This is a genomic window from Phytoactinopolyspora halotolerans (assembly GCF_010550675.1).
In the GTDB taxonomy this organism is placed as follows: Bacteria; Actinomycetota; Actinomycetes; order Jiangellales; family Jiangellaceae; genus Phytoactinopolyspora; species Phytoactinopolyspora halotolerans.
Genome location: NZ_JAAGOA010000014.1, coordinates 170,277 through 213,672 on the forward strand (window position 1 = coordinate 170,277; position 43,396 = coordinate 213,672).

Below are 43,396 nucleotides of genomic sequence, written 5' to 3' on the forward strand. Positions count from 1 at the left end.
GCTGGTCTCCGCCCCGGTTCGTGTGGCTGGGAACCGGCGGCTCGAGCTGTCGTTCGACTCGCATTACCGCCCGTGGACGGGTCAGACGGCCACGGTGACCGTCGAGTTCGACGGCAGTGGGGAGGAACAGACACTGCTGCGATACGACGGGACGAACACCGTGCACAACTACGACGGTGCCCTGGCCAACAACAACGAGACGGCGGTGTTCGACGTGCCGCCCAACGCCCGGCACGCGGTGTTCCGCTGGCGGCTGCAGGCCCCGCGCAACTCGTGGTACTGGGCGATCGACAGCGTTGCGTTGCGAAAGGCGCTCGGTCCGGTCGATCCCAGCCGGCGGACGTCGCTGTGGGTGGTCAGCGATGTGCAGGGACATCCGCAGGATCTTGCCCACGGGCTCGGCGACCTGGCCGAGGTACGCCCGGACGCGTCGGGACTGCTGATGGTCGGTGACCTGGTGAACACCGGCGCCGAATGGGAATGGCAGGAGATCTACGACGTGATGGCCGGGGCGGCCGAGTTCACGCCGGAGCCTGTGGTGGCTGCCATCGGCAACCACGAGAGTTACGCCGGAGAGACGTGGGAGTCGCTGCGAGACCGGTTCCTGGAGTTCGCCGACCGGGACAAAGTGTGGGGCGAGTACGTCGTCGAGGGCGCCGGCGGTGACGTGCCCGTGCTCGTGCTGGGCCAGGAGTATCCGCGGCCGCCGGAGGTCGGGATGTCCGATGAGCAGGTCGCGTGGTTCGACGAGCGGCTTGATCACTGGACGCGGCAGCGTAAGCAGGTGGTGGTCATCACGCACTTCCCGCTGGGCGACACCGTGTCCGCGTCGTGGATCCCCTGGTACCACGACCATCATGAGCGCAACGACGAGTTGCTCTCCATACTCGGCGAGCATCCGAACGCGATCCTGCTCACCGGCCATACGCATTACCCGTTCGAACTCGGGGACTGGGCGGTGCGCCGACGCATGCCCGGTGGGCACCCGGACGGCTTCGTGGCGGTCAACACGGGAGCCATGCACGTGGAGTGGGATGCGCGGGGCGAGAACACCGCATCGATCCGTGAGGTGGTGACCCGCGACATCAACCGCGGCCTGACTCTGGACGTCTACCACGACCGCGTCGTCATCGAAGCACGCGACTTCGGAATTCCGGATGCAGACGGGCACAACGAGGTCAACGAGGTGGTCCGGACTCTGGAGGTGTTCAACCCGCTCGTGCGTGGTCGGCACCGTTGATCGGCGAACGTCGTGGCGCCCCTCACCCTGTATCGGGGAGGGGCGCGCCGTCATGTCGATGCGACGAACTCGTTTACCGCGGTAGGTACGTCGTCGGATTTCCGTCCCGGAAAAGACGGGCGGCACCGATCAGCGATCCAGGAGGGCGTATCGGGTAGCCGTTCTTTCCAGCGCAGGTGCATCATATGCCTGCATGGATGGGATGGTGGGCGATACTGGGATTGAACCAGTGACCTCTACCGTGTCAAGGTAGCGCTCTCCCACTGAGCTAATCGCCCTTGCCGATAGAACGGCGCTTGCAAACAGCGAGGTGGAGACGGGATTTGAACCCGTGTAGACGGCTTTGCAGGCCGTTGCCTCGCCTCTCGGCCACTCCACCGAGGTGAGGCCTGGCGGGGCCTCGCTCCGAGCGGACGACGGGATTCGAACCCGCGACCCTCACCTTGGCAAGGTGATGCGCTACCAGCTGCGCTACGTCCGCACCGCTCCCGGTGGCTCACCGTGTTGTTCCGGTGAACCCGGGTGCGGATAGAACATTAGCCCATCTGGGGCCCGGATTCCAAACACGGGGGCGGGCCAGTGTTGATCTTTTACGGAACCGCAGGTCGGCAGGGGGTCGGAGATGCGACATGCGTCTCGGGCACGCGTCGGTCCGAATCGGGTAGCGTCGCAGGACGTGGACGACACATCGGACGCCGTGGAGCCGGTGGCGCATCTGGGCGGCTACCTGGCCACCGGGCTGGCCGAGCTCGCCCACGATCCGGCCGTACTGGACCGGTCCGGTCGGTGGGCCGTCGTCGTGACGTTCGAGGGTGCGGTCACCTGCGCCAGGTTCGAACACTGGGAGCGGACGCCCCTGCGCGCCGACGAGCCGTGGCATGGGCCCAGCAGCGACAGCTGGACCACGTCGCTCGACCGTGACCAGTACATGGCCGCGGTGGAGGAGGTGCGTCAGCGGATCGCCGCCGGCACGGTGTACCAGGTCAACGTCTGCCGGGTGATGAGTGCGCCGCTGCCGTCGCTGGGACGGAGTGGTCTCGTGCCGCTGGCCGTCCGGCTCGCCGAGCGTCACGACGCGCCGTTCGGCGGCCTGATCCAGGTACCCGGCATGCGCGTGGTGACGGCGTCGCCGGAGCTGTACCTGCGGCGTCGTGGCGGGAAGGTCTGGTCGTCTCCGATCAAAGGCACCGGCCGGACCGAGGCGGATCTCACACCCAAGGACGAGGCGGAGAACGTGATGATCGTCGATCTGGTCCGCAACGACCTGTCCCGGGTCAGTCGGACCGGATCCATCGCGGTGGAGGAGCTGCTGTCCGTGGAGAAGCACCCGGGGCTGGTGCACCTGGTCTCGACCGTCTCCGGGATCCTCGACGACGCCGCGGGCTGGGCGGACCTGTTCGACGCGACCTTCCCGCCCGGTTCGGTGAGTGGTGCGCCCAAGTCCAGTGCGCTGCAGGCCATCGCCGACCTGGAGCCGGTGCCGCGTGGCCCGTATTGCGGCGCGATCGGCTGGGTGGACGCGGACACGGGGGAGGGGGAGCTGGCCGTCGGCATCCGTACGTTCTGGGCCGACGACGCCACGTTGCGTTTCGGTACGGGGGCGGGGATCACCTGGGGCTCGGACCCGGCGCGGGAGTGGGCGGAGACGGAGCTGAAGGCGGAGCGTCTCGTAAGCTTGGCAACGTGCTGATCTGGGTGAACGGGGAGCTGGTTCCGGCTTCCGAGGCGAGAGTGAACGTGCTGGACCACGGCCTCACCGTGGGTGACGGCGTATTCGAGACGTTGAAGGTGGTCCACGGGGTTCCGTTCGCGCTCCAGCGGCACCTGGACCGGCTGGGACGCTCGGCGTCCGGGATGGGGCTGCCGGAACCCGACGACGAGCTGATCCGCAAGGCGGTCGGTGACGTGTTGGCAGAGTTGGGCGCGCCGCCGCTGGCGCGGATGCGAATCACCTATACCGGCGGGGTCGCACCGCTGGGCTCCGGACGTGGCGACGCCGCTCCCACTGTCATCATTGCGTGCACACCCGTGGAGCCGTATGCGCCGACGACGGCCGTCGCGACGGTACCGTGGCGACGCAACGAGCGGGGTGCCACCACGGGCCTGAAGAGCACGTCGTACGCGGAGAACGTGATCGCGCTGGCCCGGGCCAACGAGCTGGGGGCAAGCGAGGCCCTGGTGGCCAACACCCGGGATCGGCTGTGTGAAGGCACCGGCAGCAACGTTTTCGTGGTGGTGGGCGGGCGGCTGTTGACACCGCCGCTGGAGTCCGGTTGCCTGGCCGGGATCACGCGGCAGCTGGTGCTGGAGTGGACCGATGCGGAGGAGGCGGACCTCGGGTTGGAGGTCCTCGACGAGGCCGAAGAGATCTTCCTCACGTCATCGGTGCGGGACGTGCAGGCCGTCCATGCCGTGATCCACGACGACGGGCGCCGTCGGGAGTTGACGGCGCCGGGGCCGGTGACGATACGAGCCGCGGCGGAGTTCGCTCGCCGTGGCGCGGAGACGTCCGAGCCGTAGAGCCGGGCCCTGGCTGCAGGTGCCGGCCGTCGGCGTGTGGCGCTAGCCGGCGGCGCGTCGTCGTTCGCGATAGGCGGCAACGTGGAGCCGGTTACCGCACGTCCGGCTGTCGCAGTAGCGTTTCGACCGGTTGCGGGACAGGTCCACCAGGACGCGTTCGCAGTCCGGGGCGTCGCACACACGCAGCCGTTCCTGCTCGCCCGCGACGACGACGAAGGCCAGAGCCATGCCGCCGTCGGTGAGCAGATGCTCGGCCAGGGATGCGCCTGGCGCGAAGTAGTGGATGTGCCAGTCGTAGCCGTCGTGGTCGGTGAGGCGCGGGCAGAGCCGGGCTTTGGCGAGAAGATCGTTGACCAGCGGCGATGCTTCGTCTGTCCTCTCGGCCAAGAAGATGTCGCGGAACTTGGGCCGCAGCGCCTGGACGTTGCTCAGGTCGGTGCGGGTCAGTGGGCCGACGTCGCTGATCGTGTTGTCGGCGACGAACGCGCGGAGCGCGTCGACGTCGGGCAGGAGTTCCTGGCCACCACTCTCCGGAGCAGTGTTGACCAGATCGACGACGACGCCGAGCGAGTGTTGTACGTCGTGGCTGAAAGTCACGGCCTACCTCGTGGGGGACAGGTACCAGGTTGGCCGACCGTAGACCGAGCAGCGGTGATCGCACAACACCAGGTCCCAAATAGGGACATAACGGTAACCTGGTGGCTACGCTCCGTCGAGCAGCGCGTCGAGTGTCAGGTCGATGTCCAGGTGCTGGCCCTCCGTGCCGGGCGGTACCAGGCGCCACGTCTCGGCCAGGAACGCCTCGATCGCCTCGGCGGGTGCGCGCAAGTACGCGTCGCCGTCGGGGGAGGAGAGTTGGATCTGGATCGTGGGCAACGCGTTGGGGCTGTTGACCGGCCAGATCGTGACGTCGCCGACACCGGTCCGCTTGTCCAGCCCTTCACTGAGCAGGTCGCGGGCGAAGACCCAGCGGACGGGCGCCTCGGAGTTCGTTCCGAAGATCACCGTCACGGCCAGGGGGTCTTCCCGGTGGTACTCGAAGTCCGCGGGTAGCGGGCTAGGGTCCGGCGAGTCGGTGATCAGCCGGAGCGTGATGTGGTGGGAGACCATGTGTTCCATACCCCCCAAGACGGAGGGTCACATGAGCTGTGACGCGGGTTTTATAACGAAAAGATAACGGTATTGGGAGGTGTCAATAGGTCGAACGGGCGAGACGCGGACGACGTCTGGCTGGTCGGGGTGCCGGTTCGTCGTTTGGGGTCAGGGTGAGGTATGGTTCTGTTCGCGCAGGGGGCGATTAGCTCAGCGGGAGAGCGCTTCGTTCACACCGAAGAGGTCACTGGTTCGATCCCAGTATCGCCCACTCGTATTTTCCCAGCTAGACGGCCTGTCGATCAACATCATCGACGGGCCGTTCGTGCGAAGTGGGAGCAAATTGGGAGCACCCGATCTTGACCACATTCGCATTCCGAAGTGTTCGTGGTGCCGTCGCGGTGCAGGGCAGGCGTCAGGCTGTGGGGCCGTCGGTGGGGAACGCTACGCCGCGAGGTGATGGGCCAAGGGCGGCAACTTGTCGCCGCCAGCGCCGAATCCGTTCCAGACAAGCTCCAAAACAGCCCGGAACGGGTCATTCTCGTGCGCCAAACACTCGACGTGATCGTCACCCTAGCGCGACGTTGAGATCACGCACGCGGCGCACGATCAACTGGGCCCTGACCTTGTGCTACGTCTTGGGCGCGAACGTGGTGAAGTCGAATTCGGCGACCTCGGCATCGCAAGATCAACTGGCCCCTGGCCTCATTGAAGATCGCCCGCGGGTAGGTGGTCGGGTCCACGCGTTTGCGTCGGTACCGGCGATGGGGTGTTCTCCCCGTGGAATCGGCCTCGTGGGCAGTGCCGATCACATCCCGCACGGCGATATTTTCCCGACGTCGGCACGACGCGATCCAGTTCGATTGCCTCATCAGAACCGGGGACACGCACCACACCAACCGGAATCACCTTCACCGGGATCGGGCCCAAGGGCACCAACTCGACGGCGGGATCGACGCCCACCGACGTCTGCGGGGCTGATGTTGGCGCCGGGCTGGGGCTCAGTCCAGGGATCGGACGCCTGCGCGGTGAGCTCACCACTACTTCCTCAGGCCTATCTGCTCCGCTCCCAGAGCTGCGGACAGGTTGGGGCTTGGCACGTCTTGGGCCAGAAGGCGGTCTGGGTAACGGACCATCCCGATCAGCATGCGACACTCTGCGAATGATCCGCGTGACGTTCCTCTATCCGAAGACCGACGAGTCGACGTTTGACATGGACTACTACACGTCGACGCACATGCCGATGCTCGCCGCCGCGCTCGGCGACGACTGTCAGAGCTGGGGCGCGGACAAGATCACCAGCGGCCCGTACGAGGCGATTGGTTGGGCGCTCGTGTCGAGCGCCGAAGCGTTCGGCGCAGCGATGACCGAAAAGGGCGCCGAGGTCAGGGCTGATGTTGCCAACTACACCAACGTGCGCCCCGACGTGGTCATGGGAGACGTTGTCAGATAGGGGCGACGACTGCTGGGAGCTCCGGCTCGCAGACGACGGCTAGAGGCTCCCCGGCTCCAGCCACTGTGATCCGCCGGTTGATCCGCGACACTTTGTCGGCTCTTTGTGCGCGGGTGGCCTCATTGCCGAGTTGACCTCTACTGGATCAAGGCGGCTCGCTGCTCTCGCCGCATGCCCGGCCTGGCGCCGGGCATGCGGCTTGGCGGCCGTTCCGGGCGCGGCCGGGCAGCGAGTTCGCGTCCTATCTGGGTCTTGAGGTGCCAAGGTCGTTTTCGATCGCGCCTCGTAGTGTAGGGGCCATCATGACAGGTCAGGCGGTGCGTTATTTCGAATCGGCGAGTACTGCGGTTCGACGTGACGTCTATCGGGGGAAGGTGTGGTCGGCCACACCATGCTGGGTCGTGGAGGACGGCGCCGACTTGATAGCACTCGCACTGTGGCCTGGCATCGAGTTGCTTGCCGCGACGACCTGGACCGAGTCTCAACGAACGGGTAGCGAAGCGGTCCGGAATCGAGGGGTTGGCCATCTCGCCTCGGGGGAATGGGAGCTGGGTCCTTGGGCGTGGCGTGACACGACCCGGCTCATGCTCTCGTCCCCTGACTCGTACTTCACCGTGTCTCTGTTCTTCGATGATAACGGCTCACAATGGATCTGGTACGTCGACTTCGAACGCCCGTACCGGCGGACACTGATCGGATACGACACCTTCGACTTGATGCTGGACCTCGTCATCGAACTTGATGGAACGTATCGCTGGAAGGACAAGGACGAATACGACCAAGGACGCCGCCTGGGGATCATCACCGATGATGACCACAAGAGAGTGTCAGACGCGCAAGAGCAGGTCATCAGCTTGCTATCGGGCCGAGAGGGCGCTTTCCATGAACACTGGACGACGTGGCGTCGTGATCCACATTGGCCACGGCCAGTGCTTCCGTCAGATGCGCTGACAATACCGACCCACGACGTGTGATCATCAAAGGATGCCTCGCGTTCGCATTCCGCCGTTCCCCTCGTCGCGGTCATTCTGCGGCCTGCGCTGCGCGGGTCAAGGGCGCTCGCAGGCTTGCGTCGCTTCGTGTTGATCTTCAATCACCCTTGACCCGCTTCGCTTCTGCCCACGGATGGCCGCTGCGAGGGGAACGGCTCAGAATGGGACCGGCCCGGTGGGTTACGGGTACGCCAGACGAGGAACGGTACGAAGGAGGTGCGTATCCCATGAGTGAACCCACAGCTCACCCGCCGATGCATGGCGAGATGCTGGAGAAGAGCGTGGACGAGATCCTGGCCGGAGCGCGCCTGCTGCCGTTCGGCGACGAGATGATCATCGAGGAGCTGACCGAGGACGAGCAGCGGGACTTCCTCGATGCCATCAAGAACGCATGAGCGCACGCGGTCGAGGGCTGGTGGTGATCGATACCGGCGTGCAGCGCGCGACTGGCCCGCATCCAAGAGCCGTTGGCCTCGGGGTATCTGCCGCTGGTCGAGGGGCGAGCGCGCATTCTGTCGTTGGTGACCGTGGCCGAGCTTCGCTACGGCGCCAAACGGGCGGGATGGGGAGGGAAGCAGCTCCAGCGGTTGGACTACGAGATCACGCGTTGTCAGATCGTGTGGCCCGGTCCGGAACTGGTTGACGTCTATGCCAACCTGCGAACGTGGTGCGTTAACAGCGGTCATGGCCTCGGGCACAAGGAGCATGAGGCCGACCGGCGTTGAGGACATTGCGGGGACATTCCGAAAGGCTGACGGCTCCGGGACGTTCCAACTGGTAATCCGGGTAGCGCCGAACCCGGATGGCATATACGACCTCGTCACGATCCTTACAAGGCAGTAGCCATGTATGAATGTCCTGTCTGTCGCCATGCCGGTCTGGTGGCTCGTCCATACGGGACGTGGCCGCCTCCGCAGGAACTTGAGCTAACACCTCCGTATGAAGATCTATTGGGCAGGCCGTCGTACGAAGTCTGTCCCAGGTGTGGCTTCGAAATTGGGAACGACGACCACCCTGGCGGTACGGCTCGTCCGATGTCGTTCGAGGAGTATCGGCGCGAATGGGAGGAAGAAGGCCGCCCATGGTTCGATGACGATGCCCACGTCTATGGAGATGCGTAACTGACTGACATCTGGCCATGGCGATGCGTAGCTTCACAACGCGGTGACGCGCCGCGGGCGCCGTGAAGAGAGATATTTGGTGGAGCCGACGATACTGATAGGTCGCTGCATCGCGGCTGGTTCCCCCTTTACTTTGCTCGTTGTCCCACACATTGTGGGCGCTCGCGAGGTCGTGTCGGAGGCGGTAAGGGTTGCGGCATGCCCCATGTTGTCGGTTGTGGGTGTGATGATCACGTGACATGGCAGTGATTCGGATTGCGGTGGCGCAAGGTGTGGGGACGCAGACCCCGGACGGGATGTCGATTCGTGAGCAGGGGAGACGGGTTCGGTCGTTTCTCGGGAAGTTGAGTCCCTCATAGTGGTGTAGCGCGGTCGCTGTTCGTCGTGTTGACGTGACGAAGTGCGGCCACCGCGTGATCCTTTCGAGTGAACCTTCCACAGCACTCTCGAGCTCCAGCATCACGATGACCGCACCTCATATTGTCGACCCTGCCGGTCTGCTTGGCCAGGCACTGTCCGAAGCCTCGCCTGATTTGATGCGGCAGTTGTTGCAGACGGTGATCAATGCCCTGCTCAGCGCGGATGCCGCCGCGGTCGTCGGGGCGGAGTGGGGCCGGCGCTCGCCAGGGGCGCACGGCGCAGCGCAACGGCTACCGGCACCGCGATCTGGACACCCGGGTCGGGACCGTCGACGTCGCAGTCCCGAAGCTGCGCACCGGCACCTATTTCCCGCACATGGCTGCTCGAGCGGCGCAAGCGAGCCGAGTCCGCGTTGATCACGGTTGTCGCTGACTCCTTACCTCGCCGGAGTCTCGACACGCCGGATGGACAAGCTGGTCAAGACCCTCGGCATCAACTCCGTGTCCAAGTCGCAGGTGTCCCGGATGGCCGCCGACCTGGACGAGCACGTCGAGCAGTTCCGCCACCGCCCACTGGATGCCGCGGGGGGGCGTTCACGTTCGTAGCTGCGGACGCGCTGACGATGAAAGTGCGCGAGGGTGGACGGGTCGTGAACGCCGTGGTCCTGATCGCCACCGGGGTCAACGGGGACGGGCACCGTGAGGTCCTGGGCATGCGGGTGGCCACCAGCGAGACCGGGCCGGCGTGCAAGCGAGTTCTTCGCCGACCTCGTCGCCCGCGGCCTCACCGGCGTCAAGCTCGTCACCTCCGATGCGCACGCGGGCCTGGTCGAGGCGATCGCGGCGAACCTGCCCGGCGCCACCTGGCAGCGCTGCCGCACCCACTACGCGGCGAACCTCATGGCGATCTGCCCGAAGAGCATGTGGCCTGCGGTCAAGGCGATGCTGCACTGGCGTCTACGACCAGCCCGACACCGCCGCGGTGCGTGCCCAGTTCGACCGGCTGCTCGAATACGTCGGCGGCAAGCTGCCCGCGGTGGCAGAGCATCTGGCCGAGGCACGGGCGGACATCCTTGCGTTCACCACCTTCCCCAAGGACGTCTGGTCCCAGGTCTGGTCCAACAAGCCCGCCGAACGGCTCAACAAACCAGATCCGCCGCCGCACCGACGCCGTCGGCATCTTCCCGAACCGCGACGTGATCGTCCGCCTCGTCGGCGCTGTCCTGGCCGAGCAGACCGATGAGTGGGCCGAAGGCCGCCGCTACCTCGGCCTCGAAGTCCTCGCCCGATGCCGCCTCGCCCCCGTCACCGACCCCACGACGGAGGTGACCACCGACCCAGTCCTCGAACTCAGCGCCTAACCTACCGAGGATCATCGGGAGCTACACCACTACCTGGGACTTGACCGGTTGGTGTGGATCCACCCGATCCGGAGCCCACCCCAGAACACTTTGGACAGACTTCCGATCGTGACTACGGCCGCGCTGGAGCTGAGCGTGGCGAGCGGTGTCGGCCGGTCCTGGCGGTCGAGTGGAGGATCAGCGAGAACGCGGTCTTACAGGATCGTTGTTCGGCTCGCCTCGGCGGCCGACAGGGTCACGGCGGCCTGCGCGTCGCTGAGCGCGGCACCGGTGGGATTTGGAACGTTGTCAGGTACATCGCGCCCGGGGCTGTCGCGTGGATCACGCGAGTTGCCACGTCAACGAGTAGGCCGGAGGCATCGACGGGCAGGGCGACAAGTTGGCTGCGGCCTCGTCGGCGTACCGCGTCGATGATTCCGGGATAGGTCACCGCCTCGAGCGCAAACGGTCGGCGTGTCCGGTGCAGTGCCTCGGCGACCAGGCCAGCGCCTGTTGACCGCCGTTGGTGACGATGATCTCGTCGGGGCTAGCGTCGATGCCATCTCTGCGGAGCTTGTGCGCGATGGCCTCGAGCAGGACGGGGTGTCCAGCCGGGTAGTAGCCGGCGTCCTGTCTGGCGGACTGAGGCAGTAACACATCAGGGCGGGCGAGGGCGTCGAGAACGGCGGCGCGACGCCGGGGCTGGCGATCGTCAGGTCGAGATGAGGGCGTGTTCCTGTGGTGAACAGGTTAGCGAGCGGATTGGTGAGCGCGTCAATGCCGTCCCGTGCTCGCGTGGTGGCCCCGACATGTGGCGCAGCACCCCGGCGCCCTATCAGCCAGCCGTCGTCGCGGAGTTGGCCGTAAGCCGCTGTGACGGTGTTGCGCGAGACAGTCAGCGTGGCGGCTAGGGCTCGCTCGGACGGCAGCCGGGAACCGGTGTCGACTGCACCGGCCTCGGCCAGGGCACGGATTGCTTCCGCGAGCCGTAGGTACAGCGGGCCCGGGCGGCCCCGCCATCCATGCAGCCTGGCCTTCAGATGTTCCGGAGTCACGTGCTGCGGCGTCACAGGCATGGTGCCAGTTGTCCCGAACTGGCTCTTGTTTTCGAGAGCCAGTTCAGGAGACTGAGGGGATGCCATCGAGATCGGACGTTGTCGACCAGCACACTTTCAGGGCCCGGCTCGTGCTCGACGCCGCGCAGCGAGCTGCTTCTTACGTCGCGGAGAGTCGGGAGCGTGATGTGTTTCCGACAGAACAGGCTTTGCGCGATCTTGCTGGGTTTCCGCGAGAGCTCGCCGACGAACCGGTTCCCGCAAGTGAGGTCTTGGCGATGCTCGACGAGCTCGGTTCGCCGGCCACGGTAGTCTCAACTGGAGGCCGATACTTCGGGTTCGTCAACGGCGGGGCTGATCCCGCCGCGTCGGCGGCGGCCGTGCTGGTGTCCGCCTGGGACCAGAATGTCGCGCTGCCGGTCATGTCGCCGGTCGCGGCGCTGTTGGACGAGCTGGCCGGGCGCTGGTCGTGCCAACTGCTCGGGCTACCAGGCACGGCGATCGCCGCGTTCTGTTCCGGCGCGTCGATCGCCAATCTGACCTGCATCCTGGCCGCCAGGGACGCGTTGCTGCGCCGCGCCGGGTGGAGTGTCGAACGGCGCGGCCTGGCAGGGGCACCACGGCTGCGGGTGGTCGCTTCAGCGGAGATCCACGCTTCGGTCGAGAAGGCGCTGCGCGCGGCCGGTTTCGGCACCGACGACGTCACGTCGGCGCCGACCGATGACTGCGGCCGAGTGCTCGTGGAGGAGTTTCCGTCCGTCGACGACCGCACCCTCGTGCTGCTGCAGGCCGGCAACGTCAACACCGGTCACAGCGACCCGTTCCGCCAGATCATCCCGTCCGTGCACGACAACGGTGGCTGGGTACACGTCGACGGAGCCTTCGGATTATGGGCCGCCGCGTCGGACACGCAGCGACACCGTGTCGATGGCGTGGACCTGGCAGACTCGTGGGCCACCGACGGCCACAAATGGCTGAACGCGCCATACGACTCTGGTATCGCGATCTGCCGTGACCCCGCGGACTTGCGGCGGGCCATGGCATTTGACGCCGCGTACTTCGCTACCGATGCCGAACGCGCGGCTGCCCACCTCGGCCTGCAGATGTCGCAACGCGCTCGCGGCGCTGAAATCTGGGCGATCTTGGCCAGTCACGGACGTCGAGGCATCGCCGAACTTGTCGACCGACTGTGCGCACACGCCAAGCGGATGGCTGATTTGCTCGACGCTGCAGGAGCACGAATTCTCATCCCAACAGCACTCAACCAAGTCCTGGTGCAATTCGATAACGATCAGACCACCGACGCCGTGATCGCCGCCGTGCAAGCCGACCGCACCTGCTGGGCCGGAGGAACCCGCTGGCACGGCCACCGCGCCATGCGCATCAGCATCTGCGACTCCGCCACCACCAGCACCGACATCGAGACCGCCGCCCACGCCATCCTGCGGTGCTGGCGCACCTGCAAGGACGCCTGACGAACGAGCCTATGTTCGGCAGCCCATGAACGCCGTACGCGCGTGTCGCATCTCATGGCCCTGATGATGAACGCTCCGCCGCCGACGGGACGCCGTCAAGGTCGTCGAGCGGCGAGTTTGGGTCAGCGCTCTGGGTGCGATGGGGGTTGTTGCGCCCCGCCTGTAGTCCATCGTGTGGCACTCGTCGCGAGCCGTGCAATGGTCGGCGGCGAGGTCAGCGTGAGCGGGCTTCGGGCCAGGCCCAGGTTCCGTTCTCGATGGTTGGGCGCAGGGTGAGTAGGCGATGCAGGTTGAGCGCCGTGCCACGGTGTTGCAGCCTGTTGTCTTCTCGTGCTGGCCGTCAGCGCCAGCCGGGCACCGCTACGTCTGGTCGTGACATGCTAAGCGGTTTCGGTCAGACGGTACGGGGGCGGCCCGCCAGAGCGCCAGCGATGATCTGGATGACCAGGACCGCCGTCAGGAGGGTCAGGGGGGTATTCCAGTCCCCTGTGGACTCGTGGAGGAAACCGAAGAAGAAGGGACCTGTCGCGGCGATGAGGTAACCGACGCCTTGGGCCATGCCGGAGAGCTTCGCGGTCACCTCGGTGGTGCGGGTGCGCAGTGCGATGACGACCAGGGCAAGGGAGAAGACGCTCATCCCCAGGCCGAGGAGGATTGACCAGAGGAGGGGCGCGGCGCCTGGGGCGGTGATGAGGCCGGTGAGGCCTGCGAGGCCGGAGGCGCCGAGGGCGATGATCCAGCCGCTTTGGCTGCTCTGGCGGACGGCCATGGGTGGAATCAGAAGGCTGATGGGGACGGCGATGAGCGACAAGAGGGCCAGGAGTAGGCCGGACTCGCCGCGGGAGACGCCCGCGTCCATAAGGACCTGGGGCAGCCAGCCGATGATGACGAAGGCGATCATGGCTTGGAGGCCGAAGAAGACAGTAATAGTCCACGCCAGCCGACTGCGGAACAGGGAATCGGCTGTTGCAGGTTGCTCGGAGTGGGATCCGGGCGGGTTTGCCGTGCAGTGGGGCGGCTTCGGCGCTAGACGTTGAGGTGACTGCGGCGAAGACGGCGAGGTCGGTCGATTTGGCGGAGCCGGGCTCGTTGGCCCGGAAAGCAAGGAGGTGGCGCTGGCCGCTTCGGCCTGGAGGACGAGGGTGTTGCGGGAAGCGGGAAGCCATACGGTCAGGGCGATGAGGGCAAGGACCGCCCAGAATGCCAGGGCGGGGCGCCAGCCGGCGAAGGCATCGGCCAAGGGCGAGGTCAAGGCGAAGCCCAGGACCGCACCGAACTGCAGGGCCGCCGTGTAGGCGCCCGTCATCGTTCCCACGCGGGACGGGTACGCGCCCTTGACCACCGCTGGCATCAGCACGGCGATGAGCGAGATGCCCGCGGCTGCCAGCAATGTCGCACCCAGCACGACGAACGGGCCGCCCATCGCGCGCAGCACGAGGCCCACTGCCACCAGCCCCAGCCCCAGCCAGATCACCGCGCGCATCCCCGCCCGCCGCGCCAGCGCGGGGGCCAACAGACCACCGAAGGCGAAACACAGTACGGGGATCGTGGTCAGTAGACCGGCCCACGAATCGGACGTGCCAAGGGTCGACTGAACGCGGTCCAGAACGGGGCCGACGCTGGTGATGGCCGGGCGCAGGTTCATGGCCGTTAATATCACGGCGACGGCCATGAACACGCCTGCGTCGGACCGTGTCGCGGTGGGCTGGTCGGGCACGGACATGATCAGCCAATATTGCACATGTGGCTGACGGTCAGCCGGAGGCGTCCACACGGTTTTGTCGTGCCGATATCGTGGTCGCGGATGCTCGCCTGCACCATTAGGAGTTCACAAGGTCCCTTGGCTGAGTTCGGCGGCAGTCGCGACCCAGCCTTCGCGGGCACTGGGATAGCGGGCTGACCAGCCGGTGGCGGTGCGGAACCGGGCATTGCTCACGCGTAGGGACCGAGTGAGAGAAGTGAGCCGGTCACCGAACAACAGGCCGGCCCGTCCCGGTATCCGTACCCACGGGGTCGCATATGCAGCCTGGGCGAGCGCGTCGGCATATTCGCGTTTGGTCAGTGGTTCGTCATCGACGACATTGAAGACGCCGGTGGGGGCGCGCAAGGCTGCGGTGACGGCGGTGGCCGCGTCGGTGAGATGGATCGAGGAAAGGAAGCTCTCTGGCGGGCCCAAGACTAGCCCGACGTGTCGGCGCGCCTGGGCGAACATGTGCTCACTATGGCGGGCACCCGGGCCATAGAACAGCCCGAAGCGTAATACGATCGCGGTTCCGCCTGTTTCGGCGAATCGATGGGCATTGGCCTCGGCGGCGTGGTTGCCGGTTGCGGCCGGATAGTGGTCGACGGGGGCGTCCTCATCGATCCAGGCGGACCCGTTGTCGCGGTAGAGCATGGCCACCGATTCTTGTACCACCCGCTCGACGCCGGCGGCCAGCGCGGCATCGACCACCGCTGTGGATCCGTCGATGCGTACCCGCTCGGTGGCCCGCCACGCTCGCCGGATCATGAAGCGGGTCATCGACGGCATCGCCGTGGCCAGATTGAGCACGGCGTCATGCCCAGCGAACGCCGCCGCGAGCGCCGACGAGTCGAACAGCGACACCGTGACTGGGGTGGCACCTTGGGCTGCCAGCACGGCGGCCTTCTCTGGTGTGCGGGCCAGCGCGGTCACGGTGTGACCGGCGTGCAGCAGTGCCGGGACTGTATGTCCACCGATCGCACCGGTCCCGCCCGTCACGAACACCCGCATGCCGGGGAATGTAGTCCACTCTGGCCGAGCAATGCCATGAACGCCCTGAGTTCCGTTCCGCGCGTGCGTCGAGCTGTGGCGTCCGGCCGTCCAGCCGCATGCTGACATCCGATTGGGCATGGGACCTCATCGCGTTGAAGCTGCTGGCGCGGGGCGACGAGCGTCGGCCGACGAGGCCGGCTGGACGATCAGCACCGAGTACGACGAAAGAGATCTGGCCAGGGGTGGTGACGACGCGTTCGGTGGAGTCGTCGAAGAGCTTCACGTATGACGATGCCGGGCAGCTGACCAGCTTCACCGGCGCCGCTGGCAACACGAGCCTGACCTCTGGCGACAACGGTCGATTGCACGCTCACCATGCGCCACAGCTTCGGTGATCCATGTGATCTTCGTATCAATGACGTGTCAAGCTTCGCTGACTTGTTGCCGGCCATCGGCGGGTCCTGCTTGCTGGCAGGATATTCGGGCAGGTCCGACCACATGGCGGGCTTACGTCGTCGATCCGCGGCGGGTCGGACATCCACGGTGCACGGACGTGACCGTAAAATCACCCGGGTGTCTCTAGCCTTGCCAGCATTCGCCCTGTCCCGCCGTCGCCTCATGGGCGCCGTCGTGCTGGCTGTCGGTGGTTTGACCGTCGGGGCGACAGCCGCTGCGGCAGAGGCGGCCGACGACGGGCCGGTGCGCGTCGCGACGGTCGATGAGATGATCGACCGATTGCGTGATGATCCGATTCTCGTGCAGCCGTCGATGGGTATGGGAGATTCGGCGCTGGCCCATGATGTGCTCACCGAGGCCGCTTCGGGCGCGGAGTTGCCGGTCTACGTGGTGTTGGCCCAGATGCCGGAGGAACTGGCGGATGGCGAACGGCCCGGCGAGCAGGTGGCCGTGCTCCTCCGGGACGAGCTTGGCGACGGTGTCTACCACGTAGAGTTCCTGGGAGAGTCGTCGTACACGGGAGTCTGGGGCGCTCCGGATGAATACGATTTCCGCGACGCGTATATCGCATTGCGGAACGCGGAAGAGAACGGACCGGGCGAGTACCCACGGGCCTCGGCACTGTTCGAGGCGGCCGTCGTGGCGCATGCCGCCGCCAGCCCCGGTCAGGAGCTGCCACAGTCTGTGGTCGACGACTATGCGAGCCGGCCGTGGGCGTTCATTCCCGAGTCGACCACGTCCATGGCCGACGCCAAGGCCACCCGCTGGGTCGCCACCCTGGCCACCGTCATCGGCGTATTGATCGCCGGGATCATCGTCACGCTGGGTGTGGTGCGAGCGAAGCCGCTGAAGACGAAGGCCGGGGTTCCGGCTCGCCGGTCCGCCCACGAGACGGTGCCGGAACAGATGGCGGACCGGGCGAGGAAGCGCCTGGCCAGCGCGCGTCGACGTTTCGAGGCGCTGCCGGGTACGGAGCTGACCGCGGACCCGGGCGAGAAGGCGGCAAGGGCGATCGACGCCGCCGAGCGCGTCCTGGACACTGGCGACGAGCTCGACGCGGTCGGTGCCTATGTGCTGGCGTTGATCGCCGACCGTGAAGTGGACCGTGTGAAAAGGCCTGAGCGTCCCGCCTTCCGGCCATGTTTCATCAACCCGCTGCACGGAGAGTCGCATGACACCGTGCGTGTGGGTGGATCGTCGATCGACGCGCCTGTGTGTTCGACGTGCGGCCGGCAGCAGGGCGCGTTTCTGTCGGTCCGCAAGGGCATCCGGGGGTGGGCGCCCTACGTTGAGACCGACACCGTCTGGGCGTGGACGGGCTATGGCGCGCTCGTCGGCGATCTCGCCGATCAGGTCTTGGCGGATCGGGGCGTGCGTCGATGAAAAGGCTGATCATAGGCTTGATCGTCACCTTGGTGTGCGCGGGCATCGGCGGTGCCGCGGCCTGGTGGGTCGCCTCGTCGGGCCTTCCGGCCGAGGTTGATACGACGACGGAGCGGGCTCGGCTGGCCGCCGACGGCCTGAGCGAATCGCACGTCTACGTCGACCCCAGTGTCGAAGGCATGTTCAGCGACGAGCAAATCGCCCGGATCGACGAGGCGGCGAATACGTCGGACCCGGAGGTTTTTGTGGTCGTCTGGCCGGAAAGCAGACAGGCCGGATACGGGCCCAGCAGCGATGTGCTGCGCCAAATCGGCCGGCTTCTGGACCGGCCCGGTGTGTACGTCCAGGTCAGCCCGGGTGACGCGCTGGACAGTGTGGACGTGGGCATCGACGGGGAGTACTTCTCCATCTACGAGTCGCCGGCTGAGGAATGGTCCAGCAGCCGGGAGACCACACTCCTGCTTGACAAGATCGCGGAGAACGACGGGCGCGAGTATGAGCTGGGGGAGGACACCGGTAGCGACTACTGGGGCGGTACCGCCGGCACCATCGGCGCCGGCGCGCTGATCGGTTCGTTCGGCGGTGGGCTAGTCGGCACTATCGCGCTGGTGGGCTGGTTCATCATGCGACGGCGAAGGGCGGGCGTGTGAGCGAGACGGAGTCTTACGAGCCGGATCCGGAGGCGATCGCGGCCGACCTGGCCGACGACGGGGTGCACGTGGACCCGGCACTCGAAGGTGCTTTCACCGACGAGCAGCTGAACGAGATCACCGCCCTGGCCGCCGATGCGGATCCGGCGGTGTACGTCATCGCGGTGCCGCTGGATCACGGGGCGGATCTGTCCTCCAACCAGCTCGTCACGCTGGTCAACCGGGAGCTTTCCGAGGACGGGATCTTCTTCGTCTCACGCGGATCGCTCGACTACGGCTGGCGGCTGGACAGCACCAGTTACGGCGAGCGATCCGGCAACGAGGACATGTTCGCCACCGGCGTCGCCGCTGACCGTTACCCGAGCGATCTCGGGCGGCAGGTGACCGATGCCCTGGCGATCTTCACCAGCGGAGACGCGGAGGCGATCTACGCCGAGCATTTCCCGGAGCGTTCGGAATCCGGCAGCGCTGAGAACACGGGAACGAGCGAGCCGACCCAGATCCTGGGCATGGATCCGTCCGTCGCTATCGGCGTGGCTGCCGGGATCGTGGTGGTGGCCGTACTCGCGGGCCTGAGCCGTCGCCGCGTCCGTCGTGGGGAAGTCGCTCTGAAGCGTCGGGCGCTGCGGCGGATCTCCTCTGCGCAGACCCAGGAATGGCGGCGGCGTGCCGAGGCCGAGAGCGCCGCGCTCGGTGAGCGGATCCGGGAGCTGGAGATCGACCAGCGCTCCGACAGCGACGCGTGGCGGGCGGCGCTCGACCATTACCAGGCCGCGACCGCCATCCTGGACCGTTCCCAGGACGCTGCCGACTCGGTCGGGGCGACGGTGCTCACCCGCCGCGGCGACGACGCCCTCGACCATGCGGTGGCTGGGAAGTCATGGACGCCGACGGTGGCCTGTTTCTTCAACCCCTTGCACGGCCCGGCGACGACGCAGGCGCCGTGGACGACGGCCGCCGGGATCCGCGAGGTGCCCTGCTGTCGCGCCTGCCGCCGCGACATCGGCAAGCGCCGCGAACCGGAGATCCTCGACCTCCCGACCGAGGACACCGTGGTGCACTATATGGACTCCGACGCCGAACCGTGGGCGTCGACAGGTTACGGGGCGCTAGCGCCTGACCTGCTCGACCGGTTGCGCCGCCGCTGACTCGAGTTCCGCCCGGGCAGGTCCGAGGTCGCCCATTCGACAGGCGCCAATGCCGCCGGGACTTCCGGGCAGCATCTCCTCCTATGGGTGATTACTGATCAATCGGCATTGAATGGGCTGATCGGCGGGTGAGAAGGTCGTCGTCGTTCAGGTGCTCGCCGAAGAGGGCGTCGTCGGTCATGATCACGAGGACGTTCGGTCGGTGATCGGACTCATGCCGTCCCCTCGCCGTGGACGTCTTGCGTCGCGGGCCCGCGGCCGATCCGCCGGATGAGTAGGTCGGAGTATTCCCCGATCAGGGGAGCCATCTGGCGGAAGCCGATCTTTCCGTACGTGTGCGGCGGCCCTCCGACCGTACCGTCGTCAAGCCATGTGAAGCAGGTCAGGTCGTTGATCACCAGGGTGATCGAAGGGCCTCGTTTCACGACGAGCATCCGGTAAGGCGGGTCGGCGTCTATCACTGAAGGAATCGGATCTGCGCCCTGGGCGACCAGGTGGAAACCGCGGCTTTTCCGCAGATTGCACGTGTGGAATGCGCGCTCGGTGGGTTGTTTTCGCCGAAAGTAGGAGATGTGATAAGCGTTGATATCGCCACTGTGGTATTGCTGATACGGGCCAGTTCGCCGGGCCAATTCTGGATCGAATATATCTCTACCGTCCACGCCCAGGGCAGCGAAGAAGAGTATCGCCAGCCCCGGCTCGCGGATAGGCCAGAAATTCCAGCTGATCGCGATGTCGTCCGGAAAATCCAGCGGGCACCACAAGACGATGTTGGCTGCCTGGCCATCGTCGACGTGTCTGGTGCTTTCCAACCTCATCCGGCCCAGCGGGAAACTGACTGCGCCGTAGCCCTCGAGCGTGAACCCGCCGACGTCGGACTCTTTGGCAAGTGCATTCCGATACAACACCTCGCCGAAGCCGTCAGAATAGGGCGCCATCACCAAATCCTTCGACAACATCCGATGGCCCAGGCCAATCAGTGTCACGTCCCATCTGCTCGGGTCCGCGGCGTTCTGTGGAATGTGACGGTGTGGGTGGCGCCGGCGGCGCCTCGGGTGTTCACGGAGAATGTGATGAGTGGCCGGATCCCGTGGACGGTGATCGTGTCGTCTGCGGTCCAGGACCGGTATCCGGCGCGGTCGACGCTGACAGTGAAGGACGCTGCCTCGTGTGTCGGGTCGGCCACCGCCACTTCCAGTTCACCAGCCCGTTCCTGCATGACCACTGAGCATGGCGCAGCGCTGACCGGGGCGAGCCGCATGGCGTCGGCGACCACGTACCCGTCGTCGGCGTCGTTGGTCACCTCGATGTAGTGGTCACCACCGGCGGTGAAGTCGAACGTACCGAGCTCGTTCCAGGCGGATCCGTCGACGCGCTGGTTGACCCGCACCGTGGTCTCGCCGTCCGCATGCCTGATGACGAACGGGGTGTTCGTGGCCCTGTTGTCGAAGGCGAACCACCATGCCTGGACCGAGTACCGGCCACTGGTCGGCACGTCGAGCCGGAACCGGGCGACGGCAGATCCGTCACCTGGTCCAGTGAAGGTTTGATTCTCCAAGTAGCGCAGGAATCCGTTGCTGCGTGCCCAGCTGCCGCTGACGATCTCGAATCCGGGATCATCGTCGTCGACGATGATCGTCGGCAGGTACGGACTGCCCGGCTCACCAATGGAGATGCCATCTACCGAGCCGGTGTCGAAGAAGCTGGCGGCGGTGATGCCGAGCCTGGGCACCCGCACCGCCTGGACGCGGGGGTCGTTCGCCAGGATCTGCACGTTTCCGGGGTCGTCGGCCAGCTCGGCGGTCCGGGCCGCCGTCGCTGTGGGGGCCAGCAGATAGGCGTACGTGCCCTCGGTCGGGTCGATGCCGTGGTCGTACCAGAGTGTGAGGTAGCGACGAGTGATCGGATCGGTGGGCGGATTGTTGTTGGTGGTGACGTCGGCCCAGCTGCCGGTGCGTTCCTCGCGGATCGCGTCGACGGCCCCGTCGCCGAGGAAGACGTAACCGCCCACCCCCTCCAGATGGGCCCACTGAGGGTTGGCGAACCGCTCGTTCCAGCCCTGGCGGGCCGGCTGCCTCGTGCCGTCGATGATCAGCGCGTTGTCCCCGTCGGTGTGCAGGCAACGGTTCTCGATGATCGTCTCCACGCGGTTGCCGCTGCCGCCGGTGATGCCGGCGCCGAGGGCGACCACGAAGTCGTCGAAGCAGAACCACGACTTCTTCGCCCGCACCGGCGGCAGGACCTCGGGCACGCTGTCGCGTCGGTCGACGATTCCCTCAAGATCCATGCCCACGGCCGCGAACGCGCCGTCCAGCACGGCGCCGCCGGTGAAGCTGGTTCGCATGCTGTGCGCATAGGAACCATCCGGCCGGTGCGGCAACTCCTGGGTGTCGACGGTGGTGCCGACGATGCGGTACGGATCCACCGTCGGCCAGTAGGAATCGCTGTATTGCCCGCCGTCGGAGTAGTTGTAGAGGTATGCCGCTCCGGCGCCCATGTGCCAGCCCTTTCGGTTCTCCCCGTTGAGGGTCTCGTAGGACCCGATCCGATTGTTGGACATCGCGATGGCCAGGGCCCAGCCCCGGCCGCGGTGGATTGCCCGGGCCATGTTGGCGAACATGGTGTGCCCGGTCGGCTCCGGCGCGGGTTGCACCGAGTCGTCGGCGAGCAGCTGAGTGACCGCGGCGGTCTTGGCCACGTCGGCGCCTTCCAGAGGATCATCCCAGGTGTCGCGTTGCAGCCATCCCTTGACGATCGACCGCCACCGCGCGGCCGTTGCCGAGTCCGCGGCCTGCGAGAGCAGAAGTACGTTGCCTTCGACCCCGTGGCCGCCGGTGTGCTCCGACCTCTCCCAGCGTGTGATCGTGCGTCCGGCCACCATGCTGGGTATCTGTCCGTCGATCATCATCGGGATGTAGGCGCGGTCCACGACATCGAAGAGGAACTCCTTCTCAGCCCCGACCAGGTCCCACGGCGATCCCGCGAGCAGGTTCAGCAGCCGGACGTTGCCGCCCAGGAAGACCAGGCCGTAGCCTCCGTTGTAGGCGATCCACTTGTGTTGAATGAACGATCCGTCGCGGTAGATCCCGCTTCCGTGGTCGGCGTAGACAAAGGCCTCGGCCAACGCGTCCCGCGCGGTAGTGACCCGCTCGGCGTTGTTGCCGGCGACGCCGCGCACCATCACGGCCTGACACAGATCAATGCGGTTCGCACCGTCGGAGACCACGCGCCGCGGGCTATCGGGCGGGTAGTTGTATCGCGGATCGGGGACGAAATGATCAATCGCGGCCAGGTAACGCTCGCGTGCCTCGGCCGGAATATGCTCATGCAGCAGGGAACACGTGGTGGCCAGGGGTCGCGTCGCGCCGATCTCCCACTGCCACCACCGGTGATCGAATTCGTGTTGATCTTCGTTGTAGGCCAGCCGGTTCCATAGCTCCAGGCCGGCCAGAATATCGGTGAGCACATTGGCGTCCCCTTCGAACTGCGAACCGGGCGTGCGGTAGGCGATCGCCATGTACTGCAGCCAGAGTACGGTCTCCTTCATCGTTCGCGAGTCGCCGTTGCTCTCCTGCTCCGTCATCGGCAGGTCGGTGAAGACCCGGGTCCGGTCGGGCGATCGCTCGATTCCGGCGACATAGGGCCGTACCCGCTCGTCGAGCGCCGCGACGGCCTGGGCGAGCGCGGGATCGGTCGGGTCGAAGTCGCCTCCGGTGACGAAGTCGTTCCACGTCGCGCGCATCGCGGCGAACGTCTCGTCATCACCAGGCGCCGCGACCGCCGCCGGTGAAGGCCAACCCACAAAACCGGCGACCGTGAGGCCGGCGGCGCCGGCGAGCACCTGGCGACGGGACACGCCAACGTCATGATGTTCAGACATCAATTCTCCCCTGGTCGAAGGTTGCACTGTCGAATGCGGCCATCAGGCCTGTTCGATTGCTTCTTCGTACTCGCGGCGCACCTGGTCGCCACCCTCACTCGCCCAGGTCTTGGGCAGATCGTCGAGCGCGGTCACGTCCTTGCGCCCGAGGACGATATTGGTCACCTCGTCGGTCACGAGTTGGTTGAGGGTCGCTTTCTTCTCCGAAGCGCTCAGTGAGTAGTAGCCGATGGTTGGATTCGGCAGGCCGATCTCCGCGATTCTCTGCTGCCACGCGTGGAACGGCTTCGTGTAGTCGTCTTCGTGGCCGGCGTAATAGAGGGCCTGCACCGACGCGGTGAGATACCGGTAGCTGTTGTAGACCTCCTTGTTGCCGAGATCGGTCAACGACGGCCCCTGGTCGGTCATCGTGTGATGCACGCCCTCGACGCCGTAGTTGAGCAGCTGATCCTCGGTGGAGCCGAATGGTGCGGCGCAGTAGTTCATGATGCCGAGCATCTCGTCGACCCGGTCTTCCGCGGTCTTGGTGACCGCGGCGAAGCTGAACGTCCCCTCGCTCAGCCAGTACGTCGGTTCGCCGCCGTCGTGTCCGAATGGGAATATGGCGGCGGTCTGGAAGTCCGGGTTGTGATCGATGTTGTTCTTGATCTGGGGGAGCCAACCGCCGTTGCCACCCTCATGGATGAAGATGCGTCCCGTGCTGTAGTGATCGTTGACGGTGGGGCCGTCCATGGTGGGGCTGTCCGGATGGAAAACGCCTGCCTCCCACAGTGTGCGGGTGTAGGCGATCGATTCCTTGAACTCGTCGGTCTCGATGTAGTAGGTGAGGCCGCTGTCGTCGTGGCGCCATAGGTTCGGGACGTTGAACATGGCCCTGATCAGGAAGAGCGAGAACGGGCCGTAGGCGCCGGTGTTGGTGTCGCCGATCGCGTACCGGCCCTCCTTCCGATCGGTGAGTTCCTGGCAGATTTCCAGAAACTCATCGGCGTTGGTCGGCATGGGGATGCTGCGCTGTTCGAAGAGGTCTTTGCGGTAGAACGTCGCGCGACCGAACGGGTTGCTGGCCTTCGGCACGCCGTAAATGCGCCCGTTGATGCGGGCGTTACGCCAGCTCAGTTCCGGAATGGCGGCGAGGTTCGGGTACTTCTTGACGTTGTCGCCGGATAGCTTGTCCGACAGGTCGACACACGCGGCGTCCAAGAAGTCGGCCAGCCGGGGCAGATTGGCCCATACTGGCAGCTGGATCAGTTCGGGTAGGTCGCCACCGGCGCTCACCGCGGCGAATCGAGTCTCGTATTCGGCGTCGGGTACGAAATCGAAGTCGATTTCAGCGTTGAGCTCTTCGTTGACCGCGGCGATGTATTGCGAGTTCGGCGCCGGCGGGTTGTAGGTGATCACCATGGCTTTCAGTGGTTCACCTGATCCCGGTGCAGAGGGGACAGACTTGACGAGATTCGTCGGCGCGGTGAAGTACCCGGGCTGGACACCGAGCTCGGAGCCGGGCAGGTCCGGTTCGGGAACGTTGCTGACGGGAACATAACTGGGCAGCGAAACGGTTTCGGAGTCCGTTCCGCCGCTGCTCGAACGGGAACCGGGACCGCCGTCGCCGCAGGACGCCAGCGCCGGTCCTGCGGCTATGGCCGCGCCGGACGCCACCGCGGCACGCAGCAGGGTCCGTCGCGTGATCGTGGGGGTGCGGGAGATGGCGAGGGTGCGGGAGCCTTTCACGATTCCTCCTTGAACGCGTGATGGTCGGGTAGGACGGCGGCTGCGTCGCAGCGGCTATCCTTTGACGGCGCCGATCACCACGCCCTTGGTGAAGTGGCGCTGGACGAACGGGAAAACGATGAGGATGGGAATGATCGCCAAGACGACAATGGCCATCTGAGTCGCCTGTTGTGGGGGTGGAATCTGGTTGGGATCCACTTCCAGCTGCTGGCCCTGCAACCCGTAGAGCCGCAGGATGACCTGCAGAGGCCACTTCGATTCATCCGTGATGAACAGCATCGCGTTGAAGAATGCGTTCCAGTAGGCGACGCCGTAGAACAGTGCGATCACCGACACCACGGCCTTGGATATCGGCAGCACGATGCGAAGCAGGATCCGCAACTCACTTGCGCCGTCAACACGGGCCGCGTCGAACAGCTCTTGAGGCAGGCGGGAGAAGAAGGTGCGGACGATAACGAAGTTGAACGCATTCATCGCAGTCGGCAGGATCAGCGACCAGTAGCTGTCCAGGAGTCCCAGCTGCTTGACCGTCAGATAGAGGGGAATGATCCCGGGCGCGAACAGCAGGGTGAAGAGCGCGGTGAAGAGCAGGGGACGGTGCGCGAACGAGTCCGGCCGTGACAGTCCATAGGCGGCGAGCACGGTGGCACTGACGCTGAGGACGACACCGATCCCCGTCACGCCGATGCTGACCAGCAACGCTCGAGCGACGACGCCGCCGAACAAGACCTGCTCGTAGGCGGCGAAGGAGATTTCGGTCGGGATGACGACAACCCCGCCGGCCTGTGCGATCGCGTATTCCGTGGACAGGCTGGTGGACACGACGACGAGGAACGGAAACAGCACCAGCGCGACGATGGTTGCCAGGGTGGCCGCCTTGACTACGGTGAGAAGCGGTGACGGCTTCTCCATCCAGACTGGTCGGTTCGCGGCATATCTCATGGGCGTCTGTACACTCCGTCCTCACCGAGCATGTGTGCGACCTTGTTGGCCGAAAGCACGAGGATCAGCCCGACGACCGCCTTGAACAGGCCCGCCGCGGCGGCGATCGACCAGTTCCCGCCCTGCACCCCGAAGTAGTAGACGTAGGTGTCCAGAACCTCGGCGGCATCGGGCCCGACGCTGTCGCGCTGCAGGAGTACCTGTTCGAACCCGATCGAGAGCGCGTCGCCCAGGCGCAGGAGTATCAAGATGATGATCACCGGCCGGATCCCCGGCAGGGTGATGTGAAACATGCGCCGCCAGTACCCGGCACCGTCCACTGCGGACGACTCGTAGAGTTGGGAATCGATCGCGGACAGAGCGGCAAGGAAGATGATGCAGGCCCAGCCGGCGTCCTTCCAGATCACCTCCGCCACCAGTAGCAACTTGAACACCGACGCGTTTCCGATGATGTGCACCGGTTCCATGTCGTGGCGCAGCAGGAACTGGTTGATGACTCCCGCTCCGCCCAGCACCTGAGTGAACAGGGCGACGATGACGACCCAGGAGATGAAGTGCGGCAGGAACATCACGCCCTGGACGAACTTCTTGATGCGCTCGTGAAAAAGGCTGTCGAGCAACAGGGCCAGAGCGATGGGCACAGGGAAGAACAGCAGCAGGTTGAGCAGCGTGATGATCAGCGTGTTGGCAACGGCGTTCCAGAACGCCGGGTCGGCGAACAAGGCCCGGAAATTCGCCAGACCGACGAACTCGGCGTTCCGGAATCCCAGGAACGGCACGTAATCCTGGAAGGCGATCACATTGCCCAGGAGCGGCAGGTACTGGAACAGGATCAGGAGTAATAGTCCGGGCACGGTCATCAGCAGCAGTGCTCGGTCTCTGCGCAACCGATGCCGCCACAACCGGCGGTGATTCCCAGGGGGACGGGTGGAGCCCGTCACCGATCCGGTTCCTTGCCGCTGACCGGGCGGATCAGCGGCTACGGCGCGCGGTCCGGCGGATGCTGAGCGGCTGGAGGCCATATGCGTGCCTGCCGCCGCCTCCTGGTCAGACTTCATGGGCGGATCTACGCGCCGAGGTCGACCGAATACTCGGCACGGTCGGTAGAGAAGAGCCGCAACCGCCCGTGTACGCAGTCGCGAGTGAATCGGTCACGTCGGCCACAGTGTCCCGTCGGTTGATCACGACGAGTTGCTTCATATCGGACTCCTCTCCCAGTCGCCGGCCGGAGCAGTAAGCGCTATCCGGCCGTGGCGAACGGCGTCATGCCGCACATTAGCCTCAGAACGAAGCAGTTGTCTAGACTTTTATGCGAGGTTATCTAGAGTTATCCTGTAGACTCGTACGACGATCGGCTGGGGCTGTCCAGTGACTGCTACACAGGAGGCGGCCTACGGCCCAGCATCGGTGGACGGTTCCTGCCGGATAGAAAGTCTGACCATGACACGCCACACGACATCCGCCCATCAGACGATCGAGCTGCACCTTCGTGAGCTCATCGCCGCTGCGTCCCCTGGCGATCGCTTGCCCGGCGACAAGGACCTGAGTGAACAGTTCGGCGTCAGCCGGATGACCGCGCGACAGGCCGTATCGAATCTCGTGGGCGAGGGCCGCGTCTATCGCATCCGTGGCAGTGGCACCTACGTCGCCAATGACGCGGTGCATCGGCGCGTGACCCGGTTCCTGTCGTTCACCGAGCACATGCACCGGCATGGCCGGCGCCCATCGGCTCGCGTCCTCGAGACGGGAAGCCGGGTCGGCACTCGGCAGGAAAATCACGATCTGGACCAGGGCGTCAACGGGCAGATCTACTACCTGACCTGGGTCTTGCTGGGTGACGACATTCCGATCGCACTGGAGGAGGTGCTGCTGCCGGCCGTATGCGCCGAGGTGCTCGACACCGATCTCAGTTCAGGATCGCTCCATCCCGCGCTCGCCGCCATCGGTCACGAACCGGTCCGGGCTCAGGGCACACTCACCGCCGCGTCGGCAGCACAAGATGTCGCCCGCCTGCTCGAGGTGCCGACCGGAGCAGCGCTGCTGGTCCAGCAGCAGATCGTGCGAGAGGCGAGCGGAACTCCGGTCCAACTTGCCGCGACCCGCTACGTCGGCGAACGAATGGTATTCGACATCGATCAGGAGAAGCACAGTTACGCCGACCCCCATGAGCGTCGCCGCGAGCCGTTCTACGGCGTCGCATCAATGTCGGATCGCAACGAGAGGGGCAATTCAATGGCGCCTTCGGCCGCCGACCGCACCGGACGCTTGTCCGTTCCTGAGGCGGAGCTGTCCGTCCCGGGTGGGCTACCGGATCCGCTCGTGGCGGCGGACGGAACACCGGTCACATCGGCAGATGATTGGACGAGACGACGTGCCGAGCTGATCGACCTGTTCGAGCGGCATGTGTACGGACGCACTCCCTCGAAGAGGGTCACGATGGATTCGGAGGTGATCGCCTCCAACCCCGGTGCCGTCGAGGGTCGCGCCACCCGGACCGAAATCCAGCTACGTTTCGCCGGCGGCCCAACTGCGAATCTGCTGCTGTATGTGCCGAACGCGGTCACGGAGAGGTGCCCCGCCTTTCTCGGTCTGAACTTCTGGGGTAATCACGAACTCGAGTCCGACCCAGAGATCGTGTTGTCTCAACAATGGATGCGCGGGCACGGTGTCGGTGTCGTCGGCAATCGTGCCACCGAGGCGTCAAGAGGATGCGAGGCGGACCGGTGGCCGCTGGCCCAGATCCTGGACCGGGGATATGCCTTGGCCACGATGTATTGCGGTGATCTCGATCCCGATTACGACGACGGCTTCGCCAACGGCATCCATCCGCTGTTTTATGGTCCCGGTCAGACCCGGCCGGCTCGCGACGAGTGGGGGACGCTCGGCGCGTGGGCGTGGGGACTCAGCCGCGCCCTGGACTACCTCGAAACCGATTCGCGCATCGACGCCGGGCAGGTGATCGCATTCGGGCATTCACGGCTGGGGAAAGCCGCTCTCTGGGCCGCCGCACAGGACACGCGCTTCGCGATGGCGGCCAGCAACAACTCCGGGTGTGGCGGCGCCGCCCTGTCGCGGCGCCGGGTCGGCGAAACCGTCGAGGCGATCACCAGACGATTCCCGCACTGGTTCTGCACCGCATTCAACGATTACGTCGATCGTGAGGACGCACTTCCGGTCGACCAGCACGAACTCATCGCACTGATCGCGCCGCGACCGGTATGCATCGGCAGCGCGGTAGGCGACGAGTGGGCCGATCCCGCCGGGGAGTTCTTGAGCGCCCGATACGCCGATCCGGTCTATCGCCTACTCGGCGTCGAGGGCTTCTCCGGCACGGACATGCCCGATCCCGGCGAAGCCGTGACGAGCCGAATCGCGTACCACCTTCGCCCTGGCGGGCACGGCATCACCGTTCATGACTGGACCCGCTATCTCGACTCAGCCGATCGTCAGCTGGGGGCGTACCTGGCACTGACACGGCCTACAGCCGAAGCATCATCCCTGCAAAATTGAACGCCCCCTTGTCGATGGCGGGAGGAAAAGTGGCGGTAGAGCGGAGAGTAGGCCGGCGGGATTTCCTGCTGGGAACTGGGGGAGGCCTGGCCGCGGTGGCAGCCTGGCCGCCGGCGGGCTGGGGCCCCCGTGCTGCCCCGAATGCTTCGTGGAAATCGCTCTGGGCCCGCGAGGATGCGAGCGGGGTGCTGGTCTACAGGGCAGACATGAAGGGAAACCGGATTCCCGACTTCAGCTATGCGGGATACCGCAATGGCGCCGGGTTGCCGGACGTTCCGGTCGCTATGTCCATCGGTCCGGTTGCCGGAGACAACACGAACCATATCCAGAGCGCCATCAACACAGTGAGCAATCTCGATCAGGATGCGAACGGGCACCGGGGCGCGTTGTTGCTGGCACCCGGCACCTACGACGTGCGTGGCGGACTCACCATCAATGCCAGCGGCGTGGTACTGCGTGGTGCCGGCGATGGATCCGATCCGGCGTCGAACACGGTGATCCGAGCGACGGGTGCCGACCTGGCTGGGCCCGCCGTCATAGACGTCGGCGTGCACGACCCCACCCCGTGGGCCGGGAGGGACGGAAACGCGGTCGACATCGTCAGCGATTTCGTTCCGGTCGGCGCCCGTACGTTCCGAGTCAGCAACGCAAGCGGGCTGGCGGTCGGCGACAACATCATCATCGAGCATCCGTGCACGCAACAGTGGCTCAACGCGGTCGATGGCGGCGGCACCGGAAGTGGTCCTGCGTGGGCTGTGGGGGAGTTGCCGATCCGGTATAACCGGTTCATCATGGCCGTCGACGGAGATCTGGTCACGATCGACGCGCCCGTCTTCAATCACCTGAATCGGCAGCACGCGCAGAGCTATCTTTACAAGTGGAACCGGGCGGGTCTGATTGCCGAGTCCGGGGTTGAATCACTTCGCGTCGATATCGTCTTCAGCGGGAACGGCGAGGACGAGACACACCCACGGCACGCCATCCGGTTGGGAAATCCTGCAGGACGGATGGGTGAGAGATTGCACGGCTTTGCATTTCTGGGGCTCTGGCGTCGTGACGAATGGCGCTGTGCGGTGCACGATAGAAAGCTGTCAGGCGCTTGATCCGAAATCGCTCGTGACCGGATCGCGGAGGTACAACTTCTGTGTCTCATCTCATTCCCAGTTGATCATCTTCAAAGACTGTGTGGCCACGCATGCCAGGCACGCCTATATTTCGAATGGGAAGAGCACGTGTTCTGGTGTGGTGTTCCTCGACTGTGTCTCTCAGCATAGCCTTCTCATGAGTGAGGGCCACCGGAAATGGACCCAAGGTCTGCTTTTCGACGGCTTCAGAGGACAGTCACCCGAGAGTGAGCGAGTACTCGGACTACTCAACCGTGGGCACTACGGAAACAACCACGGATGGGCTTCGGCACACTCGGTTGCCTGGAACTGCACGGTGCCGACCGACAATCACATCGTCGTGCAACAGCCGCCGACTGCGCAGAACTGGGCAATCGGCTGCGCCGGCACGGTTACCGGAGTCGGAGCGTTCGACCATCCCCCTGGCAAGATCGAGGGCGCCAATCAACCAGGCCTCACTCCCGCCTCGCTGTATCGCGCCCAGCGGCAGCAACGCCTGCAGAGGTCGTACCGGCACCACTGGGCGATCGCCGATGCTTATGTGCGTGGCGGCGATTACAGCGCGCTGAACTATGGCGATTCAAACAAACTTCTCATCAAGGAGGCCAGCGCCGACTATCGTCGGTGGGCGTATATGAAGTTCGACCTGGCGGGGGAGAACCACAACGAGATAACCGCTGTTCGGCTGCGGCTCAATGCTGCCGTGAAATCCGGCGACCATTCGATCTGGGTCAGTGCCTACGGTGTTCCGAACACGAGCTGGATAGAAACGGGCATCACGTGGGCGAATAAGCCCGCCCTGGACTCGCATGTGCAGAGTTCACGCCCGGTCGCGGGCCCGGCCGCAGAGTTCGAATGGGATGTAACCGACTGGGTGCTTGCCGAACTAGAGAGCGGTCGCACCGTCGTCAGCCTCGCGATCCTGTGCCCGAGTGCCAATAATGAGGTCGTGATGGTGGATGCTCGCGAAGATTCCTCTGGAATCGGACCACAACTGTTGGTGAATGCGTAGGCTCGCCACTGTTCTTGTGGCCTAGTTGAACAGTGCGCCACGTAGCCCTGTGAGGCATGCCGTACCGGGCCCAGTTCGTCACTGAACGATATGACGGTTTAGCGCACGATGGTCTACGCGAAGGCGGGAGAACTGATGTCCACAGCAGCTCGGCCCGACATCGTTGTCGTCTTGGCCGATGATCTGGGGTTCTCGGACATTGGTTGCTATGGGGGAGAGATCGAGACGCCGAACCTGGACCGGGTCGGCCGGGCGGGCGTGCGGTTCACGCAGTTCTACAGTACGCCGCGGTGCAGTCCTTCGCGGGCGGCGTTGTTGACCGGACTGCACCCACACCAGGTCGGGATCGGGATCCTCACCGGTGATGAGCGGCCGTTCGGCGGCTATGCGGGGAACCTGTCCGAGCGTTGTGTCACGGCGGCCGAGGCTCTGGGTGCGGCTGGATACGGCACGTACATGAGTGGCAAGTGGCATCTGGCGGCGGACGTGGAGAATCCGACATCCGCGTGGCCGACTCGTCGGGGATTCGACCGCTTCTATGGGACCTTGGCGGGCGCGGGCTCGTTCTACGACCCGAAGACTCTCACCCGCGGGGAGACGGATGTTCACGACGCGGAGGTGGCCGATCCGGATTTCTTCTACACCGACGCGATCACCGAGAATGCCGTTCGGTTCATTGAGGATCATGATCTCGACCGCGGGTCCGATCCGTTGTTCCTCTACCTTCCCTACACGGCGCCGCATTGGCCGCTGCATGCACCCGAAGGGGAGGTCGCTCGCTATCGAGGGCGGTTCGATGCGGGCTGGGACGAGCTTCGAACGGAGCGGATGAAGCGGCTGATGGCGCAGGGGATCATCGACGTGTCGTTCACGATGAGCGAGCGCGACTCGGAGGTGCCGGCGTGGGACGACGTCGCGGACAAGGAGTGGGAGGCACGGCGGATGGAGGTCTACGCCGCGCAGGTCACCCAGATGGACGCCGGAATCGGGCGGGTGCTTGAGACGTTGGAGCGGCGCGGCCGGTTGGAGAACACCCTGTTCCTGTTCTTGTCCGACAACGGCGGCTGTGCCGAAGAACTCGCGGTGCCGGAGCCGGGTTCACCCCGGCGTGGGCCACGTATGGTGCCTGAGCGGACGCGGCAGGGCGCGTCGATCAAGGTCGGGAATGCAGCGAACGTCGAGCCCGGAACTGAGGACACGTTCAGCAGTTACGGCCGGCATTGGGCGAATCTGTCGAATACACCGTTCCGGGAATACAAACACTGGGTGCACGAGGGTGGCGTGGCCACGCCGATGATCGTGTACTGGCCGGCCGGGTTGGGCACGCCCGGGTCGCTGTGTACGAGTCCGCGTCATATTGTCGACGTGATGCCGACGTTTCTCGACGTCGCGCGGGCGGAGTACCCGGCGCAACGTGGCGGAGAACCGGTGCCGCCGCTCGAGGGAGCAAGCTTGGTGCCGTTGCTGCGCGGTGAGCCGACGCAGGATCATGAGTTGTTCTGGGAGCACGAGGGGAACGCCGGTCTACGCCGTGGTCGCTGGAAGCTGGTGCGCAAGCATGCGCAGCCGTGGGAGTTGTACGACATGAGCATCGACCGCACCGAGCTGAACGATGTCGCGGCCGAACATCCGGAGATCGTGACCCGCATGGCCGCCGCCTACGAGGAGCGGGCCCAACGCTACGGGGTCATCCCTCGCGAGCAGATTCTGGCCGGACAGCTAGGTCTCGCCGACGACGATGTCCCTGAGCTCGATGAGGGCCTCGATTCGATAGCTGGCCTCGGAGAAGTCGGATGAATGAGTGAAGTCGTTGTGGACGATGGCACAGTCGATGCCGGCCGCCACGGCTGACGTCAGCCCTCGGGGGGAGTCCTCCACGACGAGTGTCTCTTCCTTGGTGGCTCCGAAGCGTTTTAAGCCGGTCAGGTATGGCTCGGGGTGCGGCTTGGCGCGCCTGTAGTCTTCGCGAACGAGAACGAAGTCCATGAACTGTCTGATGTGTCGCTTCTCGTGGATGAGCTCGAAGTCCGCACGTTTGGCAGTCGTCACAATGGCCATGCGGGTGTGCTGTGACAACTCGGCGAGTGCCTCGATGACGCCTTCGATCTCGATGCTCTCTGTTCTCAGGTATTCCTGGTAGTAGTCATTACGCGCCTTGCGCTGTCTGTCGATGGTCTGCTCGTCGATGCCCGCCGCCCTAGCTTGGGCCCAGGTGCCCAATCCCTGGTTCATGTCCCGGAGGTACCGATCCATGTCCAGGGTCAGTCCCACGTCGGCCAGGGCACGTTCCCCAGCCTTGTAATACCAGAACTCGGTATCCACGAGAACACCATCGTGGTCGAAGAGTATGTACGTCTTCACGCTCTTTCCTCTCCTAGGTCCGCCGCGCCCTCTGCTGGGACGACTGGGAGATCTTGTGTTCCGGAGCCCGGCTCCACGGTTGTCGTTGAGGTGCTCGGCCGATAGTCGTTGCTGTCCGTGAGTAGGCAGGCCCGGTTGTTGTGACCAAGGGTGATATCATGCGATATCGGAGGTGGTGGCCATGACCGACTTGCTTATACGCAACATAGATGAAGAGGTTGTGCGGCGGATCGATGCCCACGCCGAGCGGCAGGGACTGTCGCGGAGCGAGTACTTGCGGCGAGAGGTGTCGCGGCTGGCCGAGATCGGCGCCCGGCCAGCCACCCGTGCTGACCTGGCGCGTTCGGCGGAGTTGTTCGCGGATCTGGCGGACGAGTCGGTGATGGAACAGGCGTGGTCGTGACCGATCTGTGGATCATTGACAAGTCTGCCTACGTTCGTCTGCATGCGTCGCCGGACGCCGATGAATGGCTGGATCGGATCAATCGGGGGTTGGTCCGGGTGACCACGGTGACGCTGTTGGAGATGGGGTTTTCTGCCCGTTCTGGTCGAGACTGGCGGCGCGGGATCGAGGAGCCGCCGGCCGCGAACCTGCCGATCGAAAACCTTACACCGCGTATGGAGACACGTGCAGTCGAAGTGCAGCGACTGCTCGCAGCACAAGGACACCATCGCGACGTGAAGATCCCTGACCTGCTGATCGCCGCTGCGGGCGAACTGGCTGGGCTTACTGTCCTGCACGTCGACAAAGACTTCGATCTCATCGCGGATCTCACGGGCCAGCCTGTCGAACGACTCCGGGGTGATTTCTAGCCGACCGCCGCTGCCGCCCGTGCGCATCATCGGCGGCCTTGCTGCGATGGCGTCCCCGTGGAGTACGCGTATCAGAGCTGGAGTGCGGTCTACCCGGGTGACATCCTGTCCGCACTGGCGCCACGGCTGCCGCGGCTGGGACCGCCGTGGTAGGTGCGGCACCCGACGCGTGTCGATCGCGCTGGCGGGGCGCGGCCTGGCCGCCCGCGGGCACGAGAGCGAGGCGTGTATCCTCATCACCATCTGCGAGCAGTACAGCGACAAGGCCCGCGTCACTTCGTGTTGATCTTCAATCACTGTTGTCCCGCTTCGCTTCGGCCTACGGATGGCCGCTGCGAGGAGAACGGCTCAGATGCTCCCGGCGGGCCGCCAATCTCCGGACAGCTATGAGTCAGCGCGGAAGCCTCATCACACAGCGGCTCGTCGGCGAGCTTACGTGCGAGGAGGCAGTCACCGATGTGCCGAAAGAAACGCGTTGAGCCGCGCCGAGAAGGCCGCAGATTCTTCCGTCCACGGTGAATGCCCCGCATTGGGGATGGCCGCGAGCGTAGCGTTTGGCAGAACATCGAGGAGCCTTCGGCTGTTGGCCAGCGGCCGGGGATCTTCCTCACCGTGGATGACCAGCGTTGGTGCGGTTACCTCCTTTGCGAGCGCGAGCTCGTCGGGTTTGGCTCCCCAGAGTTCTCGGTTAGCCCGCCAGTTGATCTCGAAGGGGACGGAGGCTGCCGCGCGTGCCCAGGCTTCAGCCTGCGAAGGGTCGGCGTAGCCGGGCAGCCAGCACAGCGTGCGGAACTCGACTTCCTCCTCCCAGGTACGTCTCTGCCGTTCCAGTTCGTCGCGCCGCTGCTGTTGCTCGGTGCTGAGGCGCTTGGCGACTTCCGCGTTATGAGGTGCCCACCATTCCGTCCCCGGTCCGGTCCCGCTGCAGTAGATCACCGCGTGCGCGTGTTCGGGATGGGTCCAGGCGTAGGCGAGAACGAGGGTAGCTCCCCATGAGTGGCCGAAGAGTGTCCATCGGTCATAACCCCAGTGTCGGCGTAGTCCATCGAGGTCGGCGATCGCTCGGTCCAGCCGGTAGTTGTGCGGTCCGGTCGAGCGTCCGCAGCCGCGCTGGTCGTAGCGATGGGCGTGATAGGTCGAGTCGATCATGGCGGCAACCGGGCCGAGGTCGTCCCACAGACCGGGCCCACCGTGGCAGAGGACTACAGGCGGCCCGTCGGTGGGGCCGGAACTCATCGTCCACAGTTGTGCGTTGTCGTCGACGGTCACCGCGCGTTCTCGTATCTCTTTCACCAGGACAGGCTCCCGACTCGGAACACCGCGACACGCACTGATCCACAAGAAGTATGCCAGCCACGTCGTCGCCACCGCCGGTGCTTGGGCATTCGATCACGACGGCTGGACGCTGGAGTCCGAACCACCACGTGTTGTGACCGTGGACTTCGAGCCTGAGACGAGGTGGCAGCTGGAGCGGCTCAACCCCGGGAGGCCGTCGTCGCTGTCGGTACGTCCGAGCAGCCTCACACGATTCAGCTGTGGCACAGCATCCTGCCCAGGGTCAGGGCACAGTTCATGCGCCTCGGCGGATACCACTCGAGTCCATCCGACATCGTCGACGAACACACGCAGCTCCTCGACGCGCTCAAGACGTGGGCGCTGCCGGAGATCCATAAGCTTCTTGACGAACACGTTTCCGGCGCTGCGCGGCGCCTGCTTGCGCGCAAGGATGCCGCCGGCGCCTGAGGGGTACGGACTTCCTCGTTGCGTGCGGCGTGCGGCGGTGAGGGCACATGCTCGCATCCGGCGTCAGCGAGGTCGGTTATGCGCCCAAACGGTGATGTAGCGCCTCGGTGAGCACTCGGCCTTCGGCCTGCGCTGGTGCAGGGATGCCGAGTATCGCGGCGATCGTCGGGGCGATGTCGACGTGTCGTGCGTTTACCCTCCCGGTGCGCTTGTTGACGCCGCGACCGGAGAGTAGCAGCACCGCCTCGAGCTCGCCGGTTCGGCCGTGGTATCCACGCGGACCGTCTGGGTCGGTGATGGAGAACGACCATCCGGCGGCGGGCTCCGCCACCAAGTTGCCGAGAAGTGGGCTGGCGTGCAGCGCCTCGAGGTCGGCGCGGTCATAGACGTCTTGTACCTGCTCAACCGATTCCAGCGCCGATCGGGCACGCGCGACGCCCGCGTCGGTCCGGGCGTCGCCGAGAAGGTAGACGTTGGCGACTCCGCCAATGACCATGGCGATGTCAGTCTGCGGGGACGGCGTCTGGCCAGGGGAGACGAACTCCGGGGTGAATCCGGCGTCGGTCAGCGTGGCGAGCACCAGCTCTCCGCATCCGCGGGTGAACGTCGTCATGCCGTGGTCGCCGAGCAGTACGAACGCGGTCTCGCCATAGATTCCGACGTCCTTCGTCGCCTGTACGAGCCTGCCCAGGTCAGCGTCCATGGCGGCGAGCGTCGCGCCCATGTTGGGCGACTCGGCACCCTCACTGTGGCCGAGTCCGTCGAGATCGCTGCCGTACACGGCCAACAGTGTCGGAGGCTGATCGACCGTGACCGTCGTCGAACCCGACTGGACTGGGCGCCCGTGCAGGATGTCGATCGCGACGTCGACTCGTCTGGAGTTGGTGCCGCCCGGCTGCACATAGAGCGCGTGCGGATCTCCGTACACGGCTCCGTGGTTCTGCACGATGTAGAACTGCACCGATGCGACCGTGCCGCCGGCGGCGACGACGGCATCGGCGATGCTCTGCGCCTGCATGGTTCGGGTCTGGCTCACAGCCTGCCCGGTCGACGGGTCGATGAAGTACGGCGTGTTCAGGTGGGTCTGCGGCCAGGCGCCGGTGGCGACGGTCGCCCAGGACGGATTGGAGATGGTCGGAAAAGAGCCGCTGGTCGTGCCGCGGTTCCCGCGGCGGGCTAGCGCATCGAGGTTCGGAGTGTCGACCAGGTCCAGGTAGTCGGGGTCGAAACCGTCCCATCCGATGAGTACTACGTGCTTGGCGTGCGGCCTCCATCCAGAGGTGTCTGCCCAGGAGGGGACCGAGGGCATCGTCACCGCGGCGGCTGCGCCGACACCTGCGGCGAGTACGGTGCGGCGGCTGACGGAACGGGTGGATACGGATTGACGAGACGGCTCGTTCATGGCGAAGAGTCTCTACCGACGTGATGAACTCCGCGTGTCTTGATGCCAGCGTCGAGATGTATCGCATGTATCGGCTGGCCCGGGCGATCGCGAGGACGACCAGCAGCACTCCGGCCAACAGCCCGACCAGGATGACTCCGCCGGGCCCGTCTTGGACGACGATCGGGACGAGCACGACGGTCACCACCGGTGTGTGATTACGTGTAGCGGGGAGCGTCGGCGCCGGGTCTCGCCATCGGGGGTCGGGCACGGAGGGCCCGCGTCAGTGTTGGGATCATGATCGTCGCTGTGATCAGGTGCAGCCCCACGAGGGCGCTGGTGGTGGCTGTGTTTGCCCCGGAGAGGAGGGGCGGGGCCATCGAAATCGTGGTCAGCGACACTGTCGTCCACATGAATCGCTCGGCGGGGTGAACGCTCCAACGAAGAAGAGCGACGGCGAAGACCATGCCCACGACCGAGAAGAGGCCGGTCACCACGGCGAACCCGGGCAACGGGATCGTCTCGCCGTCATCGGGGATCTGGAAGTCGACGCCCAGGGCCTGCGCAAGAGCAGCGGCGAGGGTGGTGGCCGCCATCGCCGCGAGCGTGGCGATCCAGCCGGTGCGGACGAGGCCGCGGAGTCGGCGGCCCTGCCTGGTGCGGCCCGATGCCGGGCCTGCGACGACTCCGGCGTCGTCCGTACTGTTCATGTCGTTCCTCCACATTCGGTAGCCGGCGTACCGGGTGCTGACTGGTTTGCGAAGGTCTCGGCCTTGGGGTGACGATGTGCACCCTCGCCGTGTGATGGCCCGGGTTCCGCGGCGCGAGCGTCCGCACCTACTACGACGTGCTGTCGATCGGCAGGCGCTCTGGCAGCCCGAGCTGCGGGAACCGGTCGTCGTGGAATGTCACGATCTCGGTGATCTCCCCGCCGGTGACGCGCAGCACGTCGATCGTCAACGGCAGGTACGCGTCCTGACGCTTCCGCCAGAGATAGAAGGCGACGGCGGGCTGCCGATTCACGGAGGTGAAGACGCCGCGCAAACGCCCCAAGCTCTCGAAGCCGTCCTCGACCCAGCTGTTCACCACCGCGTCGCGACCGACGTGCAGGCCCGGCGTTGGTGGCATCGAGCAGCGGACATCGTCCCGCAGCAGGGTGGCGAGCCCGTGGACATCCGTGGCCACGCTGGCGTCCGTATAGCGGCGCACCAGCTCGCGCGTCCCTGAGTCCTCCTCTTCGCCCCCGGTCCAGTCCTGCCGCTCGGCGGGCAGGTGCTCCCGCATGCCGGCGCGGGCCCGCTGCAGCGCGCTGTTGACGGAGTTGACGGAGTCCCCGAGGAGCTGCGCGACTTCCTTCGCCGGCCAGCCGAGCACGTCCCGCAGGATCAGTACGGCCCGCGGGCGCGGCGCCAGGTGCTGGACCGCGACCAGGTACGCCAGCTCGATCGTCTCCCGCGCCACCGCGAAGGTCTCCGGCTGGTCTGCGTCGCTTGCGGGCAACTCGTCGAGCAGCCGGTCCGGGTACGGCTGCAGCCACGGCACCTCGCCGCCGGTGGCGGGCTTCGGGCGGCGCTTGGCGAGCAGGTCCAGACAGGCGTTGGTGGCGATCCGGTACAGCCAGGCCCGCAACGTCGACCGCCCTTCGAAGGTCTCCCGCCGCCGCCAGGCACGCAGGAACGTCTCCTGCACTGCATCCTCGGCGTCCTCGAACGAGCCGAGCATCCGGTAGCAATGCACGTGCAACTCCCGCCGGTGCCGCTCCGCCAGCCCCGAGAACGCCGGCTCGTCGACCTCTCCCAGACCGTTCACGCCCAGCTTCTCCGGCTGCGTATTCGCGTTCATCGCGTCATCCTTCCGTCTCGTTGAGCCCTGTCGTAGATGTGACGGATGCGGGAACGGAAACTCATCACCGCGTGAACACATGGACGGCGTTAGCCCGGACTCGGGTGCCCCGCCTCGTGGTGCCCGGTAACATCGGGCCGCGATTTCGGATGCGTTTGTGAGGGCTGGTTTCGAGCCGCCGACGTCGCTGGTCACCGAGCGGTTCCGGCTCGAACCGTTGGGGCCGCAGCACAATGAAGCGGACCACGCGGCGTGGACCTCGAGCATCGAGCATGTTCGGGCGACGCCTGGCTACCCGGACGGTGACTGGCCACCGCTGGACGGGATGTCCCTGGAGGCCAACCCGGCCGACCTTCGCCGCCATGCGGCCGATTTCGCGGCCGGCCGGGGGTTCACCTTCACCGTCCTCGACCCGGGCGACGGCGACGTCATCGGTTGCGTCTACCTGTACCCGGCGTCGTCTGCGGACTACGACATCACCGTCCAGTCCTGGGTGCGTGCCGACCGGGCTGACCCTCGACGGGCCGCTCGCCGACGCTGTCGCTGCATGGCTGGCCGCTGAGTGGCCGTGGAGGCGGGTGGACCACGGTCGGACCGGCTACAGGGATTCAGGGACCGATGTGTCGGCGTGCGGAGCCCCGGGGCGGCGCACTCGGTAGCGCAGGTGGAGCACTCGTGTGCCCTGGATAACTGTGTGCGGGTCGTCGAGCAGGTGTTGGGCGTCGACCGGCCCGAAGTACGGTTTGCCCGAGCCGAGGACAACGGGGGCGACGTCCATAGCTACCTCGTCCACGAGGCCGAGCGCGAATGCCTGACCGCCTACGTCGCCCGCGGCCACGGCGACGGTGCGTTCGCCGGCGAGTTCTTTGGCCTTGGCGATGGCTTGGGTCACATCGTCGACGAAGTGATACGACGCCTCAGGGTGCCACCCATCGGGTTTGGGGCGATGTGTCACGACGACGACGTGCTCGCCGGCCGGAGGTTTGCCCTCCCAGCCGTTGGTGATGTCGAACAGGTGACGTCCGATCACCATCGCCCCGATGCTGTCCCAAGCGGCTCGGACGTAGTCGTACGAGGCCTGTGAGACCTTGAATGCGCCCATCGACGGCTCGTCCATCTCGCCTGGGGTCAGTGGGACGTCGCCGTTGAAATACCAGTCGAACAACGGGCCGACCTGGTCGTTCGCGTCGGCGATGAAGCCGTCCACCGATACGACGTTGTGCATCACCACGGTGCTCATCGCATCTCCCATTCACGCAGCCGGTTCACTTGGCCGTGCGGTCCCTGATCGAGCGGTGCCGCCATCTCGTCCAGGCACTGTTCCACATGCTTGTGCCTGGATAGACCGATCGGCCGGCGGAAACTCATCGGCGTCGACTCACACACGTGGCCGGCACGGTCAGCCCGCGGCACCGGTGGCGTCGCGGTGGATCAGCTCGGCCCGGCTGGCGGCGTTGAGCTTGCGCCGTAAGGCGGCGATATGGGACTCGACCGTGCGCACCGACACACCGAACTCCTCGGCAATCTCGGCATTGTTCAGCTGCCGCTCGACGGCGGCCAGTGTCGCCCGTTCGCGTCGCGTGAGTCCCCCCAGGGCCACCACATGGCCATGCTATTCCCAAAAAACCTTCCGTGCTCTGCACGGATGTGCGAACGCGATGCAGCGCCGACGCTGAATGGGTCAACCGTTTCCACACTCCTTCAGGAGGAATCGTGAGCACCGACACGACGGCCATCGCGGCCGACCAGGTTCTCAAGAGCAAGCACCGCACGATGTGAGCATCAGGGGACTATCCGGCTGTCGCGTCGGAGGTGATACCCGAGCTAGGAGCCGTCCTCGTCGAGGCTGCCGGTGTCCGTGCCGGCCAGCGCGTCCTCTGTCGCCGCCGGCTCAGGAAACGCCGCCATCCCGGCCGCGATGACCGGCGCCGAGGTTGTCGCTACCGACCTGACTCCGGAGCTGTCCGAGGCCGGCCGCCGCGACGCCGATAGGCATGGCACGCGCTCCCACAGCGAGTCGGGCTCCCGGAAGCCGGGGGACAAGGTGCGCCTCTGACGCGAACCAGACCCGCGACGCGCGGCGGACGCGACGCGTGTCATAGGGAGGCCGATGCGGACGTGCCGAGACGCTGCAGGGGCCCACTAACGCGATATAGCGGACCCCGCACCTGCGCCACCAGCTGGCCAGCCTGCACCACGCTACATCGTGAAGGACCGCTTACCCTTGAAACGCTCTTGGGTCTAGGCGGCATCGGCATCCTGCTGTTCCAGCCATTTCAGAATCGCTTGGTTTGTTTCTTCCGGCTTTTCCTGCTGGATCCAATGACCGCAATCCACATTGACCACTTCCACATTGGGCACGAACTCGGTCAGGTTTTCAGACTTCGCGACCGCATCCCGGTCGCCGTAGATCATGAGGGTGGGCTGGTGGATGATTGGGTCCACGTCCGCCAACAGGTGCCAGTTGCGGTCAAGGTTCCGGTACCAATTTATGCTGCCCGTGAACCCTGATGTCTCGAAGGCGGAGACGAAGACAGCCAGTTCGCTGTCGCTCATCAAGGGCTCACCCAGTGGTGTTTCTGCCTTGGCGAGATTGATCATCGCCATTCCTGGTTCTGGCTCGGCAGGTGGCTGGTTTTTCCGGTACATGTTGCGAAGGAATCGGAATGTATTCTCGTCCAGTACGGCGTCCGCGACACCTGGCCGTCGATTGAAGTGGACGAAATAGAAGTCGCCGCCAAATATTTCTTCCATGAACTCGATCCAGGGCTTTTCCCCACGCTCCTGGTAAGGCAGGCTGAGGTTTATCACTCTATTGACGCGGTGTGGATGCAAGAGGGTCAGTCCCCAAACGACCATTGCGCCCCAATCATGACCGACAAAGGTGGCATCGTCGTACCCGTAGTGATCGAGAAGTGCGATAAGATCACCCGACAAATGTTCAATGTCATAGTCTGCTATTTCGGTCGGGTGGGACGAGTTGCCGTAACCCCGCTGGTTTGGGACGATGACATGGTAGCCCGCTGCGGCAAGCGCGGGCACCTGGTGCCGCCACGAAAAAGCATGCTCTGGCCAGCCGTGACAGAGCACGATAGGTTCTCCGATGTTTTCTCGGCCTGCTTCAAAGACTTCGAGTTCCACACCGTTGACGGAAATAAGGGTGGGCTTGGGGAAATCGGTTGGATTGAGCATTGCATTTCCTCCTCATCGTTTCAGGGTGATCAGGCAATCGCTGGAATCGACGGCGCGGGTGAGTCCTCGCGCAGAGATCGGCGAGCTTGGCTGACGGCTGGGCGTATCGACGTTCCTTTCGGCGTGATGCCGGTCTTTTGGGTGCGGCCTGATCGATTGCTACCACCGTAGGGCGAATTGCGGTCACAATAGGTCCTCAATAGGTGGCGAACTGAGAATGCTGAAAGATCCCACCGGTCGAGCGCTGCAGCCGCGGTCGCTCTCTCAGGCCCTGTGGTGTTGAGAAGGGAGAAGTCGGTAGAACGCAGTCAGATCGGGCTGGGCGAACGCATCCGAGCGCTCGCCACGGTGGCGTCGGGCACGTGGGGTCTTTCAGGATGAGTGTGGAGGAGCCCTTTTCCTCGGGAGACCCCGACGTCCATCCCGGGGGCCGCCTCGCCAGCTACACCTTCATCTGGTGAAGAGCCGGTCTAGGGCGTGTCTCCTAATTCATGGCCGGGCGAGGATGATGGTGGCGGCCAGGAGGACGCCGCCGTGGTAGGTGCGGGCGTACTTGTCGTATCTGGTGGCGATCCCGCGCCATTGCTTGAACCTGCCGAAGCCGCGCTCAACCGTGTTGCGCAGCTTGTAGCGCTCGGGATCAAACGATGGTGGCCGCCCACCGGCCGATCCCTTGGCCTTACGACGCTCGACCTGGTCACGGCGTTCGGGAATGGTGTGGCCAACGCGGCGGCGGCGAAGCTCACGGCGGGTGGAAGGGTGCGAGTACGCCTTGTCGGCCAGCAGGTGCTCAGGCCGGTTGCCGGCCTGGTTCAACGTGTCGAGAAGAGGGGCGAGGTAGGGGTTGTCA

Annotated in this window: 38 protein-coding genes, 4 tRNA genes and 2 pseudogenes (1 of these 44 running past the window's edge); 22 read left to right on the top strand and 22 right to left on the bottom strand. The window is 65.4% G+C overall.

Translation table 11 applies throughout. The features are described from left to right. Positions 1–1,240: the 3' portion of a metallophosphoesterase family protein gene (locus tag G1H10_RS19760; RefSeq protein WP_216853457.1), read on the top strand. The gene continues 431 nt to the left of window position 1, outside the view; 1,240 of the gene's 1,671 nt are visible here — the last part of the coding sequence; its start codon lies beyond the left edge, outside the window; it ends in the stop codon at positions 1,238–1,240. 203 nt (positions 1,241–1,443) lie between these two features. Here the strand turns inward: G1H10_RS19760 and G1H10_RS19765 are convergent. From G1H10_RS19765 to G1H10_RS19775, 3 genes are all read right to left on the bottom strand, one after another. Next, a tRNA-Val gene (locus G1H10_RS19765) sits at positions 1,444–1,518 on the bottom strand. A gap of 30 nt (positions 1,519–1,548) precedes the next feature. Then, positions 1,549–1,619, bottom strand: a tRNA-Cys gene (locus G1H10_RS19770). Positions 1,620–1,648: 29 nt separating this feature from the next. Then, positions 1,649–1,721: transfer RNA gene (locus tag G1H10_RS19775), tRNA-Gly, on the bottom strand. Between the two features lie 195 nt (positions 1,722–1,916). On the opposite strand from G1H10_RS19775, the gene G1H10_RS19780 reads away from it, so the two are divergent. Both G1H10_RS19780 and G1H10_RS19785 read left to right on the top strand, forming a co-directional pair. Next, the gene (locus G1H10_RS19780) at positions 1,917–2,930 is read left to right on the top strand and encodes a chorismate-binding protein (RefSeq protein WP_216853458.1); all 1,014 of its coding nucleotides are present in this window, start codon (positions 1,917–1,919) and stop codon (positions 2,928–2,930) included. After that, positions 2,924–3,760, top strand: coding sequence for an aminotransferase class IV (locus G1H10_RS19785; RefSeq protein WP_163740919.1), 837 nt, complete (start codon positions 2,924–2,926; stop codon positions 3,758–3,760). The genes G1H10_RS19780 and G1H10_RS19785 overlap by 7 nt, the downstream gene beginning before the upstream one ends. A gap of 42 nt (positions 3,761–3,802) precedes the next feature. Here G1H10_RS19785 and G1H10_RS19790 read toward each other — a convergent pair whose 3' ends face one another. Beyond that, the gene (locus G1H10_RS19790; protein WP_163740921.1) at positions 3,803–4,357 is read right to left on the bottom strand and encodes a CGNR zinc finger domain-containing protein; all 555 of its coding nucleotides are present in this window, start codon (positions 4,355–4,357) and stop codon (positions 3,803–3,805) included. A 105-nt stretch (positions 4,358–4,462) separates the two neighbouring features. Continuing rightward, complete coding sequence (locus tag G1H10_RS19795) at positions 4,463–4,879, bottom strand: SsgA family sporulation/cell division regulator (RefSeq protein ID WP_163740923.1); 417 nt, start codon at positions 4,877–4,879, stop codon at positions 4,463–4,465. A 172-nt stretch (positions 4,880–5,051) separates the two neighbouring features. Between G1H10_RS19795 and G1H10_RS19800 the strand changes: the two genes are divergently transcribed. From G1H10_RS19800 to G1H10_RS19820, 5 genes and pseudogenes are all read left to right on the top strand, one after another. After that, positions 5,052–5,123 (top strand) — tRNA-Val (locus G1H10_RS19800). A gap of 891 nt (positions 5,124–6,014) precedes the next feature. Further along, positions 6,015–6,305, top strand: coding sequence for an EthD family reductase (locus G1H10_RS19805; protein ID WP_163740925.1), 291 nt, complete (start codon positions 6,015–6,017; stop codon positions 6,303–6,305). A gap of 401 nt (positions 6,306–6,706) precedes the next feature. After that, positions 6,707–7,279 (top strand): ribonuclease FAU-1 family protein, encoded by a 573-nt coding sequence (locus G1H10_RS19810; protein WP_216853459.1) that lies wholly within the window; start codon positions 6,707–6,709, stop codon positions 7,277–7,279. Positions 7,280–7,524: 245 nt separating this feature from the next. Next, entirely contained in the window at positions 7,525–7,692 is a 168-nt protein-coding gene (locus G1H10_RS19815; protein WP_163740927.1) for a hypothetical protein, read from the top strand. A gap of 1,190 nt (positions 7,693–8,882) precedes the next feature. Continuing rightward, a pseudogene (locus tag G1H10_RS19820) lies at positions 8,883–10,138 on the top strand (IS256 family transposase). A gap of 338 nt (positions 10,139–10,476) precedes the next feature. On the opposite strand, the gene G1H10_RS35085 reads toward G1H10_RS19820, so the two are convergent. Next, on the bottom strand, positions 10,477–11,259 hold the full coding sequence (locus G1H10_RS35085; protein WP_216853460.1) for a GntR family transcriptional regulator: 783 nt from the start codon (positions 11,257–11,259) through the stop codon (positions 10,477–10,479). Between the two features lie 101 nt (positions 11,260–11,360). Here G1H10_RS35085 and G1H10_RS19830 point away from each other — a divergent pair, with 101 nt between their 5' ends. Beyond that, on the top strand, positions 11,361–12,647 hold the full coding sequence (locus G1H10_RS19830; RefSeq protein WP_216853461.1) for a pyridoxal phosphate-dependent decarboxylase family protein: 1,287 nt from the start codon (positions 11,361–11,363) through the stop codon (positions 12,645–12,647). Between the two features lie 394 nt (positions 12,648–13,041). On the opposite strand, the gene G1H10_RS19835 is transcribed toward G1H10_RS19830, so the two are convergent. Together G1H10_RS19835 and G1H10_RS19840 are read right to left on the bottom strand one after the other, a co-directional pair. Beyond that, a complete protein-coding gene (locus tag G1H10_RS19835) occupies positions 13,042–14,370 on the bottom strand; it encodes a CynX/NimT family MFS transporter (RefSeq protein WP_216853462.1) in 1,329 nt (442 codons plus the stop codon). A gap of 105 nt (positions 14,371–14,475) precedes the next feature. After that, on the bottom strand, positions 14,476–15,399 hold the full coding sequence (locus G1H10_RS19840) for an NAD-dependent epimerase/dehydratase family protein (protein ID WP_163740931.1): 924 nt from the start codon (positions 15,397–15,399) through the stop codon (positions 14,476–14,478). Between the two features lie 98 nt (positions 15,400–15,497). On the opposite strand from G1H10_RS19840, the gene G1H10_RS19845 reads away from it, so the two are divergent. The 4 genes from G1H10_RS19845 to G1H10_RS19860 all read left to right on the top strand — a co-directional run bounded on the left by G1H10_RS19845 (position 15,498) and on the right by G1H10_RS19860 (position 19,018). Further along, positions 15,498–15,776, top strand: coding sequence for a hypothetical protein (locus G1H10_RS19845; protein WP_163740933.1), 279 nt, complete (start codon positions 15,498–15,500; stop codon positions 15,774–15,776). 148 nt (positions 15,777–15,924) lie between these two features. Beyond that, positions 15,925–17,220, top strand: coding sequence for a hypothetical protein (locus G1H10_RS19850; protein WP_163740935.1), 1,296 nt, complete (start codon positions 15,925–15,927; stop codon positions 17,218–17,220). After that, positions 17,217–17,870, top strand: coding sequence for a hypothetical protein (locus tag G1H10_RS19855; RefSeq protein ID WP_163740937.1), 654 nt, complete (start codon positions 17,217–17,219; stop codon positions 17,868–17,870). Before G1H10_RS19850 ends, G1H10_RS19855 begins: the two co-directional genes overlap by 4 nt. Further along, positions 17,867–19,018, top strand: coding sequence for a hypothetical protein (locus tag G1H10_RS19860; protein WP_163740939.1), 1,152 nt, complete (start codon positions 17,867–17,869; stop codon positions 19,016–19,018). The genes G1H10_RS19855 and G1H10_RS19860 overlap by 4 nt, the downstream gene beginning before the upstream one ends. A 212-nt stretch (positions 19,019–19,230) precedes the next feature. Here the strand turns inward: G1H10_RS19860 and G1H10_RS19865 are convergent, their stop codons facing one another. Genes G1H10_RS19865 through G1H10_RS19885 form a run of 5 tightly spaced genes read right to left on the bottom strand, consistent with a single transcriptional unit; the run spans position 19,231 to position 26,626 of the window. Continuing rightward, positions 19,231–20,004: a DUF1961 family protein gene (locus G1H10_RS19865; RefSeq protein WP_216853463.1), complete on the bottom strand. Its 774-nt coding sequence runs from the start codon at positions 20,002–20,004 to the stop codon at positions 19,231–19,233. Beyond that, complete coding sequence (locus tag G1H10_RS19870; RefSeq protein WP_163740941.1) at positions 20,001–22,898, bottom strand: polysaccharide lyase family 8 super-sandwich domain-containing protein; 2,898 nt, start codon at positions 22,896–22,898, stop codon at positions 20,001–20,003. Before G1H10_RS19870 ends, G1H10_RS19865 begins: the two co-directional genes overlap by 4 nt. A 42-nt stretch (positions 22,899–22,940) precedes the next feature. Continuing rightward, positions 22,941–24,626: an extracellular solute-binding protein gene (locus tag G1H10_RS19875; protein WP_163740942.1), complete on the bottom strand. Its 1,686-nt coding sequence runs from the start codon at positions 24,624–24,626 to the stop codon at positions 22,941–22,943. A 54-nt stretch (positions 24,627–24,680) separates the two neighbouring features. After that, positions 24,681–25,568 carry a carbohydrate ABC transporter permease gene (locus G1H10_RS19880; protein ID WP_163740944.1) on the bottom strand — a complete coding sequence of 296 codons (888 nt, stop codon included), beginning with the start codon at positions 25,566–25,568 and terminating at the stop codon, positions 24,681–24,683. Further along, a complete protein-coding gene (locus G1H10_RS19885; RefSeq protein ID WP_216853464.1) occupies positions 25,565–26,626 on the bottom strand; it encodes an ABC transporter permease in 1,062 nt (353 codons plus the stop codon). Before G1H10_RS19885 ends, G1H10_RS19880 begins: the two co-directional genes overlap by 4 nt. A 382-nt stretch (positions 26,627–27,008) precedes the next feature. On the opposite strand from G1H10_RS19885, the gene G1H10_RS19890 reads away from it, so the two are divergent. The 4 genes from G1H10_RS19890 (at position 27,009) to G1H10_RS19905 (ending at position 33,011) form a co-directional block, all read left to right on the top strand. Further along, positions 27,009–29,078: a GntR family transcriptional regulator gene (locus G1H10_RS19890; protein ID WP_163740946.1), complete on the top strand. Its 2,070-nt coding sequence runs from the start codon at positions 27,009–27,011 to the stop codon at positions 29,076–29,078. A 95-nt stretch (positions 29,079–29,173) separates the two neighbouring features. Continuing rightward, positions 29,174–30,181, top strand: coding sequence for a hypothetical protein (locus G1H10_RS19895; RefSeq protein ID WP_163740948.1), 1,008 nt, complete (start codon positions 29,174–29,176; stop codon positions 30,179–30,181). Between the two features lie 337 nt (positions 30,182–30,518). Beyond that, on the top strand, positions 30,519–31,214 hold the full coding sequence (locus G1H10_RS19900) for a CBM96 family carbohydrate-binding protein (protein ID WP_163740950.1): 696 nt from the start codon (positions 30,519–30,521) through the stop codon (positions 31,212–31,214). Between the two features lie 135 nt (positions 31,215–31,349). After that, a complete protein-coding gene (locus G1H10_RS19905) occupies positions 31,350–33,011 on the top strand; it encodes an arylsulfatase (protein ID WP_163740952.1) in 1,662 nt (553 codons plus the stop codon). Here the strand turns inward: G1H10_RS19905 and G1H10_RS19910 are convergent. Further along, a complete protein-coding gene (locus tag G1H10_RS19910) occupies positions 32,934–33,575 on the bottom strand; it encodes an HAD family hydrolase (protein WP_163740954.1) in 642 nt (213 codons plus the stop codon). The two genes, G1H10_RS19905 and G1H10_RS19910, sit on opposite strands and share 78 nt — an antisense overlap. A gap of 181 nt (positions 33,576–33,756) precedes the next feature. Here G1H10_RS19910 and vapB point away from each other — a divergent pair, with 181 nt between their 5' ends. Together vapB and G1H10_RS19920 are read left to right on the top strand one after the other, a co-directional pair. Further along, positions 33,757–33,978, top strand: a complete 222-nt coding sequence (gene vapB, locus G1H10_RS19915; RefSeq protein WP_163740956.1) for a type II toxin-antitoxin system VapB family antitoxin — start codon at positions 33,757–33,759, stop codon at positions 33,976–33,978. Further along, positions 33,969–34,388: a PIN domain nuclease gene (locus tag G1H10_RS19920; RefSeq protein ID WP_216853465.1), complete on the top strand. Its 420-nt coding sequence runs from the start codon at positions 33,969–33,971 to the stop codon at positions 34,386–34,388. The genes vapB and G1H10_RS19920 overlap by 10 nt, the downstream gene beginning before the upstream one ends. Before the next feature lie 450 nt (positions 34,389–34,838). Here G1H10_RS19920 and G1H10_RS19925 read toward each other — a convergent pair whose 3' ends face one another. Continuing rightward, positions 34,839–35,657 (bottom strand): alpha/beta fold hydrolase, encoded by an 819-nt coding sequence (locus tag G1H10_RS19925; protein WP_163740957.1) that lies wholly within the window; start codon positions 35,655–35,657, stop codon positions 34,839–34,841. Between the two features lie 189 nt (positions 35,658–35,846). Between G1H10_RS19925 and G1H10_RS19930 the strand changes: the two genes are divergently transcribed. After that, on the top strand, positions 35,847–36,131 hold the full coding sequence (locus tag G1H10_RS19930) for a hypothetical protein (protein ID WP_163740959.1): 285 nt from the start codon (positions 35,847–35,849) through the stop codon (positions 36,129–36,131). 76 nt (positions 36,132–36,207) lie between these two features. On the opposite strand, the gene G1H10_RS19935 is transcribed toward G1H10_RS19930, so the two are convergent. The 3 genes from G1H10_RS19935 to G1H10_RS19945 all read right to left on the bottom strand — a co-directional run bounded on the left by G1H10_RS19935 (position 36,208) and on the right by G1H10_RS19945 (position 39,354). Then, positions 36,208–37,533: an alkaline phosphatase family protein gene (locus G1H10_RS19935; protein ID WP_163740961.1), complete on the bottom strand. Its 1,326-nt coding sequence runs from the start codon at positions 37,531–37,533 to the stop codon at positions 36,208–36,210. A 197-nt stretch (positions 37,534–37,730) separates the two neighbouring features. Beyond that, entirely contained in the window at positions 37,731–38,222 is a 492-nt protein-coding gene (locus G1H10_RS19940; RefSeq protein ID WP_163740963.1) for a DUF6069 family protein, read from the bottom strand. A gap of 130 nt (positions 38,223–38,352) precedes the next feature. Next, positions 38,353–39,354 carry an RNA polymerase subunit sigma-70 gene (locus tag G1H10_RS19945; RefSeq protein WP_163740966.1) on the bottom strand — a complete coding sequence of 334 codons (1,002 nt, stop codon included), beginning with the start codon at positions 39,352–39,354 and terminating at the stop codon, positions 38,353–38,355. Positions 39,355–39,511: 157 nt separating this feature from the next. Here G1H10_RS19945 and G1H10_RS19950 point away from each other — a divergent pair, with 157 nt between their 5' ends. After that, the gene (locus tag G1H10_RS19950; protein WP_216853466.1) at positions 39,512–39,916 is read left to right on the top strand and encodes a GNAT family N-acetyltransferase; all 405 of its coding nucleotides are present in this window, start codon (positions 39,512–39,514) and stop codon (positions 39,914–39,916) included. Between the two features lie 36 nt (positions 39,917–39,952). Here the strand turns inward: G1H10_RS19950 and G1H10_RS19955 are convergent, their stop codons facing one another. Then, entirely contained in the window at positions 39,953–40,594 is a 642-nt protein-coding gene (locus tag G1H10_RS19955; RefSeq protein ID WP_163740968.1) for a dihydrofolate reductase family protein, read from the bottom strand. 159 nt (positions 40,595–40,753) lie between these two features. Further along, the gene (locus tag G1H10_RS19960; protein WP_163740971.1) at positions 40,754–40,957 is read right to left on the bottom strand and encodes a response regulator transcription factor; all 204 of its coding nucleotides are present in this window, start codon (positions 40,955–40,957) and stop codon (positions 40,754–40,756) included. Positions 40,958–41,127: 170 nt separating this feature from the next. Between G1H10_RS19960 and G1H10_RS32460 the strand changes: the two are divergent. Beyond that, positions 41,128–41,353 (top strand): annotated as a pseudogene (locus G1H10_RS32460) (class I SAM-dependent methyltransferase); the annotation flags it as partial. Positions 41,354–41,595: 242 nt separating this feature from the next. Here the strand turns inward: G1H10_RS32460 and G1H10_RS19970 are convergent. Beyond that, positions 41,596–42,546 carry an alpha/beta fold hydrolase gene (locus tag G1H10_RS19970; RefSeq protein WP_163740973.1) on the bottom strand — a complete coding sequence of 317 codons (951 nt, stop codon included), beginning with the start codon at positions 42,544–42,546 and terminating at the stop codon, positions 41,596–41,598. A gap of 489 nt (positions 42,547–43,035) precedes the next feature. Further along, positions 43,036–43,396: transposase (locus G1H10_RS19975; protein WP_376778639.1), on the bottom strand; the 361-nt coding region annotated here is incomplete at its 5' end.

Coding starts and splice junctions, on each gene's coding strand:
- G1H10_RS19905 (WP_163740952.1), top strand. CDS start 31,350: ATGTCCACAGCAGCTCGGCCCGACATCGTTGTCGTCTTGGCCGATGAT.
- G1H10_RS19870 (WP_163740941.1), bottom strand. CDS start 22,898: ATGTCTGAACATCATGACGTTGGCGTGTCCCGTCGCCAGGTGCTCGCC.
- G1H10_RS19885 (WP_216853464.1), bottom strand. CDS start 26,626: ATGAAGTCTGACCAGGAGGCGGCGGCAGGCACGCATATGGCCTCCAGC.
- G1H10_RS19880 (WP_163740944.1), bottom strand. CDS start 25,568: ATGAGATATGCCGCGAACCGACCAGTCTGGATGGAGAAGCCGTCACCG.
- G1H10_RS19805 (WP_163740925.1), top strand. CDS start 6,015: ATGATCCGCGTGACGTTCCTCTATCCGAAGACCGACGAGTCGACGTTT.
- G1H10_RS19935 (WP_163740961.1), bottom strand. CDS start 37,533: ATGAACGAGCCGTCTCGTCAATCCGTATCCACCCGTTCCGTCAGCCGC.
- G1H10_RS19945 (WP_163740966.1), bottom strand. CDS start 39,354: ATGAACGCGAATACGCAGCCGGAGAAGCTGGGCGTGAACGGTCTGGGA.
- G1H10_RS19970 (WP_163740973.1), bottom strand. CDS start 42,546: ATGCTCAATCCAACCGATTTCCCCAAGCCCACCCTTATTTCCGTCAAC.
- G1H10_RS19955 (WP_163740968.1), bottom strand. CDS start 40,594: ATGAGCACCGTGGTGATGCACAACGTCGTATCGGTGGACGGCTTCATC.
- vapB (WP_163740956.1), top strand. CDS start 33,757: ATGACCGACTTGCTTATACGCAACATAGATGAAGAGGTTGTGCGGCGG.
- G1H10_RS19940 (WP_163740963.1), bottom strand. CDS start 38,222: ATGAACAGTACGGACGACGCCGGAGTCGTCGCAGGCCCGGCATCGGGC.
- G1H10_RS19840 (WP_163740931.1), bottom strand. CDS start 15,399: ATGCGGGTGTTCGTGACGGGCGGGACCGGTGCGATCGGTGGACATACA.
- G1H10_RS19845 (WP_163740933.1), top strand. CDS start 15,498: ATGCTGACATCCGATTGGGCATGGGACCTCATCGCGTTGAAGCTGCTG.
- G1H10_RS19815 (WP_163740927.1), top strand. CDS start 7,525: ATGAGTGAACCCACAGCTCACCCGCCGATGCATGGCGAGATGCTGGAG.
- G1H10_RS19795 (WP_163740923.1), bottom strand. CDS start 4,879: ATGGAACACATGGTCTCCCACCACATCACGCTCCGGCTGATCACCGAC.
- G1H10_RS19855 (WP_163740937.1), top strand. CDS start 17,217: ATGAAAAGGCTGATCATAGGCTTGATCGTCACCTTGGTGTGCGCGGGC.
- G1H10_RS19835 (WP_216853462.1), bottom strand. CDS start 14,370: ATGTCCGTGCCCGACCAGCCCACCGCGACACGGTCCGACGCAGGCGTG.
- G1H10_RS35085 (WP_216853460.1), bottom strand. CDS start 11,259: ATGGCATCCCCTCAGTCTCCTGAACTGGCTCTCGAAAACAAGAGCCAG.
- G1H10_RS19890 (WP_163740946.1), top strand. CDS start 27,009: ATGACACGCCACACGACATCCGCCCATCAGACGATCGAGCTGCACCTT.